Below are 57,671 nucleotides of genomic sequence, written 5' to 3'. Positions count from 1 at the left end.
GCCAGACCGTGGAAATTCTCAATACTGACGCCGAGGGCCGGCTGGTGTTGTGCGACGCCCTGACCTACGTCCAGCGCTTCGACCCAGCGGTGGTGATTGACATCGCCACCTTGACCGGTGCGTGCGTGGTGGCGCTGGGCAAGGTGGTTTCCGGACTGTTCACCCCAAATGACGAGCTGGCCGGCGCCTTGGTGGCGGCCGGCTTGGCTGGCAACGACCGCACCTGGCGCATGCCGGTGCTGCCGGACTATCAGGAATTGCTGGACTCGCCGTTTGCCGACATGGCCAACATCAGTAGCGGCGGGCCGCACGGCGGCGCCATCACGGCGGCCTGCTTCCTGGCCCGATTTACCAAGGAATACACTTGGGCGCATCTGGATATTGCCGGGGTCGCCTGGAATAGCGGCGCACAGAAAGGCTCTACCGGCCGCCCCGTCCCCCTGCTGATGCAATACCTGCATAACTGTGTCGCGGGCTGATTTCTACCTGCTGAAGCAGGACTCGGCGGAACGCTTGCTGCAAACAGCCTGCCGTCTGGCGGCGCGGGCGGTCGCGGGGGGACAGACTCTGTTCATCCAGACCGCCGACGCCGCCCAAACGGATGCACTGGATGAATGGCTGTGGAGCTTTCCGGCGGAAAGCTTCCTGCCCCACTTGCGCACAGACGATGCGCGCAGTTCATCCGCGCCGGTGCTTGTTGGTCAGAAACTGACGACAACACCCCGTGATATCTGTTTAAATGTCAGCGGCAAGCCGGTGGAACAACCGGCGCGTTACCAGCGCATCCTGGAATTGTTTGCCCCGGATGACGTTTCCCGGCAGGCGGCGCGACTGCGCTGGCAACACTATAAACAACTGGGCTTCAGCCTGGATCACCATGAGGTATAGCACAGTCATGGCCGTTGAATTGGGCACCAATTTTCCTTTGCGCTGGCAGCGTTCCACCATGGAATTCCGTCAGCAAGTGTTTGATGAACTTCAGGAAATCTGTACTTCGCTGGGTGGTGAGCCCGGTGAGCGCATCATAGCCAGCCAGAGCCGGATGATGACGGCACCAGCCTCCATGCCTGCCCGTATGGGCGTGGTGGAGCAGGAACTGAAGCGCAGCTTCCTGCAAAATGCCGATGATTTGATTGAGCAGCATCTGGATACGGTGCGTCAGGAACTGCGCGGCTGGTTGCATACCGAAATGAACCGATTGCTGCAGGATTCCTTGAAAAAGCCGGAGTGAACCTAGGTTTGCCGGGAATGACCCTCCCCGGCAACACCAACCCTGCATTTCCGCCCCCTTCCCTGCCGTCAGTTTTCGCTATAATCCGTTTTTCAAAACAGACGGATGCGACCAGATCATGATCGTCGGCATTGACCTCGGTACCACCAACAGCCTAGTCGCCGTCTGGAAGGACGGACAAGCTACTCTGATACCTAACTCCCTGGGCAACGTATTGACCCCTTCGGTCGTCAGCGTGGATGGCAACGGTCATATCCTGGTGGGCCAGGCAGCCCGCGAGCGTCTTGTCACCCATCCCGAACTGACCGCCGCCGCCTTCAAGCGTTTCATGGGTAGCCAGAAAACCTACACGCTGGGCCGGAAAGTCTTTCGACCGGAAGAACTGTCCTCGCTGGTATTGGGATCGCTCAAGGCCGATGCCGAGGTCTGGCTGGGCGAACCGGTGACCGAAGCCGTGATCACAGTTCCCGCCTACTTCAACGACATCCAGCGCAACGCCACCCGGATTGCCGCCGAACTGGCCGGCCTGAAAGTCCGTCGCCTCCTTAATGAACCGACCGCCGCTGCCATGGCCTACGGTCTCCATCAGGCCCAGGGCGAAAGCAAATTCCTGGTGCTGGATCTGGGCGGTGGCACCTTTGATGTGACGCTGCTGGACCTGTTTGAAGGCATCATGGAAGTGCGGGCCAGCGCCGGTGACAACTGCCTGGGCGGAGAGGACTTTACGGCCGCCATTGCCGAGGCCTTTGTGCAGCACGCCACCGCGAATCTCGGGGAACCGGCGGTTTTCTGGGAGAAACAAGCCGCACAAGTGCTAGCGGCGGCCGAACAGGTCAAGCGCAACCTGTCCGGGGTGGCCGGGCCGGTCAGCGTGACCATGACGGTTCATGCCAACGACCGGAAATACGAGTGGCCGCTGACCGAGGAACACTTCCTGTCCCTGAGCAAGAAGCTGCTGGAACGTATCCGCACTCCGATTGAAAAGGCCCTGCGGGATTCCCGGGTGCGGCTGAGCGAACTGGACGAAGTGGTGCTGGTGGGCGGATCGACGCGCATGCCGATCCTGCGCAAGCTGGTGGTGCAGATGTTCGGGCGCTTTCCCGCCACCCAACTGCACCCGGATGAAGCCATTGCGCTTGGCGCGGCAGTTCAGGCGGGACTGACTGCCCGCGACGCCGCCCTGGATGAAGTAGTGATGACCGACGTGGCGCCCTATTCCCTGGGCGTGGATACATCGATCCGCACCGGCGAAAACGAATACGCCCACGGCCAGTTTTCGCCGATCATTGAACGCAATACCGTCATTCCCGCCAGCAAGGTGCAAACCTATCACCCCATGCACGATACCCAGAAGGTGGTTGAATTCGGCATCTATCAGGGCGAAGCGCGGCTGGTTAAGGACAATATCTTCCTGGGCAAGATCTCGTTGTCCGTGCCGCCGGGCAAGGCCACCGAAATCGGGATTGATGTCCGCTTTTCCTACGACGCCAACGGGGTGCTGGAAGTGGATGTCATCAACGCCACTACCGGGGAGCGCAAGGTGCTGGTGATCCAGAATGACAAGAGCACACTGACGCCGGAACAGGTGGAAGCCTCGCTGAAAAAGCTGGAAGCCCTGAAGATTCATCCCCGGGAACAGATGGAAAACCGCACCTTGATCGCCCGCGCTGACCGGTTATTCAGCCAGTCACTGGGACAGGCGCGAGAGTCCGTCCGCCACCATCTGGCGGTCTTTGAAGCCGTGCTGGACCGACAGGAGCCGAATGAGATCCGCCATGCCGCCAGCAGCTTCAAGACTTACCTTGACAGCATTGATGTCGAGATTTTCCACTGATGAGCCCCTGGGAAGTCCTGGGAATTGATCCGACACCGGACGAACGGGCCATCAAGCGGGCTTATGCGAAGCAGCTGAAGCAGACCCGCCCGGATGAAGACAAGGAAGGTTTCCTGCGCTTACGCGCCGCCTATGAGCACGCCCTGGAAATACGGCACTGGCATGAGGACGCCGACGAAGAAGAGGACGATGACAGCGAAGTCATATCGCCCCCCCTCGAACCCGGACCCGAGCCCGAGCCTGTTACCGCGCCCGAGCCTGCCGTTTTCGAAGACACCCCGCCAGCGGCCACCATCGAACAGATCGTCCCTCCTTCCGAATCACCCCAAGATCTCGCTCACAACCGGGTGGCCGCCTGGGAACATGCCGGTGTCGACTCCGATGAAGCCTTGCTGCATCAAATCTGCACGGACCTTGAATCCCCGGAACTGATCCATCTGGAAGCCCGGGCTGACTATGGCAACCGCCTGTTGTTCTGGCTGATGCGGCAACACCGCAGTTACCCGGAAAGCTTCCGCCGCAGCGTCCGTTTGTTCGGCTGGGATCAGGATCACGTCAGCTGGCAAGCCCGGCGCACTCTGGACTACAAGCAGCGTTTGGCGGACGAGGACAGGCAGAAAACCGAGTCCCGGCTGGAAGTGCTGGAGGCCGGGTGGCGTCAAGCCGAGAAGCTCTCGGCCAGTGCCCTGCTGAGAAGGTTGCAGCAGGATCAGGAGTCCCCGGAGCTACAACATCTGGAATTCAAGGCGGCTTATGAACAGCATGTTCTGGCTTGGCTAGTAGTCCAGGAACACCTGTATCCATTGGTGCTGGACTATCTGACAAACCTTTATGGCTGGAATGACGAATCCCACACGCCTAATCACTGGCCATGGACCCAACTGGAACTTTACCGGCAACGCTGCCGGTTGGCGGCCTTTGTTTCCACACCACTGGCATTCAATGTTCAACCGCAATTACTGCTGCCATTATGGTTCGCTGCTAACGGACAGCCCGGCCTGCTATTCCGGCTGAAACTGATGTTGCCGGAAATCCGCGCCCGGTTGCGCACGGAAATAAACCAGTTCCGGGAGGCCTTTGGCGCGGCCATTCTCGCCAACCCGGAGGCGGCCGGGCGGCTGTCGGCGCTGGAGCACGCGCTGGATAGTAACAACCTCCGCCTGCCCATACATGCCTTGCTGATGACGAGCTTGCTCAGCCTGGGGTTGGCCACGCATCCGACGCTTGCCGATCAGCTCGGCCTGGATGCCGTGACTTGCCTGGACACCGCGATCTGCACGCTGTTGCTGGCCGCCGCCCTGCTTTACCTGTTCGTGTGGCGTGTGTTCACCCCGGAAGAGCGCGCCGTGATGGATCGGCTGCAAGGCCCGGAGCCGATGCCTTTTGCAACGACCATGACGTTGGGCGTGTTGTATCTGTTGGTACTCACCCGCGCATACTTTGCGCCCAGCACCCTAACTCATCCCGTACTGCTGGGTGGCTTTTTGCTGGGGGCCGGAGTGTCGATGGCCATCCTGGTCTATTTGCGGCAATTGGGCTTACTGGCGCAAACCCTGTTCCCGGTAGTGCTGATGTTTATGCTGGGGGCGTTGCCGGGCATCGACTCCCCGAAAGGTTTCGCCAGCATGCCTATGTTGTGGGCGCCGGTCATCGGCAGTCTGGTGTTACTGAAGAGCGGCCCCGACTGGGCAAGAAAGCTGGTGGGATATGTTTTCTTTCCGGCCATCCTGTTCTGCGGTTTCCTGATACTGACTCTGCTGATTTCGGCGATGGATCATGCCGGGAACGGCTTTGCCTTCGGCTGGCTGGAGGCCTGGCTGCTCTGTTACTTCAGTTATGGCTATGTAAAGTCGCTGTAGGCTCTGCCTCCGGGAACTCAGACGATCCCCCGCGATCGCCGCAATTTTGATACCATTTGCACCAATTTTCCTCCCGCATGACTGAGCCGGTATTCGCCATGACCATGGACACTTCTTTCAATCCCTCCGACCTCGAACAACGCTGGTACGAACACTGGGAAAAACAGGGCTACTTCGCCCCCAGCGGTAACGGCGCGCCCTACTGCATCATGATTCCGCCGCCCAACGTCACCGGCTCGCTGCACATGGGTCACGGCTTCAACAACACCATCATGGACAGCCTGATCCGCTACCACCGCATGACCGGCCGCAACACGCTGTGGCAACCGGGCACCGACCATGCCGGCATCGCTACGCAGATGGTGGTGGAGCGCCAATTGGGCCTGCAAAACATCACCCGTCATGACCTCGGCCGCGACAAGTTCCTCGACAAGGTCTGGGAGTGGAAGGCGCAATCCGGCGGCACGATTACCCGCCAGATCCGCCGTTTGGGTTCGTCGGTGGACTGGAGCCGTGAGCGCTTCACCATGGATGACGGCCTGTCGAATGCGGTGAAGGAAGCCTTCGTGCGCCTGTACGAAGACGGCCTGATCTATCGCGGCAAGCGGTTGGTGAACTGGGATCCGAAACTGCACACCGCCATTTCCGACCTGGAAGTGGTGAGCGAGGAAGAAAAAGGCTCGCTGTGGCATTTCCGCTACATGCTGGAAGACGGCAGCGGTTATTTGGTGGTGGCGACGACCCGTCCGGAAACGCTGCTGGGCGATACCGCCGTTGCCGTGAATCCGGACGACGAGCGTTATCAGCACCTGATCGGCAAGAACGTGCGCCTGCCGCTGACCGGCCGTCTGGTGCCGATCGTGGCCGACAGCTATGTCGACAAGGCCTTCGGCACCGGCTGCGTCAAGATCACGCCAGCACACGATTTCAACGACTATGAACTGGGCAAGCGCCACAGCCTGCCGCTGATCAACGTGCTCGACAAGGACGCGAAGATCCTCAGTGAATTCACAGTCCTGACCTTCGGCAGCTACGAAACCCTGCACGGCGAGAAGGCCCCGGAAGCCTATGCCGGACTGGACCGCTTCGTCGCCCGCAAACAGTTGGTGAAGCAGGCCGAGGAAGAGGGCTGGCTGGACAAGATCGAACCCTACACCCTGAAAGCCCCGCGCGGCGACCGTTCCGGCGTCATCGTCGAACCGTGGCTGACCGACCAGTGGTATGTCTCCGCCAAGGAACTCGCCAAGCCCGCCATCGAGGCGGTTGAGGACGGCCGCGTCAAGTTCGTGCCCGAGCAGTACCAGAACATGTACTACTCGTGGATGCGCGACATCCAGGACTGGTGCATCTCCCGCCAGTTGTGGTGGGGCCACCGTATTCCCGCCTGGTACGACAACCACGGCAATGTCTTTGTCGGCCGTACCGAAGCCGAAGTGCGCGGCAAGTACAGCCTGGATGCTGATGTCAGCCTGCGTCAGGATGACGACGTGCTCGACACCTGGTTCTCCTCCGCGCTGTGGACCTTCTCCACCCTCGGCTGGCCGGAAAACACCCCGGAACTGAAAACCTTCCACCCCACCAACGTGCTGGTGACCGGCTTCGACATCATCTTCTTCTGGGTCGCCCGGATGATGATGATGACCATGCACTTCATGAAGAACGAGGACGGCACGCCGCAAATCCCGTTCAAGACCGTGTACGTGCACGGGCTGGTGCGTGACGCCGAAGGCCACAAGATGTCCAAGTCCAAGGGCAACGTGCTGGACCCGCTGGACCTCATTGACGGCATTGATCTGGAATCGCTGGTCGCCAAGCGCACCACCGGCCTGATGAAGCCGCAGGACGCCCCGAAGATAGAGAAGGCCACGCGCAAGGAATTCCCGGATGGCATCAACGCCTACGGCACCGACGCTCTGCGCTTCACCTTCGCCGCCCTCGCCTCCACCGGTCGCGACATCAAGTTCGACATGAAGCGCGTGGAAGGCTACCGCAACTTCTGCAACAAGCTGTGGAACGCCGCCCGTTTCGTGCTGGGCAACTGCGAAGGTCAGGATGTGGCGGTTGATCACGCCGACTACGAACTCAGCGTTGCTGATCACTGGATCATCAGCCGTCTGCAGCGCACCGAACAGGCCGTGGCCGACGCCTTCGCCCAGTACCGCTTCGACCAGGCGGCGCAGGCCATTTATGAGTTCGCCTGGAACGAATACTGCGACTGGTATCTGGAACTGACCAAGCCGGTGCTGACTGGCGACGCCTCCCCCGCCGCCAAGGCCGGAACGCGCCGCACGCTGGTGCGGGTGCTGGAAACCCTGCTGCGCCTGCTGCACCCGATCATGCCCTTCATCACCGAGGAAATCTGGCAGCGCGTGAAACCGCTGGTGGGCAAGACCGCCGACAGCATCATGCTGGAAGCCTATCCGCTGGCGGATGAAAGCAAGATCAATGTCGAGGCCGAACAGGACGTGGCCTGGCTGCAGGCCGTGATCAGCGCTATCCGCAACATTCGCGGTGAACTGAACATCTCGCCCGCCAAGGCGCTGACGGTGCTGTTCCACAACGGCGGCGACGCCGATAAGGTGCGTCAGGAGCGGTATCGCAACCAGTTGGCCTTCCTGGCCCGTTTGGAAGCCCTGAACTGGGTGGAAGCCGGTGAGGAACTGCCGTTTGCCGCCACCAAGCTGGTGGGCGACATGAGCCTGCTGGTGCCGCTGAAGGGGCTTATCGACGCCGAAGCCGAAGCCGCACGCCTGCGCAAGGAACTCGACAAGCTGGAGAAAGAAGTTGGTCGTCTGGCGGGTAAGCTGGAAAATCCGGCTTTTGTCGACAAGGCTCCGGCCGATGTGGTGGCGAAGGAGCAGGAAAAGCTGGCGGCGGTGAAGGCGGAGATCGGGACGTTGAAGGATCAGTTGGTGAAGGTGGAAGCGTTGTAAGGGCTCACAGAAGCTGGCTGAGTGAGCGGAGGGAGCAAAACCCCCACCGCTGCGCGGTTGCCCCCTTTCCAAGGGGGCTTTTCATTTCTTTACCCGGTTCAGGCGCGCAGTCGCCGCGTCTTGAACGTATTCCAGCCGTTCTCCGTCATTCCGATCAGGAACGACACCAGCCCCGACTCATTCGGCTTCGGCTCGCAGCCGTTCGCCATGCGCCGCAGTTGACGGGAATACCAAGCCACTTCCATCAGCGCCATCTTGTCGATGGGCTTGATGCCGGTCTTGATCGGCTTAACCGCAAAACGCGGCTGCTGGCCGGACAACAGGCGGTTCGGTACATCCGGCTCAATCGCCAGCGACCGTGCGATGCCGACAAAGTCGACCGCGCCGCTGGTAATCGCCTCACTCATACCTTCCGCAGACCGGAAACCGCCGGTGAGCATCAGCGGCGTCTTCACCGCCTGCCGCGCCTTCTCGGCAAACTCCAGGAAATAGGCTTCACGACGACGGGTGGAGTCCTTAACCGGTACTTCCTTCACACCGGCCATGGCGGGAGCTTCGTAGGTGCCACCGGAAATTTCGATCATGTCGATCCCGGCGTCGGACAAGGCGCGGATTACATCCAGCGACTCTTCCTCTGTAAAGCCGCCCTTCTGGAAGTCCGCAGAATTAAGCTTGATGCCGACCGGGAAATCCGGACCGGTCTGGGCACGGATCGCCTTGAACACTTCCAGCACGAAGCGGCGACGGTTCTCGGCATTGCCACCCCATTGATCGGTACGCTGGTTGTGGTGGCCGGACAGGAACTGGCTGACCAGATAGCCGTGCGCACCGTGAATCTGCACGCCGCTGAATCCCGCCTTCTTGGCGATGGCGGCGGTGCGACCGAAACGCTGGATCAGATCGAGGATTTCCGACTCGGTCAGTTCGCGCGGAGTGGCGAAAAAGGCGGCGATTTCCTTGCCGAAAGGAATGGCGGACGGAGCGACGGATTCGGCATTCAAACCCTTGGGAACCTGCTTGCCGGGATGGTTAATCTGCATCCACAACTGCGTGCCGTTACGGGTGCCGGCGGCCGCCCATTGCTTCAGCAGTTCAAGATCGCTTTCATCTTCCAGCGCCACATTGTTCGGCTCACCCAACGCACGGCGGTCAATCATGACATTGCCGGTAATCAACAGGCCAATGCCGCCGTCGGCCCAGCGCCGGTACAGATTCGCCAAACCGTCTGTCACGTGGTTGTCCGTGGTGCCCAAGGCTTCGCTCATGGCAGACTTGGCAAGGCGATTCTTCACCACCGTGCCGTTTGGCAGCGTAAACGGCTGACCAAGAATCTGGGCGGGGGACAGGCTGGATGTCATGGTTTATCTCCGGGGAACAGGCCGCCAAGCGGCGCGATGAACGAAACATACCCAATAGTTTGAAAGTTGTCAAACTATAAACCTGAATCTGATTTTCAGCCGGGAAACCGAACTCATCCGGACACGGGCATGGTGATGCATCAGTTGACCGTCTCCAGCCATGACGGCCAACTGGACGCCGGGTCAAAGTTGTGAAGCGGCACAAGAAAACGACAACTTTTCAGGCATCTCTGAAATACCGGTGATATTCTGAGTAAGTAGAGGATACGGTTGGATCGTATCCAGCTGCCCGGAGCGGCAGTTAAGGATTAAACAAGGAGAAATGGTCATGAAGACCCTGGAACGGCAATCATTGTTACCCCTCGACGCCATTGGCGCCTTGGAACTGGGCCAAAAACCCGAAGCCATCCGCATTGTCCGCCAGCAGCTGGGCGTGGACATGCCGGTAGCACAAGACCTCATTGAAGGTTATCTGAAACAGCACCCTGTGGAAATCATGCCTGGATTCAGCACTGACGGCACCGGACATTGGGTGTGGCTGCTGTTATGCGGCATTGCACTGCTATCACTGGGCGGGCTGACTCTGCTCAGCTAAGCCGCGACAGCCGGACGCACCCACTGCTGAAGCTCATTACCCGAGAAATCAGGCCTCTCCCTTGGTCAGGATGGCAGCGACTTCTGACGAGGCATAAAAGCCTTCCAGTTGCCGCCGGAACAGGGCGTCCAGCATGCCGCGCTGATGCAATACAGCAATGACCGGCGGCCCGAACCGCATGGCCTGCTCCATCATGATCTCCTCGTCAATGCCGACTTCCCCCAGCAAATCATAAAGCGTAGTGTTGCCGTAGATATCAAAGAAGGTATTGATCCCGGCATCAATGATCGCACGCACGAATTCCGTCTGGCGCAATTCACGCCAGTACTCGTAACCCAGCACAAAGAACTCTTCCAGATCCAGCGCCGTCAACTGCTGCAGGCCATCGGCAATCGGGCGGGTCTTGAGGTTGTCCCAAACATCCAGGATGCTGTCGCGCAAACGGGTGTCCGCCAGTTCCAGCAGGGTTTGGCCGCTGCTGACCAGCAACCCGTGCAAGGCGCGGCGCAGGTAGTCATGCAGACGGCTTTCCAGTGCTTCCTCGAAGTCGCCCGGCAGGGATTGCAAGGCCCCCCGCCCCAGCCGCATCAAGGATCGCGCCCCCGGAACCCGTGTGGCGGCGACGGCATGATCGAGATACCCGCGCACGCCCTGCGTCAGCAACGACGTGGCCAATTCAGCGTAGAGCGGATTGCTGACCAACTCATCCACCAGATGTTCACGAACCTCGCTCAACTCCAACAGCTTGTTGAGGAACTCCTCGAAATTGGCATCGGGGAGAATGTCACCCAAGGTGGTTTGACCATGAATCGGATGCCCATGCAGGGTTCTGGCCACAGCCGCCACCAACTCCAGCACGCCACTACCCAGGTCCAACTCCAGCGCAAACTGGTACACCACCTGCCGGATAAGATCAGCCTGCATCACATCATTGAGGGTCAGCAGCCGGGCATTCTGCAGGTCAGCCTGCAATTCGGCACGCACCCACTCCTCAAAACCGTCGCCGGTAAGTCGACGGGTCATGTAGGCGACATGGGCATTCAGCAGGGCTTCCGCCTGGGGCAATCCGTTCATGGGGGGGGTATCCGGGGGACAAGTCGGGCTCATTCTAACGGCCCGTTCATGACAATCCTACTCATCAGGATGAAATCATTCATCAGTGCGTCACTGGCACCGTACACATGGCAAAAAGGCGACCCCGAGGTCGCCTTTTTGAATGACTCAGGCCGTACGGCTTACTTCCCGTAACGACTGGCCATCTTTTCCAGCGAGATCGGCTGGATACGGCTGGCATTACCGGCCGTGCCAAAGGCTTCATAGCGGTCGATACAGATATCACGCATGGCGGTGATGGTCTTGGCGAAGTACTTGCGCGGGTCGAATTCGGCCGGGTTTTCCGCCAGGAAACGACGGATGGCGCCGGTGGAGGCCAAACGCAGGTCGGTGTCGATGTTGACCTTGCGCACGCCGTGCTTGATCGCCTCCACAATCTGCTCGACCGGCACGCCATAGGTTTCCTTGATGTCGCCGCCATGCTCGTTGATGATGGCCAGCCAGTCCTGAGGCACTGAACTGGAGCCGTGCATCACCAGATGGGTGTTGGGGATGCGGGCATGGATTTCCTTGATGCGGTCGATGGCCAGGATGTCGCCGGTGGGCGGACGGGTGAACTTGTAGGCGCCGTGCGAGGTGCCGATGGCGATGGCCAGTGCATCCACGCGGGTATCGGCCACAAAGCTGGCGGCTTCTTCGACACTGGTCAGCAGTTGCGAATGGTCGAGGATGCCTTCCGCACCAACGCCGTCTTCTTCGCCGGCCTGACCGGTTTCCAGCGAACCCAGGCAGCCGATTTCACCTTCCACCGATACGCCGCAGGCATGGGCCAGCGCCACGACGTTACGGGTAACACTGACGTTGTAGTCGTAGTCCGTGGGGGTCTTGCCGTCTTCCGCCAGCGAGCCGTCCATCATCACCGAGCTGAAGCCGAGCTGGATGGAGCGTTGGCAGATGGCCGGGCTGGTGCCGTGATCCTGGTGCATGACCACCGGGATATGCGGAAATTCTTCAATGGCGGCGAGGATCAGGTGGCGCAGGAAGGGCGCACCGGCATACTTGCGAGCACCGGCGGAGGCCTGGACGATAACCGGGGAATCGGTCTTGTCGGCGGCTTCCATGATGGCGCGCATCTGTTCGAGGTTGTTGACGTTGAAGGCCGGGACGCCGTAACCGTACTCGGCGGCGTGGTCCAGCATCTGGCGCAAGGAAATCAGTGCCATGGTTCTTTCTCCCTTTGTAACGTGACGGGCAGATCAGGTTGACCGGCGGCGTGGCCGCCGGTCCGAAAATTACAGGATGTGGCGGGCGGCCGCATGCTCCAGCGCTTCCACGGCAGGCAAGGTCTTGCCTTCGACGAACTCAAGGAACGCGCCGCCGCCGGTGGAAATGTAGGAAATCTGGTCAGCGACACCGTACTTGTCGATGGCCGCGAGCGTGTCGCCGCCGCCGGCGATGGAGAAGCCGGGGCTGTTGGCGATGGCCTTGGCCAGGGTCTTGGTGCCTTCGCCGAACTGGTCGAATTCGAAGACGCCGACCGGACCGTTCCAGAGGATGGTCTTGGCAGACTTGATGAAGTTGGCGAAGCGGGCGGCGGTGAGCGGACCGATGTCGAGGATCATGTCGTCATCTTCCACTTCCTTCAGCGCCTTGATGGTGGCGGGCGCATCGGCGGCAAAGGCCTTGGCGGTAACCACGTCTTCGGGCAAGGGCACGCTGACGCTGCGGGCGATTTCCTTGGCGGTTTCCACCATGTCGGCTTCGTACAGCGACTTGCCGACCTTGTACCCGGCGGCGGCGAGGAAGGTATTGGCGATGCCGCCGCCAACGATCAGCTGGTCACAGGTCTCGGCCAGCGACTTCAGCACATCCAGCTTGGTGGAGACCTTGGAGCCGGCGACGACAGCGATCATCGGCGCGGCCGGGTTGTCAAGGGCCTTGGCCAGCGCTTCCAGCTCGGCGGCCAGCAGAGGACCGGCGCAGGCGACCGGCGCGAACTTGGCGACGCCATGGGTGGAGGCTTCCGCGCGGTGAGCGGTGCCGAAGGCATCCATCACGAATACATCGCAGAGGGCGGCGTATTTCTGCGCCAGTTCGTCGTTGTTCTTCTTCTCGCCCTTGTTGAAGCGCACGTTTTCAAACAGCACGACTTCGCCCGGTTGCAGGCTGAAACCGTCAACGTAGCTGCTGACCAGCGGCACGGCACGGCCCAGCGCTTCGCTCAGGTAATCCGCGACCAGTTGCAGGGAGTTCTCGGCGGAGAATTCGCCCTCGACAGGACGGCCGAGGTGGGAGCAGACCATCACCGCCGCGCCTTTTTCCAGCGCCAGACGGATGGTGGGCAGCGAAGCGACGATGCGGGCGTCACTGCTGATCTTGCCGTCCTTGACCGGGACGTTCAGGTCTTCACGAATCAGGACACGCTTGCCGCTCAGGTCGAGATCGGCCATTTTCAAGACGGACATGAACCACTCCTTAAAATTAGTTAATTGCTAACTTCGCCAGTACGCCGCACAGGTCGAGCAGGCGGTTGGCGTAACCCCATTCATTGTCATACCACGCCAGGACTTTCGCCTGACGTCCCACCACCCGGGTTTCGGTGGCGTCAAAAAACAGTGACTGCGGCAAATGATTGAAATCGCTGGACACCAGCCATTCGTCACAGTACCCGAGGATTTCCCGGTACTGCCCTGCCGCATGCTCCCGGAACAGCCGGTTGATCCCTTCCACCGTCACCGGTTCACAGGTGAGGAAGCTAAGATCAATCGCCGCCACATTCTGCGTCGGCACGCGGATGGAATAGCCATCCACCCGGCCCGCCATGTGCGGCAACACCCGCTTCAACGCCCCGATACTACTGGAAGTGGTGGGGATGATGTTGTGTCCCGCCGCACGTCCGCGCCGCAAATCACGATGCGTCCGGTCCAGCACCACCTGATCGGAGGTGATGGCATGGATCTCCGTCATCATCGCCGACTCCAGCCCGAAGGCCTCGTCGAGAATCTTCACCAGCGGCACCAACGCATGCGTGGTGCAGGACACGCTGGACAGCACCCGGTCTTCAGCGCGCACGGTGTGGTGGTTGACGCCGTAAACGATCGTCGCATCCACCTCGTCAAAAGGCGCGGCACCGATGATGACCTTGCCCGCCCCGGCTTGCAGATGCCGGGCGGCCTCGTCACGGGCGCGGAACATGCCAGTGCATTCGAGCACCACATCCACGTTCAACTCAGCCCACGGCAGGCGATCCGGCTCCGCCTCGCTGAAAAGGCGGATTCGGTGCGGACACTCGCAGCCTTTCGCCGCCAGCACCAGCTCATCGCCCTCCAGCTCCGCCGCGCCGTGCAGGCGGCCATGCGTGCTGTCATAGCGGGTCAGGTGCGCCAGCGTCGCTGTGTCGCCCAGATCGTTGATGGCGACAAACTGCAGGCTGTCCGGGCAACCGCGTTCCAGCCACGCCCGCACCACGTTGCGGCCGATGCGGCCGTAGCCGTTAATGGCGACGCGGAGCGGACGGGTGGAGGTCATTCAGGCAATAACGTCCTGCACGGCTTTCACCACCGCTTCAACGGTAATGCCGAAGTGCTGGTACAGGTCCTTGATTGGAGCCGACTCACCGAAGGTGGTCATGCCGATCACCTTGCCGTCCAGACCGGCAAACTTGTACCAGTAGTCGGCATGGCTGGCTTCCACCACCACGCGGGCGCGGACTTCGGTGGGCAGCACTTTTTCACGGTAAGCAACGTCTTGCGCCATGAAGACATCGACGGACGGCAGCGACACCACGCGCACGCCCTTGCCTTGTTCGGTCAGCGCTTTTTGCGCCTGCATCGCCAGATCGATTTCGGAGCCGGTGGCGATGATGATCGCTTCCAGCACGCCGGTTTCCGGCGACAGCACATAACCGCCCTTGCTGATGTTTTCGATCTGCAGCGCATCACGCTCGCGGTGCGGCAAGTTCTGGCGCGAGAAGATCAGGCAGGTGGGGCCGTCAGCGCGTTGCAGCGCTGCCTTCCACGCCACGGCGGATTCGACGGCGTCAGCCGGACGCCACACCGACATGTTCGGCGTGCCGCGCAGGCTGGCCAGTTGTTCCACCGGCTGGTGGGTGGGGCCGTCTTCGCCCAGACCGATGGAGTCGTGGGTATAGACCTGGATCACGCGCTGCTTCATCAGCGCGCTCATGCGCACGGCATTGCGGGCATACTCCATGAAGATGAGGAAGGTGGCTCCATAGGGAATGAAGCCGCCATGCAGGGCGATGCCGTTCATGATGGCGCTCATGCCGAATTCGCGGACGCCGTAGAACACGTAGTTACCGGCGGCATTTTCCTGCACGCCGTGGCAGCCTTTCCACAAGGTCAGGTTGGAACCGGCGAGATCGGCGGAACCGCCCAGCAGTTCCGGCAGCAGCGGGCCGAAAGCATTCAGTGCATTCTGGGAAGCCTTGCGGGAAGCGATGGTTTCGCCCTTGGCGGCGACTTCCTGAATGTAGGCGTTGGCCTGCAGCTCGAAAGACGGCGGCAGCTGGCCCTTCAGGCGGCGATCCAGTTCTTCCGCCAGTTCGGGGTGAGCCTTGCGGTAAGCGTCGTATTGGGATTGCCAGGTTTGCTCCAGCGCATCACCTCGGGCGCGGTTGTTCCAGGCTTCGTAAATGTCTTCCGGAATTTCGAACGGACCGTACTCCCAGCCCATCGCCTCACGGGTGGCGACGATTTCAGCCGCACCCAGCGGCGCACCGTGGCAGTCTTCCTTGCCCTGCTTGTTGGGGGAGCCGCAGCCGATGACGGTCTTGCAGATGATCAGGGTCGGGCGCTGGGTGTCGGCGTGGGCCTGGATGATGGCGCTGCGCACGGCCTCGCTGTCATGGCCGTCGATGGGGCCGATCACCTGCCAGTTATAGGCCTGGAAACGCAGCACGGTGTTGTCGGTGAACCAGCCTTCCACTTCGCCGTCGATGGAGATGCCGTTGTCGTCATAGAAGGCAACCAGCTTGCCCAGTTTGAGGGTGCCGGCCAGCGAGCAGACTTCGTGCGAGATGCCTTCCATCAGGCAACCGTCGCCGAGGAAGCAGTAGGTGAAGTGGTCAATGACCGGGAATCCATCGCGGTTGAACTGCGCGGCCAGCGTCTTTTCGGCCAGCGCCATGCCGACGGCGTTGGCGATGCCCTGCCCCAGCGGACCGGTGGTGGTCTCGACCCCGGGGGTGTAGCCGTATTCGGGGTGGCCAGGCGTCTTGCTGTGCATCTGGCGGAATTGCTTGAGGTCGTCAATGCTCAGGTCGAAGCCGCTGAGGTGCAGCAGTGCGTACTGCAGCATGGAGCCGTGGCCGTTGGAGAGCACGAAGCGGTCACGGTTGGTCCAGCCCGGATTGGCCGGGTTGTAACGCATCACGCCGCGCCACAGCACTTCCGCAATGTCCGCCATGCCCATCGGGGCTCCGGGGTGGCCGGAATTGGCTTGTTGGACGGCATCCATGGCCAGGGCGCGGATCGCGTTGGCGAGACGACGTTCAGGGAGGGCGGCAGCGGTCATAAAAGACTCCAGGGCGGGCTTTCTGAGGAAAGGCGCAATTGTCGCCGAATTGGGGAAGGGGGGCAAATGCAATTATCGGACAAACAACTTTTGCAGGCGCTGTTCCCTTGCCCTCCTCCCCCAAAAACCTTATCTTTGCCGGTTCGATCAGCCCCTAGCTTCCCACAGGTTCCCCCCACATGAGCGATTACAGCGTATTCACCAGCGAATCCGTCTCCGAAGGCCATCCGGACAAGATCGCCGACCAGATTTCCGATGCCATCCTGGACGCCATACTCGCCCAGGACGTCTACGCCCGTGTCGCCTGTGAAACCCTGGTCAAGACCGGCGTCGCCATCATTGCCGGTGAAGTAACGACCAACGCCGTCATTGACTACGAAAAGATCATCCGCAACGTCATCCTCGACATCGGTTACAACTCCTCGGACGTCTGTTTTGACGGCAAGACCTGCGGCGTGCTGAACCTGCTGGGACAGCAGTCACCCGACATCGCCCAGGGCGTGGACCGCAAGAAGCCTGAAGATCAGGGCGCCGGTGACCAGGGCCTGATGTTCGGATATGCCAGCAACGAAACCGATTCGCTGATGCCCGCCCCCATCCAGTACGCCCACCGGCTGGTGGAACGCCAGGCGGAAGTGCGCAAGAACGGCCAACTGCCCTGGCTGCGCCCGGACGCCAAGTCGCAAGTGACCTTCCGCTATGAAAACGGCAAACCGGTGGCGGTGGACGCCGTGGTGCTGTCCACCCAGCATTCGCCGGACATCAGCGACAAGGTGATCCAGGAAGGCGTGATGGAGCTGATCATCAAGCAGGTGTTGCCTGCCGAATGGCTGAACAAGGACACCCGCTTCTACATTAACCCCACCGGCCGCTTCGAAATCGGCGGCCCCATGGGTGACTGTGGCCTGACCGGCCGCAAGATCATCGTTGACAGCTACGGCGGCATGGCCCGTCATGGCGGCGGCGCGTTCTCCGGCAAGGACCCCTCCAAGGTGGACCGTTCGGCGGCCTACGCCGGCCGCTATGTGGCGAAGAACATTGTTGCCGCCGGTCTGGCCGACCGTTGCGAAATCCAGGTCAGCTACGCCATCGGCGTCGCCGAGCCGACCTCAATCTCGGTCAACACCTTCGGCACCGGCAAGATCACTGACGAGCAGCTGATCGCCTTGATCCGTGACACCTTCGACCTTCGCCCCTATGGCCTGATCAAGCAACTGGACCTGCTGCATCCGGTGTATGGCCCCACCGCCGCCTACGGGCACTTCGGCCGCACTCCTTACGAACGTGACTACAACTACGAAGTCCTGGAAGGAGGTCTGTGGGTGAAGAAGGTGCATGCCGCCACCGCCTTTACCTGGGAGCGAACCGACAAGGCGGATGAACTGCGGACCAAGGCAGGACTGTAAACCCGCAATGTCAAATCAGGGCCGCCTTCGCGGCCCTTTTTTATTGTTATTGGCTGACGTGAAATATTAAATTTTTATGAATATAAAATGACAGAGTCCTGTGCTTCCGTTCTTAAACGCCTAACTGTTCACATGATTAATATCCCTCTCCGCCAACGGCTTCACCAACCTGCGCCAACGCCTGTCATATAGGGGCTTTACCACTGTCACATTCAGGGTTTACACCAATGGCCATTTTCCACAGAGCCTCCTAGAGTAATGCTGCTGATTAGAAAGTCCCACATGGCTCAGGAGACATGGAAAATGCAAATCACACGCCCCTCCCGGTTTTATATTGCCTTACTGGCGATCGCCGCAGCGGCTTCGCTGACACCCGCCCCGGTCTTTGCGAAAGACCTGAATATGTGCATTGACCCACGATTCGCCAAGCAAGGCGAACTGAAGATATTCATGCACATGATGGTCGTAGCTGCACAAAATGCCGGACACACTCTCAACCTGACGCCCATGAACTGGGAAGAGTGCCAGGAAACCGTGCGTGGGGGAAAATTTGACGGCGCAGTTCCGGCCTCATTTAACGCCGACCGCTCGGAATACATGGTTTACCCTCAGGATGCCGGAAAAAATCCGGACTCCAAATGGTCTTTGGCGCGCATCAACTATGTAGTCGTGACCCCGACCGGAACCAACTACCAGTATACCGGCGACCCCAAAACCATTCCGCAACCGGTCATGCTTCCGGAAGGCTACTCCATTGTCAGTGATCTGGCGAAGATTGCCCCTTCCCTGCAAATCAAGGAAATGGGGTCCGATGACAAAACCAATCTGGTGCGCCTGCTGCGCGGGGAAAAAGGCAGTGTGGTGATGATGGACCGCTATGCCGATGTCCTGCTGGAACGAACCATGTTCAAAAACAAGCTGAAAGCCACCAGCCGGGGCGTTGTCAGCAAAACCTACTTCATGCCTTTTTCACGGACTTCAGGCTTAACCAACGAACAGATCCAGAAAATCTGGGATCAGATCAGTTTGATCAAGAACGACGCCAAATGGATGAAGACCCAAATGGATGCGCTGGATTGATTCATCAAGCCAGCCCCCGAAAAGGCGGCTCATCACCGCCCTTCCGCTCACTCCTCAGCCCCCCTTCTGCCCCAACGCATACCAGTCCACCCGGCGCGTCAGCATCATGACCGCCGCCAGCAGCAGGAATACCAGCACCGAACCCAGCATCAGGGTGTAGTCCTCCGATTGCAGGATCACGAACAGCGTCCCGTACATACCCGCCAGCACCACACTGAAACCCAGCGCCCGCGCCAGGCTTTGCAGCACATGGCTCACGTAATATGTGATCAGGCCGATGCAGGCCGCACTGGACAGCCCGTAAGCCATCCGGAAACCGGCATGCTCACTGAACGACAGCAGCAACAGGTAGAACACGGCCAGCGCCCCGCCCACCAGGCCGTATTGCATGGGGTGAATCCGCAGGTCCTTCAGCACTTCGAACAGGAAAAAGGCTCCGAAGGTAATGACCAGGAACAGCAGCGCATATTTCAAGGCGCGTTCCGTCATATGGTAGACATTGACCGGCTGGATGAAGCTGACCGCAAACCCGCCCTTCAACTCCGGCAGCAACTCGGCATTCGCAACCTGACCCGCCGCTTCCGGATTCAGCACCGCCTGCAAGTTATTGCAGGCATCGCCGTCAAGACGGTTGAAACAGGCATTCAGCAACTGGTTGTTGCGGCTGGTGAGATAAGCGTTCTGCCAGCGGGCGCTGAAGCCGTCCTGACGGATGGTTTTATCCGGCAGCGAGGCCCCGTAAAAGGACGGGTGCGGCCAGTCGGCCTGCATGCTGACCTCCATTTCGCCACCGGCGGGAATTACCTGCACCCGGCCCATGCCGGTGAGGCCGACATCCAGACGGAATGGCATCTCGCGGCCCGACTGCAACCACTCCGCAGGCACGGACAGCGCCGTGAACCCGGTTCCCAACCGGTTGCTGCCTTCATCATCCGGAAAGGCAAAGGCCAGCCTCTGCCCGCCCATGGCCAGCACCGGCTGGCTTTTAACCCCGCGCAGGTCGGAGAGGTAGAAGCGCAACTGCGCCTTGTCCCAGTGCGCCTGCTGATTGGCCTCCAGGGGGAAGCGGCGGCTGTCCATGAGGAAGCTGCCCTCGACCGTCAGGGCATTGTCCCAGGTGATGGCGCGGTAGATACCACGCCTGAAGGCGCTGTCGCTGACGGTGAGCCGGTTGTCCCAGCGGGACTTCTGGGGGCTGAGCACCAGCGCCGTGCTGCGCTCGCAAGGTTTGTCATTTCCTTCCTTGTCGGTGCAGATCACCGTTTCCGTTACCGGCACCACCAGCAACGGCCCGAACAGGCTCTGCGCCCCGACATTACCATTGGCAATTTCAGTCAGCACCTGGCGCTGGCTGGCCTGCCGTTCATAGACCATGGCGCGGATGAAGGTAAACGCGAACAGGAAGACGGCCATCAGCACCAGGATGGCCCCGAGCTTGGAAAACAGGATTTTTTGCATGGTGTCCACTTCGGAAATTAGTGGAACCCAGTGTGGAGCAGCTGCGTGAAGCCACGGTCAGGGCCGTGTGAAATCGGTGTGAAGTCAGGCTCCCGGGAAAGACAGGCTGACCTCGACCCCACCTTCAACATTGGCGATCGTTACCGCGCCTCCCGACTGCTGCATCACCTCCCGAACCAGTGTCAGGCCGAGGCCGCTGCCGTGGCGGCTGCCGTCCGGACGCGGCAGTGTGTAAAAACGATCAAAGACCTGCGGCAGGGCGTAGTCCGGAATGGCCGGACCGGGGTTGAACAATGCCAGCCGGATGCCGTCTTTACCCCGTTCCAGGCGCACCCGCAACTCACCGTCTTCCGGCATGAAATCCAGTGCGTTAGCCACCAGATTGGCCAGCGCCTGCTCCAACCAGAAACGGTCCGCCTGTACCGGGAATACCCCGTCGGACGGCTCGACCCGCCAGCGCAGGCGGCGCAGCCTGCAATCCGCCGCCCGCTGCTCCAGCACAGCGCGCACCAGCGCCGCCAGATCCAGCAGCGTCCGGGCGGCCGGATCATGACCCGCCTCCAGCCGCGCCAGCAGCAGCAACTGCGCTGCCAGATGGTGAAGCCGTTCCGACTGGGCATCAATATTGTTGAGGAAACGCTCCCGGTCGGGCGGCGGCAGGTCATCCCGCAGAATTTCCGTCGAGGCGCGGATGGCGGTCAACGGGCTTTTCAGTTCATGCGCCAGCGTCTGCGCCAGCTTCTCGACATGGGCCTTGCCTTCCAGCTCGGTGCGCATGGCGTCAATGGCCTGCACCAGCTCGTTCAGCTCCCGCGCGGCCCGGAACCGCAAAGGCCGTCGCTGCGCGCCCAAATCCAGCGCATACCGCGCCACGCGCTTGATGCCGTGCCGCAGCCAGAGCGCGGCCAGCGCCGCCACCAGCAGCGTCAGCAACACCACGCCAAGGCCCTGCACCAGCATTTGCCGTTGCGCACGCTCAATGAAGGGCTGCACCGTCACCCCCGGCTTGCCCAGCGACACCACACCGATCAGCCGCCGGCCGTCCATGACCGGCGCCGCCACGTACATCACCGAACTGGACGGGTCATCGGCACGGCTGCGGCTGGAGCGGACGCCATAACGCCCATGCAGGGTCAGCCAGACATCGTTCCAGCGCGCATAGTCCTGCCCCACGGCTTCACCGACGGAGTCATAAAGCACCATGCCCTGTTCATCGGTAATGTAGAGCCGTTGCGTCACCGCCTGCTTGTCGAATTCCCAGATCCGCGCCTGCAAACGACGCTGCCGCCAGTCCTGCATGCGCTGGGCGAACGCCGGGGAGCCGACACGGCCCGCCTTCAGGTCATCCGCCACCAGCGCGGCTACCAAATTTGCGTTATCGGCCAGCGTTTCTTCAATGGCCTGACGCACACTTGGCTTCACCTGCTCCTGCAACAGGTCAATGGTCAGCCACGCCCCGGCCAGCAGCACCACCGCCATTGCCAGCCACAGCCGCACAAAAATGGACATGCTTATTCCCGCGCCAGCGCATAACCCACGCCGCGCCGGGTCACGATGGGGTCCCGGCCCGCAGCCGTGCGCAGCTTGTGGCGCAAGGTCTTGATGTGGGTATCCACGGTGCGCTCATCGCTGTAGTCCGGATGTTCCCAGGCCGCCTGCATCAATTGCGCCCGCGTCAGCACGTGTTCCGGACGGCCGACCAGCGTCAGCAGCAGCCGGTATTCGTGGCGGGTCAAGGGCAGTAAATGATTGTGGTAATGAATCTGCAGGCGGTCGGGATCGCAGCGCCACGGCCCCCAGCCGGTTGCCGCTTCGGCCGTCGCGGCCGCGCCGGCAGGCAGCCGCCGCCATATAGCGCGAATGCGCGAGATGATTTCCCGGGGGCTGAACGGCTTGGCGCAATAATCATCCGCGCCGATTTCCAGGCCGATGATGCGTTCCATTTCTTCGTTGCGTGCGGTGAGGAACAACAAGGGGGTTTGCCAGTGACGGCGGATTTCCCGGCACAGATCAAAGCCGTTACCGTCCGGCAGCCCGACGTCGAGGATGATGAAGTCCACCGTCTGCCGGTGCAGCAAGGCCAGCGCCTCGGCTGCCAGTGAGCAGCCGTGCACCTGCCATCCCTCGCGGGACAGGGCGTAGGACAAGGGCTCCGCAATGGCGGGATCGTCCTCGACGAAAAGGATGTGCTTGATGGAAGACGTCATTTCCCGGCCTTATGCAATGATCAACAGTGGTGCTGATGATACGCATAATTGCCGGGAAAGCGTCAAACCCGATTACTGCCAGGACCAGCTTTGCGCCCAGCTGTTCTGGCCGTCCCACAAGTGGGCGTCCTGACCGTCAAAGGCTCCCCACCAGGCATCCTTGATGTCCATGGCCTTGGCCGGGGTGTGCGCCGGACGCAGTGAATTGCCTGCGCCGCGCAGCCAGACCTGGTTCGCGCCGCTATGGCAGTCCCAAAGCTGGATTTTGGTGCCGTTACCGGTTCCCGCGCCGGAAACATCGATGCAGCGGTTGGCGTTGGCCTTGCTGTGGATGCGGCCCTGTGCGTCCTGCCACCACTTCTGGCTGTCAGCGCCATGACAGCTCCAGTGGTGGACAACCGCGCCATTCGCCGTGCTGCGGCCTTCCAGGTCCAGGCACTTGCCCTTGCCGTTGACCAGCGAGCGCCACACCGGGACTTCCGTCAGCGTGGTGCTTTCAATCTGCACCGAGACATTGCCGGACAACGCCGCATCGGAACTGAAGCGCAGGATGACACTGCTGTCGTTGACGGTGAACGTAGTCAAAACATTGGTGCCGGTCAGCGTGCGTTGCAGCTGGCGGCTGCCGTTAAAGACCTGCAACACATCGCCCACACCATCCAGCCCGCCGGACACCGTCACCTTCACCGCCGCCGCACCGGGAATGTACAGGGTTTGGTGAGTCAGCTGGTTGGCGGCATAAGCGCCGGACGACCAGGTCGTCGTGGAGGCGTAATATGCCTCCCACTTGCCTTCCCGCGCCTTGTCAGAGAGGTTCAGCCAGAGGGAGAGGCCGCTGCCGGCCGCCTTCAGCCGTTCGTTCTGGAAGGAATTCGCCGGGACGGCAAAGCGGTAACCCGGGAATTCACCGGCGCACTGGGCGCGGCCCTGATCCCACGCCCCGCTTCCGGCCGTGACACGCCAGTCATCGGCATTGCTGACACTCTGGCAGGCAAATCGCTTCACAGCAGCGCAGGACACATCATTCCAGCGTCCGTCCGCGCGACGCTCGGCGCAATTTTCGCCCCCGGAACCGGCGTTGTTCGGTTCACCGCCGCCCCAACTCCACACGGCCGCACCGGTCATGCTGTCGTCCCAGCGGTCGGCATCGACATTGTTGACGCCACAGGCGAACAGGCGCGGAATATTGCTGCTGTCGATGGTGCCGGTCTGGTCAATCCAGGAGTCCGGCAGCAAGTCCTTGCCCAGCTTGCTGTCGGAAATGGTGTAGATCTGCCCCGGAAGCAGAGCGCTGCCATCCATGCGGCAGGAGGCGGTATCAAAATACTTCACCGGGCGGGAGTTCCAGCCCCCTGCCGCGCCGGTGGCGAACAGACGGCCATCCCAGATCAGGCTGCCGTCATACCAGTTGTTGGCGCCCTTGACGATGACGCGCTTGCCCTTGGCCACCATCTCGCGCGGGCTTTCCCAGCGACCGGCCGGCTTTTCGGACGGACGGTACAGCAGGCTGCCGAAAATGCTGTTCAACGGCCCTTCCACTTGCGCCTGGTTGCCGACGCGGTCTTCCAGATCAATGAAAACGATGTCCTTGGGGTGCGAGGCCAGCCAGTTGGCGATTTTCTGCAACTCCCCCGGATAGCTGTCCACCGCACTGTAAATCTGGCCGCAATCCTGATGGCAGAGCTTGACCGTACCGCCATCCGAATGAATATCCAGATCAATGTTGCGCACGCCGTTATCCAGCAGCTTGTCCAGCGCCCAGCGCTGGTTGGCCCAGGTGGCGTCGGAGTCGTTCCATGCATTGTGCGCGCCCAGAATCTGCAGGCGGTTGACCGGTGTGTCGTATTGCAACTCCATGGCCTGGGACAACGGCCAGGAGGAATCGGCCCAGCCCTGACCGGCGGCAAGTAGCAGACCGGTGATGATGGCAAGTTTGTTCATGAAAGACGGCTCCGCAGCGTATGTTGTTTTTGTACGTTTATGCAGCGGAATGATGAGCATTGCTCGGCAGGATAGCTTGATAGTTGCTGACAAGGCGACGAAAGGGAAGGCGGAAAAGGGTAAAACCCTTGACGCATGGAACAAAGGCCGGACGCAGGGGTCCGGCCGCAGCAGCCCGGTCTTAACGGACAGCCGTGATGAAGGTCGCCAGCGCCTTGCCGCCATTGCCCAGCGACAGCACCAGCCGGTCACCGCCCGCCAGCGCCGCCACACCCTCCGGCGTACCGGTCAGCACCACATCCCCCGGCTCCAGCGTGAAGATGCGGCTGATATAAGCCACCAGTTCGTAAATGCCGGTGATCATGTCCTGCGCCTGCCCGTGCTGTCGCGGCTCACCGTTGACAGTCAGGGACAACTCCGCCGTGGTGACATCACCCATGGCCTCGGGGCTGATGAACGGCGACAGCGGACACGCCCCGTCAAAGGCCTTGGCCACTTCCCAGGGATAGCCCTGCTTCTTCAGCTGGTTTTGCAGGTCACGCAGTGTCAGGTCCAACGCCAGGCCGTAACCGGCAATGACAGCGGGCGCTTCGTCCAGCGGGATATTCTTCGCCGTCCGGCCGATCAGAACCGCAATCTCGGTTTCATGGTGGCAACCGCCCCGATCCGCCGGAATGGCAAAATCCGGCGACAGCGGCGCCATGGCCGTGCGCGGCTTCAGGAACAGGATTGGTGTTTCCGGCACGGCATTGCCCAGCTCACGGGCGTGGGCGGCATAGTTACGGCCCACGCAGACTGCCTTGCCCACCGGCAAGTCAATCACGGAACCATCGACACGGGTATGTTGATACATGGGTATTCCTGTTCAGACGGTGGGGAGCGCCAGTTTTTTCTCAATCGCCGCCATCAAGCGGTCGGCAATGCCAAAGCCATAGCGGGCGTCAATTTCACGGATACAGGTGGGGCTGGTGACGTTGACTTCGGTAATGTAATCACCGATTACATCCAACCCCACAAACAGCAGGCCGCGCTTGCGGAGTTCCGGGCCCACCTGCGCCGCCAGCCAGTAATCATGCGGCGACAACAGTTGCGGCACACCGCTGCCTCCCGCCGCCAGATTGCCGCGCGTTTCCCCTGCCGGCGGCACACGCGCCAGGCAATAGGGCACCGGCTCGCCGTCAATCAGCAGGATGCGCTTGTCGCCCTTGACGATCTCGGGAATGAAGCGCTGCGCCATGATCGGCAAGGTTCCGTTCAGGGTCAGCGTTTCCAGGGTGGCTCCGATATTCAGCCCGCCCTGCTGCAAGCGGAAAATACCGGTGCCGCCCATGCCGTCCATCGGCTTGACGATGACATCTCCCTGCTCGGCGATGAAGGCCCGCACTCGCGTCATATCCGAAGCCACCAGTGTCGGAGCCATGCAATGGGGAAAGAAGGTGGCGAAGAACTTCTCGTTGCAGTCACGCAAGGATTGCGGCTTGTTGACCACCAGCACTCCGGCTTCTTCCGCCCGCTCCAGGATATAGGTGGTGTAGATGAAGCGCATGTCGAAGGGCGGGTCCTTGCGCATCAGCACCACCTGCATCTCGGCCAGCGGCTTGTCCACCGCCTCGCCGAATTGATGCCAGCGGTCGGCCGACTCAAACACCTGCAAGGGTTTCAGACGTCCGCAGGCAGCGCCGTCACGCACATACAGGTCGTCCTGCTCGGCATACCACAAGGTCCAGCCCCGGCGCGCCGCCGCCCACAGCATGGCGATGCTGGAGTCCTTCTTGACCTTGATTTGCGAAATATCGTCCATTACCACCAGCAGGTTAACGGACATGGTCATGCCCCGCCCACGTGCCAGTCGTCACGATCCCGAGAGCCGTATTTGGACTGGTAGGCCTGGATCAGCTTGATGGTTTCTTCCTGACCGCCGCGTTCACGCAGGTATTCGGTAATGTGGTCCAGCTTGATGATGGAAAACACCGGGATGCCGAACTGCATGCTGACTTCCTGGATGGCGGACAAATCACCCCCGCCCCGTTCCTGGCGGTCCAGCGCCACCACAATGCCCGCCGCCTTGGCGCCCTGGGCCTCCAGAATCTGCATCACTTCACGGATGGCGGTGCCCGCCGTGATCACATCATCCACAATCAACACCCGCTGGCCCTTCAACGGCTCGCCCACCAGCGTGCCGCCCTCGCCGTGATCCTTGGCTTCCTTGCGGTTGAAGCACCAAGGCTTGTTGATGTGATACTTGTCGTGCAGCTGCACCGCTGCGGCAATGGCAATGGGAATGCCCTTGTAGGCCGGCCCGAAAATGACATCGAATTCCACCCCGGCGCGATTGATGGCCTCGGCATAGCAATTACCCAGCGCGGACATCGACAAGCCGTCGCGGAACAGGCCGGCATTGAAGAAATAGGGGCTGTGGCGGCCGGACTTGAGGGTAAAGGCTCCGAAGCGCAGCACTTCGCGGTGCATGGCCAGCTTGATGAAGGCGCGTTGATAGTCATGCATGACAATTCTTCCGGCAAACAGGGGATGACGTTATGATAGCCCGCTTCCCACAGGCGATACAGTCATGCGAATCATTTCCGTCAACGTCAACGGCCTGCGTTCGGCCAGCAGCAAGGGTTTTTTCGAGTGGCTGGACCAGAGCGGCGCTGATATCGCCTGCCTGCAGGAAACCCGCATCCTGCCGCACCAGATCAGCGCCGACCACCAGCCGCACGGCTGGTTTTGCGAATTCTTCCCGGCGGAACGTCCCGGTTATGCCGGCACGGCCATCTATTCGCGGCAAAAGCCGGACGCGGTGTCGCGCGGGCTGGGCTTTCCGCTGTGCGACACCGAAGGCCGCTGGATTGAAGCGCAGTTCGGCGACCTGACGGTGGTGTCGCTGTACCTGCCTTCCGGCTCTGCCTCCGACGAGGCACAGGCGCGCAAGGACATCTTTCTGGGCGAACTCATGCCGCGCATGCGCCAGTGGCGGGCCGAAAACCGCTCGCTGGTGGTTTGCGGGGACTGGAACATCGCGCACAAGGCGGTGGATTTGAAAAACTGGCGCGGCAACCAGAAAAACTCCGGCTTCCTGCCGCACGAACGCGCCTGGCTGGACACGCTGTTTGGCGAAGCGGGCTATGTGGACGCGCATCGCACCCTGCTGCAGCCGGATCAGGCCGAATATACCTGGTGGTCGAACCGGGGCCGCGCCTGGGACAACAATGTGGGGTGGCGGATTGACTATCAGGTGACCTCCCCCGATCTGGCCCCGCGCCTGAAGGCAGCTTCCGTATACCGCGACCAGCGATTTTCCGACCACGCGCCGTTGATTATTGATTATCAGGACTGATCATTGGCAGCCAACTTGTTGTCCCCCGGCGGTTTTGCTAGCTTCCCAGAGGCATACCGTCGGCACACGGCGGATGCGCCACCTCAACAGCGAGAAACTGACCATGAAAACATTGACGTTGATTTCCATCATTGGCCTCCTCACCCTGACCGGCTGCGCCAGTAACTCCGCCCAGCCATCGTTTGGCGACCAGCTGGCCGCGCGGGGTGAAAAAGCCCAAGCCATTTCCAAGCAATGGAACAGCGGCAGCTCGGCCGTCGCCAAAGGCGAAAAAATGATTGCCAAGGGTCAGGAGTTGATTACCGACGGCAAAAAAGACCAGACCAAAGGGGAAAAGCTGGTTGAGGACGGCCGCAAACTGGTTGAAAATGGCAAACAGCAAATGGCCGACTCCGAGGCCGCCTACCAAAACATGAGGGCAACGCCGGTTCCGGCAACAGCCCCGCAGTAACAGGATTTTCATGAGCAAAGCATCCGTTGACGCTGCCACCCTTGCCCGGTGGCGGCAAGATATTGTCTTCACCGAGAATGTGCTTGGCGATGACTACACCTTCCGTTCCACCTGGGGCGTGTTTTCCCCGAAAGCGGTGGACGAAGGCTCCCGCCTGCTGCTGGAGCATGTGGACTTCAAGCCGGACGCCGACTGTCTGGATGTGGGCTGCGGTTATGGCGTGCTGGGCATGGTGATGGCAAAGAAGTGCCCGCAGGGTACGTCAGTGTTGCTGGACAAGGATTTTGTGGCGGTGGACTACGCGCGCCGCAATTGCGAGGCGAACGGGCTGAAGAACACCGAGGTGTTCCTGAGCAACGGCTTCAACCAGGTAGGCGACCGCAAGTTCGACATCATCCTCTCCAACCTTCCGGCGAAGGTGGGGAATGAGCAGCATTACCTGTATTTGTACGATGCTTTGGCGCATTTGAAGCCGGGCGGCAAGTTCTATGTGGTGACCATCAATGGCTTGCGGGACTTCATTTCACGGACGTTCAAGGAAGTATTCGGGAATTACGACAAGTTGAAGCAGGGCAAGACGTACACCGTGGCGGTGGCGGAGAAGCTGTAGGGCGCGGATTCATTTTCAGAAAGCTGAACACCTCATGAGCAAGATACTCAACGACACCAGCAAGTTCCTGAGCTTTGTGCTGCGGCATGAACCTCAGGCCATTGGCCTGACGTTGGACAGTGAGGGCTGGGCTGACATTGCCTCGCTTATGGAGGGCGCTGCCCAATCCGGCCGGGCCATGACTCGGGATTTGATTCAACAGGTTGTGGACACCAGTGATAAAAAGCGGTTTTCACTGTCGGCTGACGGGTTGCGTATTCGGGCGGCACAAGGGCATTCCACCGGCCTTGTTGCCATTACGCACCCGGAGAAGGAGCCGCCCGAGTGGCTGTTTCACGGGACGGCGACCCGTTTTCTGGACTCGATTTTGAAGGAGGGCCTGCGTCCCGGTGAGCGTCATCATGTGCATTTGTCGGAGGATGAGCAGACGGCGGCGGCGGTGGGTCAGCGGTACGGGAAGCCGGTGGTGCTGAGGGTGGAGGCACGGCGGATGCGTCAGCAGGGGTTCAGGTTTTTTCAGGCGGATAATGGGGTTTGGTTGACAGAGTTCGTTCCCGTGCAGTTCATTATGAAGGGGGCAACATAGGTATCCGGCGCAATTCCATTGCGCCCTACGAGGTCTTAGATTTATCTACCACAACACTAGCAACAAGCACTTTCGAGCCGGACTCTCTCTTTTTCCATCTTTCATACACCAAGAGCGCCTCATTAAATCCATCCAATAATTCACCATCGCCCCAGACTTCTTCAATAAAATAAAAATATACCTCCCCGTTATTAATGGCATCCCATCTAGTTTTATAAAGCCTAAGTCCAACATATACCACTGTACCCTCAGACACGAAACCATAGTAGCTGGGCGGCTCTCCAGAGCCTGCCGGATAATCCCCCCTCCCGCCAAACGGAATAAAATAGGCAGAGCGCGTCTTATCAATTAGCCAACACTCTGGATATTTAACATTATAAATTGGCGCCGTAACATTTAATGAATCATATAGTGCGCAATCTTCACTCAATAAATCTCTTGCCTCAAAGGCCATCACCCACTCCTGCATGTTCATCAAGCATTCATCTCACGTGAATGATACTTAACTTCGGAATTCTAAACCACTTTAAGCCTTCAGCTCTTGTCGAAAATTAAAATCCCATATACTCAAGAGCCAAAACCAAGCAGCGCCACAACCAAAAATCATTATTAAAAAATTACTTCTATATTTATAAATATCGACTTGTCACCCTACAAGCCCACAACACGTAAGGAGCAATGGAATTGCGCCGGATTTCTCAGTCCGGAGAACAAACCGAATCCTCCCTGCCCCCAACCCAACGATTACGCCACTCTTTAACAAGACGCCGGAATGTAGAGTACGGCCAATCCCTTACCCGCTCAACATAACCGTGCTTCACCGAGTTGATATGAATGTAATCCATATGCGCCCGGAAGTCTTCCTCATCCCGGATCATATGCTCCCAATACCTTCGTTGCCAGCAGGTCGCCTTGATGCCTTTGCAAGAGGGTGACTGGTGCCGCCGGGGTGCCAGGCACGTTGATAGTCGGGCATGATTCTTCCTTGAGGCATGCGTTGAGATGGGGATTTTGCCAGTATCATAAATCCGGCGCAATTCCATTGCTCCCTACGATGTCTTCAACAGCCATCTCCAAAAGAATATTAGAATAATTCTTTTGATTACCCAGAGGACTTTGGTCCTTTAAAGGATCAAGCACATAAAGTATATGGACTTGTGCTCCCAGCTTGAAAAGAGAGTAGTCGTTTACATCGTTAGCCTCAAAGCTCTCAGAGCAAACATCTCCATCACTCGTCATAATTTTGAAATCCAACTGAATATCATCCTCGGAATCGCCATCCAGACCAGCCTTATATATTTCAATAATATCGCCACACAAATATAAGCGTGGCATTTTTCCATTTACAATATTGTCCCACCACTCTTGGGACCCAAAGAGACCGTAGGTCCCCTTCAGTCCAAAAAGGGGTCTTGACTGATCCAAAGTCAAGGCTTGAGCTTTTGTAACCCTGGCAGGGTTTGCCTTTAAGTCCAGAGACAGCTGGTAAACCAGTTTAACTGGGCTCTTAAGGCTTTTTAAATTCAAGAACATAATAATCCCTACCACTTAATCTCAACGATTTTTTCAAACCGTAAGTTATTCTGATTAAACAGGTCAAGCGCCTTCCCTTTTCAAACACGTAAGGCGCAATGGAATTGCGCCGGATTTCAATCCGGGGTACACACCGAATTTTCCCTGCCACCACCCCAATCCAACGAATATGAACCCTCTATCACAAGACGCCGGAATGTAGAGTACGGCCAATCCCTTACCCGCTCAACACGTAAGGCGCAATTCCATTGCGCCCTACGAGGTCTGTAGGGCTTTGCCCCGGCATAAACGTGTTGACTCCCTCCTGCCCATACGGGAAAATGCCGTATCTACAGGGGGATTTCCCATGGTCACTGCCGCACGTTTCGACCTCAAGCTGGATGCCGACGATAAAGAACTGCTGGCTCGCGCCGCCAGCCTGATGGGCACCACCATGGCGGGCTTCATGCGCAGCGCCGCCAAAGAAAAAGCCCAGGCCCTGCTGGAGCAGGAGTCCCGCATCACCTTGTCAACGCAGGATTTTCTGGCCTTCAGCGAGGCCATCAATGGCGCCTTTGCGCCCAATCCGGCGTTACAAAAAGCCTTGGCCGACGCCGCCCGGGTCAAGCGTGCTTGAAGAGCAACGGCTAGACGCCAGCGTACATGACCGCTTCGGCTTCAGTTGTGGTGAACCTGCGCTGGATGACTATTTGCGCAAGTATGCGGCGCAGCAAAGCGCCAAGGGCCTCAGCGCGGTTTTTGTGGTGGTGGATGATGCCCAACCCCGCCAAATTCTGGGTTTCTATACACTCAGCGCCGCTCAGGTTGACGCCGCTCTACTCTCTGATGCTGAGCAAAAAAAGCTGCCGCGCTACCCCGTGCCATGTTTTCGCATGGGGCGTCTGGCAAGCAGCCTGACGCACCAAGGCACGGGCATAGGTGCGCTGTTGGTCGGCCTTGCGGTTGACCGTTGCCTTAAAGCCCGTGCACAGGTGGGGGCGTATGCCCTGCTGGTTGACGCCAAAACCGAGAAAGCCAAAGCCTTTTACGTTCATTACGGCTTCACGGCTTGCACGGATTCGCCAATGACGTTGTATTTGCCGCTGGGTTGACTTGCAACCACTCGTTACATGCGTTGTCGGGCTTGCCGGCCCAACCTGCGCGGACTGAACACTTCACTGTTTGCAACAATTCAACATAAAGTTGGCACGCCGTTGTACTTAAGCTTTGGCATCTCTGGCAATTGCTGCAAGTAAACCAAAATTATTTGATCTTCTCCTAGTATTCCAGATTGAGGATCATTGCTCAGCAGCGTGACGTGATAAAAACCATCAGTGAGCGCAATTACTTGAGTTGCCGGGCATTTGGATTGCCACTTCAAAAGATCATAAAGGTCTCTAACACAAAGCGTTCTATCCCGCACCTCTACCCCAAGCCTTAACCTGTAAGCATACTTTTCCAACTCTGCATCATCAGGATAGCCTTGGAAGACTTCTAAGTAGAAGCGGCCGGGAGTTCCAGTGCTAACACCAACTAACCGGCCCTCAAGCGCTTGTTTTTCAACCACATCCGGATCTGAAAAGCCTCTTTCAAGGTAGTCCTCGCCCTCCTGAATGGCCGCTGCCGAAAAGGGTGAATAGAAAATGAGTCCTAGTCCAGCAACATCCAAGCGAAATTTCTGAAATGCGTTCATGGCTTCCTAGATGTCCGTAATATTTTAGTAGTGCACTAACACGTAAGGCGCAATGGAATTGCGCCGGATTTCTTAATCCGGAGTACAAACCGAATCCTCCCGGCCACCACCCCAATCCAACGAATATAGACCATCACTTACAAGACGCCGGAATGTGGAGTACGGCCAATCCCTTACCCGCTCAACATACCCATGCTTCACCGGGTTGATATGAATGTAATCCATATGCGCCCGGAAATCCGCTTCATCCCGAATCATGTGCTCCCAATACCGGAGTTGCCAGCAGGTCGCTTTGTTGCCTTTGCTAGAGGGTGACTGGTGCCTCCGGGATGCCAGGCGAGTCGATAATCGGGCATGCTTCTTCCTTGAGGCATGCTTTGGGATGAAGATTGTGCCCGGATCATAAATCCGGCGCAATTCCATTGCGCCCTACAAGGTCTGAGCAGGAGAAAAAGTCGGTTGTGACGGGGCATGGGGCGAGATCTTTTTGTCACATCGCGTCCAGAATGGATGATTATAATAACTGATAGCTCTTAATTGAAGTCAAGCCATGTTTCGCAACCTCAGAGCTAACTTCCACTAGTAAGCTCTCTGGATCATCTATTCTTGCAATAACATCCCTTAACCATTTTTCCTTATCTCCAATAATGTTAAATGCCCTGCTTGGCCAATTTTTCATATCAGAATCGGCTTTATCTAAAATGCTTAAAGCAATATCTTTGCGCCCAACTGCTGCGGCTGACAATGCACATGCCAAATACGGTCCATGCTGAAAAGGCACAATTATGCCATATCCTCCAGATGTATACTTTGAAAAGTGTTCAATAACACTCTCTAAAGAAAGCACAGGTTCCATTAATGGAGGAAATTCACGACGAAACTTTTGTGCAAGTTCATCATATTCACTCTCATGATTTTTAAGTTTGATTTGGGATGGTTGACCTCGAGCACTCAAAACTGGAGCAGAACCATTAAGACTGATTGCTGGAAACGCTTCTGCTAAACAGTGCATGAAAACCTTGGGAACATAAACATCGGGGCTTCCGCCAATATCAAGACAAATCCCATACAGAATTGGTCCATGACGCCTCACCAGCCACATTGGCTTCCATATCTCTAGCGATGGGAAATAATTACCCCAGTCATGGGTAATTTTCTTTTTATCTTTCACTCCAATATGAACTATCATGGATTGATCTCGATCTGGCTTGTTACACCGGGAACATTTGCCGCATTCTTGGCTTGTTGCTTTGCAGGTATCCCTCTACCTGGCACCTTAATGAACTTGTAATCATAAACAGTTCCTGATGAGATATCAAAAACATCTGGCCTCGCGCTACCTTTCTTACCTCGAGCAGCTGACACGCCTCAAAGAAACGATGATTCAGAAAGAAGGTTAGTACGGTTACCTGTAACTCCTTGATACTTCTTAAGTAGTTTTTCAGCATATGAATGTTTCAGCGTTCCTTGGTGCGAACCTGTTCCGACTGCTCCCCAACACGTAAGGCGCAATGGAATTGCGCCGGATTTCAATCCGGGGTACAAACCGAAGTTTCCCTGCCCCCACCCCAATCCAACGAATACGAACCCTCTCTCACAAGACGCCGGAATGTAGAGTACGGCCAATCCCTTACCCGCTCAACATACCCATGCTTCACCGGGTTGATATGAATGTAATCCATATGCGCCCGAAAATCTGCTTCATCTCGAATCATATGCTCCCAATACCGGCGTTGCCAGATACCCCGCTCCCCCCTCCGTTGCCGGGCCTCGTTGCGGCGTTCGGTACAAGGCAAGGCGCGGGAAAAGCCGCCTTTGATAAGCATCCAGCGGGTGGCGTAGTCCGTATCCTGTGGCGGCAATTCCAGCAGGCAGTGCATGTGCTCCGGCAACACGACCCAACCATGAATGGTAAAAGGATGGCGTTCACGCACCTGTTTGACGCTTTGTCGAAGTAGGTCAATGGGCCGGACCAGCAAGTCGTTTTGGTGTCTTTGCAGCAGGTTGACGGTGAAGAAGATGGTGCCGCCGGGGTGCCAGACGCGTCGATAATCGGGCATTTTTCTTCCTTGAGGCATGCTTTGGGATGGGGATGTGACCGTATCATAAATCCGGCGCAATTCCATTGCGCCCTACGAGGTCTGTAGGTTTCAGAAAATACGGCGCATTTTTAATGCGCCCTATGCTGGCTGTTGTGGAGTTTCTACCCTTTTAGCATCAATTTTGAAGAGAAGACAAATGAATTTCATGTATGGAAGAACGTTATTCATGTCAGTTTTTGTGCTTGGAAGTTCTCTATCAGCATACATCTACATCAATTATCCACAAATGGAAACTGACGTTCCAATGCACTTACTAATAGCAAACACCTCACTTGTGTTAATATTTATTATATTAACCATACTCAGATGCCATGCCGTGGGATGGTCAGGCTGGCGGGCATTGGCACTCATTATTCCGTATGTAAACATAGTGCTATTATTTAGCTTAATGCATCTCGCTGGCAAAAAATCTCCCAAGAACATAACCAACACTTAAGGCCCAATAGAATTGCGCCGGATTTTTCAGTCCGGAGTACACACCGAGGTTTCCCTGCCCCCAACCAAATATATGAGCTCTTCTTGCAACTAATTGTTAAAAAGCTCAACTATCTCTGTATCTCTACTTGCAACAGATGCCACGTAGGCTTTAACTGAAACCCCTCCCTCTAACTTTTGATCCTTATCAGCACCATTTCTCAACAGCAACTTAGCGCATTCATAATCAAATGGTTTAACTAAAAACAATTGCCGCAATGGGCTAACACCTTCACAATTAACAACATTAACATCTGCACCTGCAACAATTAAAGCCTTAATAAAATCTGCCCTCTTTAATCTCACTGCATAATGTATTGCAGTATTCCCATATGCATCAATAGCATTAACATCCACCCCCTTATCAATCAAATATTGAATAGCCTCGTACGATGGCGACAATGAAAGAGAAAGCAGCGCGTGATGGAGGTAGCTCCATCTTTCCTTTTCAGTGACCTCATTGAGATCGGCCCCATGACCAACCAATAAGTCAATCTTGGCTAGATCACCCTTCATGATCGCTCTTAAGACTTCTCTAGACATTTCCTATACACCCTCTATGACAGAAGAAATCTTCCATCTCGAAGAATATGACTAATATTGTCTCGATCAGGCAAATCACCCACCCATCATAACCACACCCAACCCATCTCCCCAACAAAAAGGGCGCAATTCCTTGCCCCCCTTCTCCCCACCCGAATCACCCAACCCCTCAGTGATCCACCATAAACACACCCTTATGCAACTCCGACGCCGCCAGACTCGTCATCATGAACCGCTCAAAATCCGACTTCGGCATCGGCCGCGCAAACAAAAACCCCTGCATCGTAATGCACCCGCGCTGCAACAGGAAATCCGCCTGCTCCGTCGTCTCCACCCCCTCCGCCACCACACTCAGCTTCAGGTTCTGCGCCAAACCGATAATCGCCGCCGTAATCGCCGCATCGTTCGGATCAGTCACAATATCCTGCACAAACGACCGGTCAATCTTCAACTCATCAATCGGGAAGCGCTTCAGATAATGCAGCGACGAATACCCCGTCCCGAAATCATCCACCGACAGCGAAACCCCCATCGTCTTCAACGCCTGCAAGGTATCAATCGTCGAACTGATATCCTGCATCAGGATGCCTTCCGTCAACTCCAGCACCAGGAAACTGGGCAACAATTGCGACTCGTCCAGACTGCGCTGCACCCCGGCCAGCAAATCCGGATCACGGAAATTCGCCGACGACATGTTGATCGCCAGCGGCACAATCGGCAAACCCCGGGTCTGCCAGTCGCTGTTGATGACGCAGGCCTGCTGCAACACCCACTGCCCCAGCTCCACAATAAAACCGCATTCCTCAGCCACCGGAATGAAGATGGCCGGCGAAATCATGCCGCGCTCCGGATGCTTCCAGCGCAACAGCACCTCCGCCCCCACCAGTTCATGCGTCAGCGGATTGACCTTGGGCTGGAAGTACAACTCCAGCTGGCCCTGCTCAATCGCCTTGCGCAGATCGTTTTCCAACGCAAACTTGTTCAGCACTGTCTCGTTCATGGTGGAATCGAAGAAGTGGTAGCTGTTGCGGCCCTTGTCCTTGACAGCGTACATCGCCAGATCGGCGTTCTTCAGCAACTGCTCCACGTCCTCACCGTCTTCCGGCGCCACGGCAATGCCGATGCTGGCGGTGACAATGATTTCCTGCTTGCCGATGGTGATCGGTTGGGAAATGACTTCCAGCAGGCGCTGCGCCACCTGGGCGGCGTCTTCCGGCTGGCTGATGTCGGTCAGGACAATGGTGAATTCATCGCCGCCCAGACGCGCCACCATGTCGTTCTGGCCCTGGGCCAGCGCAATGATGTCGGTGCTGCGCACACAGGTGTTAATGCGGCTGGCCACGGCCTGCAACACCATGTCGCCCTTGTCATGGCCCAGGGTGTCGTTGATGCGCTTGAAACGGTCGAGATCAATGAACAGCAGCGCGCACTGCTTGCCGTTACGCTTGGTGCGCAGCAACTCGTGCTGCAGCAGTTCGCGGAACAGCTGGCGGTTGGCCAGCCCGGTCAGTGAATCGTAATAGGCGAGGTTGCGGATGCGCTGCTGCGCCGCCACCAGCTCGGTGATGTCCTGGGTAATGCCTTCAATACGCTCAATCGTGCCGTCGGTGTGATAGAAGACCTGCGTCTGCTCGTGCAGCACGCGCATGCCGGAGTGGCCGGCAATGATGCGGAACTGCAACTGGTAGGCGGTGCCTTTCACGGCGCTGTGCAGGGCGTCACGAACAATCTGGCGGTCCTCTTCATGCACATGCTCCAGCATGGCGTACATGGAAGTTTCCAGGTTGTCGCGGCGCACGCCGAGAATGCGGTAATACTCGGTGGTGCGGCGGGTGGTGTCGTGCTCGGGCCACCATTCCCAACTGCCCAGATGCGCCAGACGCTGGGCGTTGGCCAGGCTGGATTCGCTGTGGGCCAGCTGGTCGTGAATACGGCTGGCGCGCAGGATGTAGTGAATGCGATAGACCAGCAGCGTCCAGTTGATGGGCTTGGTGACGAAGTCGGTGGCGCCATAATCATAAGCGCGCACAATGGAGGCGTTGTCCTCCAGACCGGTGAGCATGATCACCGGCAGGCTGGCCAGTTCGGGGTTGCGCCGGATCTCCTTGCAGACGTCATAGCCGTCAATATCCGGCATGATCACGTCCAGCAGCACCAGATCGGGCTTGATCTGCTTGATCATGGCCAGCCCCTGCTGCCCGTTGGCCGCTTCAAAAACGCGGAAGTTTTCTTCCGCCAGCTTTTCAGCCGCCAGCAGGCGCGTTATGGGGTCGTCATCAATAATCAGGATTTTGGTGGTCATTACAGGGTTCCAGATTGCCGATCCTGACATCAGTCCTGTATCTCCGCAGGTACTGACATCAACTGTGGTTCCAGCGCATTCAGGGCCGCCATCAAGCGAGCCGATTCTGCGAGCAACGCACCGGTCAAGGCGCCGGCTTCCGCCAACTCCGACTGTCGGGCAAATTGTTCGATATCTCTGGCTACCTGTGAGAGGGCCTGTGCGCCAATCGACGCCGAAGAAGACTTCAGCGTATGTGAGTGACGCAGCAACGCCTCCTGATCCTGAGCGGCCAGTGCGTATTCAATCCCGTGAACCAGTTTGGAAGCTTCCTGGCGAAACAGTCCCAAAAGACGCCTCACCAGGGGTGATGCTAACCCCGAGTTTCCCCCTATGCTTGTTAGCACCCTGACATCCAGCGCCTCCGGGGCGCCGGTCTTGTTATTGTCATGCATCATTGATGTCCCGGCCTGCTCATCCCTGTTCACTTCAAGCGTCTCCCAACCCATCCCGGCACCAATGTAATCAATAAGAAGCCATACACTAAGTCATAGTGTTTTTATCGGACTTTACAGTTACCTAACATTTTGACACATAGCAAGCTCATTTTTAACTTTCAACGCCAACTGCCCGACAAAGCAGCATAATAAGATGACGAGCGCTCACCTTCCGACGAACGTCCGTCATCACGGATTACCAGCCCAGGACTTCCTGCTGCTTGGTAATCAGCGTCTGGATGCCCTGTTCGGCCAGAATCAGCATGCTGTCGGCTTCCTGGCGGCTGAATGACTTGCCTTCCGCCGTACCCTGCATTTCCACAAAACCACCCAGCTGGGTCATCACCACATTCATGTCGGTGTCGCAGCCGGAGTCTTCCTCATAGTCCAGATCCAGCACCGGCACGCCCTTGACAATGCCCACCGAAACGGCGGCAATCAGGTGCTTCAGCGGGTCGTTCTTGATGGTCTTGCGCTTCAGCAGGTAGCTGAGGGCGTCCACCAGCGCCACGGCCCCGCCGGTAATGGCGGCGGTGCGGGTGCCGCCGTCGGCCTGCAGCACGTCGCAGTCGATGGTGATGGTGTTTTCACCCAGTTTCTTCAGGTCCACCATGGCGCGCAGGCTGCGGCCGATGAGTCGCTGGATTTCCAGGGTGCGGCCGCCCTGCTTGCCGCGCGAGGCTTCGCGGTCGTTACGGGTATGGGTTGCGCGGGGCAGCATGCTGTATTCGGCCGTGATCCAGCCTTCACCCTTGCCCTTCAGGAAACGCGGCACCGAGGTCTCGACACTGGCCGTGCACAGCACCCGCGTATCCCCGAATTCCACCAGCACCGAGCCTTCGGCATGCTTGGTGTAGTGGCGGGTGAAGCGGATCTGGCGCAGTTCGTCGGCGGCGCGTCCGGCGCTGCGACGGAAGCCCTGGTCGGTAATGGCGGTCGACAGGGCGTCTTTGAGATTCGGCATGGTGCATCCTCGGTACGTTTAGATGAAAAGCGGCAAAGCAGGCAATTATAGCGTCTAGCGGCTACAATCGACGCTGACATCCAACATTCTGACGGAGTTTGCATGATTTGCAGCATGACAGCCTTCGCCCGGCAGGAAATACGCGGTGATTTCGGCCTGCTGGCCTGCGAAATTCGGTCGGTGAACCACCGTCACCTGGAAATGGCGCTGCGTCTGGGCGACAGCCTGCACGGCCTTGAACCGGCGCTGCGTGAACGTCTGCGGCAGCAACTGGGACGGGGCAAGGTGGAGGTCTGGATTCGCCATGAACCGGCAGAAACATCCGCCACACAGGTGCGCATCAACCTGGAGCTGGCCGCCAAACTGGTCGCTGCCGCTGCCGAAATTGACAAGCTGGCCCGCCACACCGCCCCGCTGAATGCCGTGGACATCCTGCGCCTGCCCGGCGTCATGGTTCCGCCGACACCGGACGCTGAAGCACTCGCTACCGCCGCCCTCGCCTTGTTCGACACCACCCTCACCGACTTTGGCGCGTCCCGCCGCCGGGAAGGCGATGCGCTCGCCGCCCTGATTGCGGCGCGCCTGGATGCCGTCGGGGTGGAGTGCGCCAAGGCGGCAGAACGGTTGCCCGGCATCATCCAGCATTACCGGCAGCGGCTGCAGGACCGCCTGTCGGAACTCAAGGGCGAGCTGAACCACGAGCGCCTGGAACAGGAACTGGTGTTTTTTGCGCAGAAGATTGATGTCGCCGAAGAACTGGACCGGCTGGCCACCCACGCCGCCGAAGTCCGCCGCGTGCTGGCGGCGGGCGGCATGGTGGGGCGCAAGCTCGACTTCCTGCTGCAGGAATTAAACCGCGAAGCCAACACCCTGGGCGCCAAATCGGTCAGCGCCGACAGTTCACAATCCTCGGTGGAACTGAAAGTCCTGATTGAGCAAATGCGCGAGCAGGTGCAGAACATCGAATAACCCCCTGCCGGATGGGGCGCCGGTATGCTTGAATAGCAGCCCGGCGACCGACCCGCCCTCCACCCACCCGATAGTGAAGACCCAACATGTCCGGAACCCTTTTTGTTGTCTCCGCCGCCTCCGGGACCGGCAAAACCTCCCTGGTCAGGGCCCTGCTGGAAAACACCGACCACGTTATTGTCTCGGTGTCCCACACCACCCGCAAACCCCGCCCCGGCGAGCTGGATGGCGTGCACTACCACTTTACCAGCGTTGACGAATTCATGACCCAGGTCGGCGAAGGCGGCTTCCTGGAACATGCGGAAGTCTTCGGCAACTTCTACGGTACGGCGCGCAGCACGGTCGAAAACGCCCTCAAGGCCGACCGCGATGTCATCCTGGAAATTGACTGGCAGGGCGCCCAGCAGGTCCGCCGCCAGTTCCCGGATGCGCAAACCATTTTCATTGTGCCGCCAAGCCGCGAGGCCTTGCGTGAACGCCTGCTGAATCGCGGCCAGGACAGCGACGAGGTTATCAACCACCGGCTGGCCGGGGCGCTGGAAGACATCAGCCACTTTGTCGAATTCGACTATCTGGTCATCAATGACGACTTCGATACCGCCCTCGGAGACCTGCTGGCCGTGGTCCGCGCCTGCCGCCATCGCCAGCCGTTGCAAGCCATCCGTCATATGGACCGGCTGCAGAGCTTGTTGTCATCCTGAGAATTGCGTATATTCAAGGTTTTCCCTGTTGCTGTTGAGATTCGAAATGGCTCGCGTTACCGTCGATGATTGCCTGGGTGCAGTCGAAAACCGCTTTGAACTGGTTCTGGTCGCCTCCCGCCGCGCCCGCCAATTGGCTTCGGGAAACAAGGAAGCCCTGCTGCCCTGGGACAATGACAAACCAACCGTGATGGCGCTGCGCGAAATCGCCGCCGGTCTCGTGGACCGTTCCATCCTGCACGCCAAGGATGAAGATCCGGTGGATGATGTCGCCCTGGACATCAGCCTGGGCATGGGTCTTGGCATGGGCATGGACATTCCCGGCTTCTGAGCCGCCGGGCGGCCGTCTGCGGCCGCCCCCGCCTCCCCACCGGAAACTCCGATGAGTGCCGGACTCGCTGGTTTCAGCGAATACCTCGCCACCTACCTCAAGCCGGAGCAGATTGCCGAGGTCGAATCCGCATACGTTTTTTCCAGGATCGCCCACGAAGGGCAGTTCCGCCGCAACGGCGACCCGTACATCACCCACCCCCTGGCCGTCGCCGACATCCTCGCCCACATGCACATGGACCATCAAAGCCTGATGGCCGCGCTGCTGCATGACGTGATTGAGGACACCGGCGTTTCCAAGGAGGAACTGGGCAAGCATTTCGGTGTCGACGTGGCTGACCTGGTGGACGGCGTCACCAAGCTGGCCAAGGTGCGCACCCAGACCAAAGCCGAAGCCCAGGCCGAAAACCTGCGCAAGATGATGCTGGCGATGACCCAGGATATCCGGGTGATCATTGTCAAGCTGGCTGACCGCCTGCACAACATGCGCACGCTGGATGTGCTGGCTCCCGAAAAACGCCGCCGCATTGCCCAGGAAACCCTGGACATCTACGCCCCGCTGGCCAACCGCCTGGGCATGAACCAGGTGCGCATTGAACTGGAAGATCTCTGTTTCGAAGCCCTGTTCCCGATGCGGGCGCCGCTGATCCGCAAGGCGGTACGCGTGGCGCGCGGCAACCGCAAGGACATGCTGGAAACCATCCGCCAGACGCTGGAACAGCGCCTGCGCCAGGAAGGACTGGCATCGCGGGTGCTGGGCCGTGAGAAGCACATGTACAGCATCTACATGAAAATGAAGGAGAAACAGAAGTCATTCTCCGAAATCATGGATGTTTACGGCTTCCGGGTAGTGGTGGAGTCGGTAGATGCCTGTTATCGCGCGCTAGGCATCATGCACAACCTGTACAAGCCCATCCCCGGCAAGTTCAAGGACTACATCGCCATTCCCAAGGCCAACGGCTACCAGTCGTTGCATACCGTGCTGAAAGGTCAGCGCGGCGTGCCCATTGAAATCCAGATCCGCACCGAAGCCATGGAGTCCATGGCCAACAACGGCGTGGCCGCGCACTGGCTGTACAAGGACACCGGCAACACCTCGCAGGCCCGCGCCCGGGAATGGATGAAGTCGCTGCTGGAATTGCAGAAGAGCGCCGGCAATTCGCTGGAATTCATTGAAAACGTCAAGATTGATCTGTTCCCGGACGAGGTCTACGTCTTTACACCGAAGGGCACCATCCTGACGCTGCCCAAGGGCTCCACACCGGTCGATTTCGCCTATGCCGTTCATAGCGATGTCGGCAACAGCTGCGTCGCTGCCCGTGTGGACGGCCGTCTGGCCCCGCTCAGCCTGCCGCTGCTGACCGGACAAACTGTGGAAGTGATCAGCGCACCGGGCGCCATGCCCAATCCGCACTGGCTGAATTTCGTCATCACCAGCAAGGCGCGCGCCAATATCCGCAGCTACCTCAAGGACCAGCAGCAGTCCCAGTCGGTGGATCTCGGCCGCCGCCTGCTGGACAAGGCCTTGTCTGCCTATGCCCTGAAAGTGGCCGCCGTGCCCTCCTCCCTGCTGACCCAGGTGCTGGGCGAGTTGGGCTTCGACAATCTGGACAGCCTGCTTGAAGACATCGGTCTGGGCAACCGTGCGCCGCAACTGGTGGCGCGACGGCTGGCGCCGGAAGGGTCCCGCGAGCAAAACCGTCCCGCCTCCCGGCATATGGCCATCCATGGCACCGAGGGCCTGCTGGTGTCCTACGCCCGCTGCTGCCGACCCCTGCCCGGCGACAGCATTATCGGCCACCTCAGCGCCGGGCGTGGCATCGTCATTCATCGCGACATCTGCAACAACCTGGTGGCGGAACTGCGCGACAACCCCGACAAGTGCATGCCCCTGCAATGGTCGGAAACCATTGAACGCGAATTCCCCAGTGAATTGCGCATCGAGCTGACCAACCAGCGCGGCATGCTGGCGGAAATCGCACGCGAAGTCACCGCCAACGACGCCAATATCGAAAACATCAGCATGCAGGAAAAGGGCCCGCAACACGCCGTCATCAGCCTGAATTTGTCCGTACGCGACCGTGTGCATCTGGCCCGCATCATCAAGCGCATCCGCATTCTCAACGGCGTGGAAAAGGTCACCCGCGTCCGCGCTTGACAGGGATCACCACGGCCAAGTTGGCCCTTCGTACAATAATTACCCGATCTCGGGTAAATGACAAATTAACAACCAATCACCTAAAATGAGATTCAGTTGGCACTTTCCCGCCGACACCGGGGCTGATCCCGGTATATTTTCCAGACATAGACCCCCGAAGGCTGTTTCCCTATGGTGCTGAGGTCACTCCTGTGCTCCCTGCTGGCTTTGCTGTCCCTGATACCTGGGACAGGCGTGCAAGCGGCGCCCCTTCCCAGCGTGGCCCTCTATTACGGGGCCAACCCGCCCCTTGCGGAATTGCGCGCCTTCGATGTCGCCGTCGTGGACCCGGATCATGTCGCCTCCCCCAACCGTTTCAAGCATCCCGGCAGTGAACTGTTCGCCTACGTCAGCCTCGGCGAAGTGCATCCCGGCCGGTCCTGGTTCAAGCAAATTCCCCCGTCGCTGCTGACCGGCAGCAACCGCGCCTGGGGCAGCCGTGTCGTGGACCAGTCCGCAGCGGCATGGACGGATTTTTTCCTGGACCAGGTCATTGCGCCGTTGTGGCAGGCCGGATATCGCGGCTTTTTCCTGGATACCCTGGACAGTTATCAGTTGGTGGCCAAGACACCCGAAAGCCGCGCCCTCCAGGAAGCGGGCATGCGCCGCACCATTCACGCCCTGAAGGCTCGATGGCCCGCAGCACGGCTGATCGTGAACCGGGGTTTTGAGATTCTGCCGCAAATCCACAACGATGTCTGGATGGTGGCGGCGGAGTCACTGTACCGGGGGTGGGACGCCGCTGCCAGGCGTTTTGCGGAAGTACCGGCAAAAGACCGGCAATGGTTGTCGGCGAAACTGAAGTCAGTGCAGGCCGATTATGGCAAGCCGGTGCTGGTCATTGATTACGTACCCCCCGGCGACCGCACGCTGGCGCGTGAAACCGCGCACCGGCTGCGCGAAGACGGCTTCATTCCGTGGGTGTCGGCACCGGCGCTGGACCAGTTGGGCGTGGGTTCTGTGGAAGTCCTGCCGCGCAGGGTGCTGGTACTCTACAACCCGGCGGAGAGTCCGGATCTCCATTACTCTGATCCCCTGCGTTTTCTGGGTATGCCCATGGCTAGGCTGGGACTGGCGCCCGACTATGTGCCGGTCAATGGCCCCTTGCCGGACTATCCGCTGACCGGTCGATATGCAGGTATTGTCAGCTGGATCAACAGCGATGAAGTGGCGGATGGCGGACGTTATGCTGCCTGGCTGGAGCGGCAGGTCGATGTCGGGGTGCCGCTGGCGGTGTTCAGCCGTTTCGGCATGGCCTACGACAACCCGCTGCTGCGCAAACTGGGGGTGCAATCTTTCGAGGCCGACAAGTCCGCCCTGCTGAAAGTGACCGCCCGGCATACCATGACCGGCTTTGAACTGCCGGTGACGCCGCGTCAGGGCGAATTGTATCCGTTACGACTGAGCGGTGAAGGGCAACCGCTGCTGACCATCTACTCCTCGGCGGGCCAGATCTTCCACCCCGCCGCCTTGACCGCCTGGGGCGGCTATGCCCTGGCGCCTTATACCGTCGGCCAATTGCCGGGGCAGGACAACGGCGAGCGCTGGTATATCAACCCCCTGACCTTCCTGAGCCAGGCGCTGAAACTTGATCCTTCCATTCCGGTGCCGGACATCACCACGGAGAACGGCCGGCGGTTGCTGCTGGTGCACATTGACGGCGACGGCTTCGCCAGCGGCGCCGAACGCTTCGGCGCACCGCCCAGCGGTCAGGTGCTGCGCGACGAACTGCTGAAGAAATACCCGCTGCCCACCACCATGTCAGTGATTGAGGGCGAAATAGGCGCGAACGGCCTGTATCCGGCCAAATCCGCACAACTGGAAGGCATTGCCCGCGACATTTTCGCCCTGCCCTGGGTGGAAGCGGCCAGCCACTCCTACTCCCATCCCTTCCATTGGGGCAAGGCAGAGTCCAATCTGGATAACGGCGAAAGCTATCACCTCGCCATCCCGGAATATACCTATAACGTCAATCGGGAAATCGGCGGTTCGCTGGACTATATCAACAGTAGGCTGACGCCCAAGGACAAACCGGCCAAGGTCTTCCTGTGGACCGGCAACTGTGTCGCCACTGAAGAGGCCTTGGCTGCGGCTGACAAGGCCGGGTTGTTGAACATGAATGGCGGCGACACCGTGATTACCCGCAGCCGCAACTCCTGGACACAGATTGCCGGGCCGGGAAGGCCGCGCAACGGTTATTATCAGGTGTTTGCCCCTAACCAGAACGAGAATGTCTACACGAATCTCTGGACCGGCCCCTTTTACGGATTCCGGCGCGTCATCGAAACCTTCGAACTGACCGAAACCCCCCTTCGCTTCAAGCCGGTGGACATTTATTACCATACCTATGCCGCCTCCAAGACGGCCTCGCTGCAGGCTTTGCACGAGGTGTACCGCTGGGCGCTGTCGAAACCGCTGCATCCGGTATTTGCATCGGAATACATCCGCAAGGTGCTGGACTTCAATGACTTTGTCGTGGCGCGCACTCCCGACGGGCTGCGCCTGCGCGGCAACGGCGACTTGCGCACCATGCGCCTGCCGTTGACCGGTCCGGCTCCGGACCTGGCGCATAGCTTGGCTGTGGCGGGCATGGCTCCGGGTCCGCAGGCGCGTTATGTGCACCTGACCGGTGACGACGCCCTGCTGAACCTGACTGCCGAGCCGGATGCCTCCCCGTATCTGGAGTCCGCCAACGCCCGGATTACCGGCTTCAAGCGGGATGTCAGCGGCAACCTGACCCTGGATGTGCGCGGTTATCAGCCGTTACGCCTGGTATTCGCCAACGCTGCCGCCTGTCGGGCGCAAATCAAAAACCGCCCCCTGCCCTTTACCCGGCAAGGTTCCCGTCTGATTATCGAGAATGTCCGCCATGATCTCGCTGCGCTCCAGATCGTCTGCCACCGCTGAGCCGGTGCGGCTGCGCTTCTCCAGCAGCGGTCAGACCCTGATCTTCGGGCTGACGGTGGCGCTGATCCTGTTGATGATGTTTCCGGGGCAGATACTGCAACGCCGCCTGGAGCAATCGGCCGCCAGCGACTCACTGACCATCGCCTACCTGATGGCCTGGTTGCGCGCCAAGCCGGACGACCATCATCTACGCCTGCAACTGGCGCTGCACCAGCACGAGACCGGACAGGTCTTCCGCGCCTGGACCACCTTGCAACCGGTGCTGGCCTCACCCGCACTGGATGAGCAGGACCGTTACCGGGCGGAATTGCTGCACTTGAACCTGCTGGAGAAGCTGCTGTGGGCGGAAAGAGCCGACTCCGCCATTTTCATGCGCCGCCAGAAAGAGTTCATTGAACAGTTGCGCATCCTGAGCCGGTCGCCCCGGTTTGACGACCGCCTGGAACACTTTGCCGCCAAGGCCTACGCCATGGGGGAAATCCACCTCGCCAGAAATCTGTATTTGCGGCTGATCACCAGTGACCGCCCGCGTAATCTGAACTGGTACCGGCAGATTGCCGTGCTGGCGCTGGCCGACAACCAACCCGCCATGGCCGGACGCATCCTGCTGCTGGGGCTGGATCTGACGCCGACACCGGAGCAGCGCCGTATCCTGTTCCTGGAGGCCATGCGTCATTTCCAGGCCGCCAACCGGCTGGAAGAAGCGCTGAACGCCGCCCGCCTCCGCCTCGGCTCACTGGCGAACGATCCGGTCACGCTGGAGGCGCTGGCCCGGCTGGCGCTGGCCGCCAACCGCCCCGATATTGCTGAATATTACGTGTCGTTGTTACTGAAGCAACGCATCCAGACTCCCGGACGCCAACCATGAAGCTTATCCCGGCCGTGCTGCTGCTGACATTTTCCGGCTTCGCCATGGCGGAAATTTCCCTGCTGGATGAAAAAGCCGGCATTCCGCAAGCCCCGTTTGACGATACCCGCTATACCCTCGGCTTTGATATTTATGTCGCCGGACGCAACCTGCCCGCCGCCTGGCAGGTGGCGCGGAAAGCCGTGAGCCTCAAGCCGGAAGATGCGGCCTGGCTGAAACGGTATGCCCAGGTTTCGGAATGGGTGGGCGAACCCGCCGAAGCCCTGTCCGCCTGGCTGCGCCATGCCCGGTTGACCGGCGCCGATGAAAGCTGGAACGCCGTGGCGCGGCTGGCGCCGATGCTGCTGGATGACGAAGCCCTGTTGGCCTATCAGCAGCGGCTGGCCACGCAGCGCCCCGCTGATTTGCCGACGCTGCTGAAGCTGGCGGAAATCTATGAACGGCTGGGACGCCCGCAGGACGGCCTGCGCTTCCTGAAGGGTCTGGAGAACGGCAAGTCACGTGCAGCGGTGCTGGAAGTGGAAGCGCTGCTGGCCGAGCGCAGCGGCCAGGATGCCGAGGCCATAACCGCACTGGATCGTTTGCTGGCCGTACCCAAGCCAAAGGAGGCTTGGCTGTTACGCCGGGCCGCCCTGCAATACCGGCGCGGTGATCTACCCCGCGCCCAGGCCGGGCTGGCCGCCGTCGAAAAGCAGATGCCGTCAGCGGCGACCGGTTACTGGCAGACCTATGCCGAACTTTCGCGGCTGTTGAACCTGACCGAAACCGCACAGCGCGCCTATCAAGTGCTGATGGACGGGAATACTTACAGCGAAGGCGATTTGTGGAATTACGCCGCCCTGATCCAGGAACAGGACCCCTTGGCCGCCGCCGGCCTGCAGGAGTTGCTGTTCCGGCGCTTTGCGCGCGACAACGGAGCCATCAACGCGCTGTCGCTGTGGCAGGTGGCGAGGGCCTGGAGCGCCGCCGACGCCTTCCTCGCCTCGCTGACCCCGGAAGCCGTCACCCGGCTTGAAGCAAATGGCGGTTTCCTGGAACAGCGGGCGCGGTTGGCCTGGGTGCGCGGTCGGCTGGCGGATGCCCGCCGCGACTACGTCCGGGGACTGCAACTGGCCCCGGACTCGGTTCGGCTGGTGCAGGGACTGGCCGGAGTGCTGCTGGAACAGGATGACACGCTGGCCTTGCGTTACTTGTTGGAAACCCGCGAAGGACTGGCGCGGCGGCATGAGCCGTTGTGGCCGGCCTGGGCGTCCGGCTGGCAAAGACTGCGGCAGTTATCGCGCGCGCTGCCTTATCAATTGGCCTGGCAGCGCCGCCATCCTGAAGATGCCCTGGCCGCCCTGGCGCTGGCCGACACGCTGGATGCCCAAGGACAGCTGGCACAGGCACGGCAACTGCGGCAGGCAGTCCTGGCCCGCGCCGGGGCGCATCTGGATGCCGAACGGCCCGAGCGCCGCCGCCAGCTGGAAGACGCCCTGCTGGCGTTGAAGCTGCAACAGGCCCGGCCCGGCCCCGGCCGCCGCCTGTTGCTGGACCGGCTGGGCGGCGGCAAACCCGACTCTTTCAGCCGCGACCTCAGCTTAAGCTGGCTGTTGAACCATGACGCCGCCGATGCCGCCCTCAACCTGGCAGCCCGAACGCCGGACCTGCGCCTGCCCGGCTGGGCGGCGCTGGGCTTTGCCTTGCCGGTGGAAGACCGGCCGGCCATGGACAAGCTGATCAACCAGCGGCTGGAAGAACTGCCGATCTATGACCGTCTTGAAGCGGCAGAACGTCTGGGACGCCATGACCTTGCGGTGGATCTGGCCTTCCGCACCCTGGAAACCGAGGCTCCGGACGATGATGAACTGCATCGGCGCTTTGTGCGCCTGGGCGGCGCGCACGGCCACCGGCTGAGCGTGCAGGCGCTGGATGCCCGCCAAGGGGGCCTTGATTACGCTGGAACCGCCCTGCAATGGGAAGCACCTCTGGGCGATGGCAACCGGCTGGCGCTGACCCTGCATCAGGAAAATCCGAGCCGGAAAGATGCCGCTGCCCTGGGCCGTGATCCGGACAACCGCCGCCTGCTGTCGCTGCAACTGTCGCACCCGTCCGCGCGCAGCCTGTGGCTGGCGGGACTGCAGCAGTCGGAGGGCCTGGCCCGTAACACCGGCCTGCTGCTGGCGCAGACCTATACAGTCGACAGCCGCCTGCGCCTGGACTGGGCCCTGCATACCGGGGCCCTGACCGCCGACAGCCTGCCGCTACGCGTGGCTGGTCTGGATGACAAGCTGGCCACCGGTTTCAACTGGACCCCGGACGGACGCCACCACCTGAACCTGCGCTTGGAGCAGCACGATTACCAGGCGCAAACCGGGGAAAGCCTGGGCAGCGGCCGCACCCTGCTGCTGGAAGCCGGGCACCGGCTGTTTGCCGGTCAGAGCGACCACATGCTGAAAATGCAATTGGGCGAGGGGCGGTTCAGCGCCGCCGCCACGCCGCTTTCCCCGGCGCTCGCCACCCTGGTTCCCGCCGGGGCGGCGGCCGACAGCCGCTTCTTCATCCCGCAGGACTATCGCCAGCTTGCCCTGGCCTGGGCCTTCGGGCAGATTCCCGAGGAGCAGCCCGTTCGCGGCTGGCGCGGCTTCGGCGAGCTGGGCGCCAATTACTCCGATAATGGCGGCGCCGGTTACCAGTCGCTGCTGGGGGTGCAAGGCCCGCTGCTGGGGGGCGACCGCCTGCGCCTGCAACTGCAGGCCGGGCGTTCCGGACAGAGCCAGGGCAACAGCACCGGCGAACTGCGTCTGGATTACCGGATTTTTTACTGACAACACCGATTCACCCGAGGATATGCCCATGAACACTGCAAAACTGTTTGTCACCACCCTGCTTGCCGGCAGCCTGCTTGGCGCAGCCGGTTGCTCGACGCTGTCCGCCACCCGCGCGCCGGGCGTGGACCTGAAGGCCGCCTGGGTACTGCTGCCTGCCGTAAACAACACCGAAACCCCGCAGGCCGGCGCCCGCCTCGACAGCCTGACGGCCAGCCTGCTGCGCGTGCATGGCGTGCAGAACCTGAGCGTCTGGCCGGCAGCCCGCTCCGGCGATGCGCTGCTGGAGCAGGCCGACCGCGCCGGTCAGGAAAAGGCGATGGTGTGGGCCAAGGAACAACAGGCGCGTTATGCCGTTTCCGGCAGCGTGGATGAATGGCGTTACAAGGTGGGCCTGGACGGGGAACCGGCCGCCGGTATCACCCTTAGCATCACCGACCTCAGCAGCGGCCAGGTGATCTGGAGCGGCAGCGCCGCCCGCACCGGCTGGAGCCGTGAAGCCGTCAGCGGCGTGGCGCAGAAGGTCGTCAACCAGTTGTTGGATGAAGCGCTGGTTCCGGCACGCTGAGACTCGGCAGTCCGGTGTTGCCTCCGACGGAGATCTTCTCCGGCCGGAAGATGTCGGGCTGAAGCCCGACCTACATTTGATGCAGGATAGATGATTGGTATGCCCACCCTGACCCCGAGCCGCCTGGCCATCTGGTTTGCGCCCAAACAGTACAGCCGCCAGGCGGTTTATGAAGTGCTGCTCTTTACCCTGGGCAGCATGGCGCTGGCGGCCTGGACGCACCCGCAGGACCCGTTGCTGATCCAGCTGGCCTTTCCCTGGCTGTGGCTGGTGTGTACGGTGCTGGCGCTGCGTTACGGCACGCTGGCGGCCTTCGGCTCCATCGGCCTGATGGCCGGCGGCTGGGTGCTGCAGCAGGCCATCGCCGCCACCCCGTCAGCCTTCCCGTCCGAGTACTTCATGGGCGGGCTGGTGCTGAGCCTGATTGCCGGGGAATTTTCCGACATCTGGACCTCGCGCTTGCAGCGGGTGCGCGAAGCCAACGTCTACCTGAATGAACGTCTGGAATCGCTGACGCGGCGGCATTACCTGCTGAAACTCTCGCACGAACGGCTGGAACAGGATCTGCTGGTGAAGCCGCTGACCCTGCGCGACTCGCTGATGGCGCTGCGGCGCGGCCTGGCCAATGAGCCGGTCCGCAACCCGCACGATCTGCCTCAAGCCGCCACCTTGCTCAACCTGCTCAGCCAGAACTGCCAGCTGGAAGTCGCCAGCCTGCACAGCGTCACCGACGGCCGGGTCAGCATCCGGCCGGTAGCTTCGCTGGGGGAAGTCAGCCCGCTCAACGCCAGCGACCCACTGATAACCTATGCATTGGACGGCAAGGAGCTGTGCCATATCCAGACCGACTCGCTGCAAAAGGCCCGAACTGCTTATCTGGTGGCCGCCCCGCTGCTGGCGGCCGACGGACGCTGTTTCGGCATTCTGGTGGTGGAGCGTCTGCCCTTCCTGTCGTTGAACCCGGAAACCCTGCAGTTCATGGGCGTCATCCTGGGCTACTACAGCGACAGCATCGGGGTGCCCGAGGCCAGTTTCGAAGTGCTGCAATTGTTGCTGGGTCAGGAATGCCCGGTGGAATTCGGCGCGGAACTGCTGCGTCTGGATCACCTGTTCCGTATCAGCGGACTCAACTCGAGCGTCGCCGCGCTGGTGATTCCGCACTCGGCCCTGCGTTTTGACCTGGCCGCCGAAGCCCGCCGCCAGCGCCGGCAGATGGACGTGATCTGGGACCTGCACCTGCCGGACCGCGACATCCTGCTGACGGTAATGCCGCTGGATGGCGAAGCCGCCGTCACCGGCTATTTCCTGCGCACTGAAAAGTGGCTGAAGGACCTGTTCGGCTTCAAGACGCTGGCGGAATCCGGCGTACTGGCGCACTCCAAACGCATTGGCGAACTGCAACCGGCCGAGTTGCTGCACGCCTTGCTGGATCGCTGCCAGTTGGAGACCGGTTCCCATGGCTAGCACCAACGTCAAACTGGGCGCCGCTGCAGTCACCCTGGAGCTGGGCGCCGTCGCCCTGGTGCTGACCAGCAGCCGCGAACTGCACGTACTCAGTGAGTATTTCCTGATGCATGCCCTGGCCTGCGCCTGCATCACGCCGCTGGCCTGGTCACTGATGCCCGCCAACTACCAGCAGCCCCGGCGCTGGGTGCTGGTGCTGCTGTACAGCCTCTGTTTCTTCATCCCGGTGCTGGGCCTGTTCGGCTTCGCCATCGGAGCCATGGTCGCCGCCTGGCTGCCGCGCCTGCCCAAGCGCGAGGATTTCGACGCCGTCGCCACCCCGCATTACGAACTGCCCAAGACCACGCCGGTCAGCGGCTGGCGTTCCGGCCGTGTCCGCCAGCAGATTGCCGACACCTCTGCCCCGCTTGAACTGCGGATGAAAGCGCTGCTGGCGTTACAGGACGTCCCCACCCGCCAATCGTCCGGCATCCTGCGCGAGGCGCTGGCCGACAGCACCGACGACCTGCGGCTGCTGGCATATGGCATGCTGGACGCCCGCGAACAGCAACTGACCCACCGCATTGAACACGCCCTGCAACGCCATCAAACGGCCGGCCGGGATGACGAAGCCCGCTATCTGGCCGCCCGCGAACTGGCCGAGCTGTATTGGGAAATGGTCTATCAAGAACTGGTGCAGGGCGACATGCGCAGCTACGCGCTGGCGCAGGTGAAGCTTTACTGCAACGAAGCGCTGGCCTGGAAGGTCAAGGACACCGGCCTCTGGGTCATTTCCGGACGCATGCGGCTGCTGACCGGCGACTACAACGGCGCCACCGGATCCTTCGCCACCGCCATCCGCCAGGGCTTCCCGAAGGTACGCGCCGAACCCTATCTGGCGGAGCTGGCCTTCATGCGCGGTGACTTTGACACCACCCGGCAGTTGATGCAGGGCCTGCGCACCGAGGGACGCTCCCGTCCGCTGCAATTGTCCGCCGCTTTTTGGGGACAGGGAGGAAAATCCGCATGAGCATCATCCGTCAGGGAACCCGCGCCGATATCGGTCTGCTGCTGGAAGGCACATTCCCCTATGTCAGCGGCGGCGTTTCCAGCTGGGTCAACCAGATCATCCGGGGTTTTCCGGAATACACCTTTGCGCTGTGCTTTATCGGCAGCCGCCCCGAAGACTATGGTGATATGCGCTATGCGCTACCCGACAACGTGGTGCATCTGGAAACCCATTATCTGCATGACGGCCGTGAAAAGCCGCCCGTCATCAGCCATCGCGGCGACCCGGCGGTGTTCAAGGAAGTCCGCAACCTGCACGAGCAGTTCCGCAACCCGGCCGCCCGCGGCGGCTGCCCGTCGCTGATCGGCAACATTCTCCAGCACCGGGCCGGCGGCATGTACCGGGAAGAAGACTTTCTCTACAGCCGCGAATCCTGGAATTTCATTGCCGAACAATACCGGGCGCACTGCACCGACCCCTCGTTTGTCGATTACTTCTGGACGGTGCGCATCATGCACGCGCCGCTGTGGCGGTTGATGGAAGTGGCTGAAAACTTCATCCCGGTGCGCGCCTTCCACACCATTTCCACCGGTTACGCCGGTTTCCTGGGCGCCATGCTGAAGGTGATGACCAAGCGGCCCTTGCTGCTGTCCGAGCATGGCATCTATACCAAGGAACGCAAGATCGACCTCTTCCAGGCGGAATGGATTCGCGACAATCGCGGCGTGCTGGAAAAAGACACTTCAGAAGTGGCCTACTTCCGCCACCTGTGGGTGCGGTTCTTTGAAGCTCTGGGCCGCGAGTGTTACGCCAACGCCAGCCGCATCATCAGCCTGTATGAAGCCAACCGCCTGCGGCAGGTGCAGGACGGCGCCCCGGCCGAACGCACCGAGAACATCCCCAACGGCATCAATCTGCCCGCATTGCAGAAGTTGCGCGCCAACCGCCCGGCCCGCACTCCCCGGACGGTGTGCCTGATCGGCCGGGTGGTGCCCATCAAGGACATCAAGACCTTCATCCGCGCCATGCGCACCGTCGCCAACCGCCTGCCGGATGTGCAGGCCTGGATAGCCGGGCCGGAAGATGAAGACCCGGCCTATGCCCGGGACTGCCGCACCCTGGCCACCGGGCTGGGGCTGGCCGACACCGTCAAATTCCTGGGTTTCCAGAAAATCGACGAACTGCTGCCAAAAGTGGGACTGCTGGCGCTCAGCTCCATCTCGGAAGCCCTGCCGCTGGTGATCCTGGAGGGTTATGCCGCCGGGGTGCCCTGCGTCGCCACCGATGTCGGCTCCTGCCGCCAGCTGGTGGAAGGGCTGGATGCCGATGACAAGGCGATGGGCCCCTCCGGGATCGTGGTTGGCATTGCCGACCCGCAGGCGCTGGCCAACGCCATCATCCGCCTGCTGGATGACGACGATGCCTGGCGGCAGGCGCAAGCGGCGGGTATCGCCCGCGTGGAGCGTTATTACACCCAGGAGCAAATGTTCAGTCGCTACCGGGAGGTTTATCACAGCGCGCTGGCCGAATCCAACGCCCTGCCCCCTGCTGCGGAGAAAGGCTGATGGCCGGTATCGGTTTTGAACTGCGCAAGCTGCTAAAGCGCGACAGCCTGCTGGGCGTCATGCAGGCCTACACCTACGCCGGCATCATCAGCTCCGGGCCCTGGGTGCTGTCGATTCTCGGCATCCTGGTCATTGGCGTGATGAGCCTGTCAGTGGTAGTGCCCGACTTCCTGATCACCCAGTTTCAGGTCAGTGTCACTTACCTGATTTCGCTCAGCCTGATCCTCACCGGCTTTGTGCAACTGGCCTTCACCCGCTTCACCGCCGACCGCTTGTTCGAGAAGAAGGCCGACGTCATCCTGCCCAACTTCAATGGTTTGCTGTTGTGGGTAACTCTGGTGTCCGGTTCGCTGGCGACACTGGCGGTGGTGTTCCTGTTTCCGGGGCAATCGCTGATGTACCGGCTGCTGATGCTGGCCGGGTTCGTGGTAATGTGCGACATCTGGATCGCCACTATCTTCCTGTCCGGCATGAAGCACTACAAGGCCATTGTCAGCCTGTTCGGCATCGGCTACACCACCACGGTGGCCATGGCCCTGCTGCTGCGGCCTTTCGGGCTGGAAGGACTGTTGGGTGGCTTTTTACTGGGCCAGTTCGTGCTGCTGACCGGCATGGTGATCCTGATTTTGCGCAACTATCCCGCCGACCACTTTATGGAGTTCCGTTTCTTCGAAAAACGCTACCTGTACCCGACGCTGGTGGGCGTGGGCTTTTTCTACAATCTGGGCGTCTGGCTGGACAAATTCATGTTCTGGTTCTATGACCCGACCAGCCATGCCGTGATCGGCCCGCTGCGCGCCTCGGTCATCTACGACATCCCGGTATTCCTGGCTTACCTGTCCATCATTCCCGGCATGGCGGTATTCCTGGTGAAAATGGAAACGGACTTCGTGGAGTATTACGACAAATTCTTTGACGCTGTGCGTTCCGGCGGGTCGCTGGAATTCATTGAAGACATGCGTAATGAAATGGTGTTCACGGTCCGTCAGGGCATTTACCAGATCATCAAGATCCAGACCATTGCCGCGCTCGGGCTGTTCATTGCCGGGCCGTGGATTCTGGAGTCGCTGCATATCTCGCCGCTTTACCTGCCGCTGCTGTTCATCAACCTTATTTCGGCGGGTTTGCAGGTGGTGCTACTGGGGGTCATCAATGTCTTCTTCTACCTCGACAACCGCTGGATTGTGCTGTTTCTCACAGGCCTGTTCGTGGCGCTGAATGCCGCTTTCACTGCCGTCACTTTGTGGATGGGTCCGGAATTCTACGGTTACGGCATTGCAGCGGCGCTGACCATCACCATCATGATCGGCTTCCGTTTTCTGGACCGGGTGCTGGAGTCACTGGAATACAAGACGTTCATGCTGCAATAATGGCGGCCTGATTTCACTGCCTGACCCGAGGACACGTTATGAGCCGCACTATTATCAACACGCCGCATGCCCCCGCCGCCATCGGCACCTACTCCCAGGCTGTTCGCGCCGGGGATACCGTCTACCTGTCCGGGCAGATTGCCCTGGACCCGCAAACCATGGTGCTGAAGGAAGGCATTGAAGCGCAAATCGTTCAGGTGTTTGACAACCTGAAAGCGGTCTGTGAGGCTGCCGGTGGTGGACTGAAAGACATCGTCAAGCTGAATATCTTCCTGACCGATCTGGGGCATTTTGCGCTGGTGAACGAGATCATGGCGCGTTATTTCGTGCAGCCGTATCCGGCGCGGGCGGCGGTGGGTGTGGCGTCACTGCCGCGCGCGGCGCTGGTGGAGATGGATGGGGTGATGGTGACGGAATAACGTTTTACTACTGCCTGAAAGGTAGGGGCGGCCGGTTATCTGTAGCCCAAGGACAGATAACCGGTCCGATAGTCCGGGTAGAGCGGGTCAAATCCCAAATGACGGATGCGGCTGTTCCGGATGCGGCGATTCGCACCCGCTTCGTCCGCCGCGACGCGGGGCACGGCAGGCAGCCCCATCCGCCCCGCCAGCCAGTCCAGCACTTCCGCCTGCAACACCGGGCAATCATCCACCCCCAGATATATTTCCGCCAACTCCCGCCCCTGAAGGTGCTGTTCCATCAGGAATACCAATAACCGCGCCGCATCCGCCACATGGATGCGGTTGCTCCACAGCGCCGGGTTGACCGGCCGCCCGCTCTCCACCCACTTCAGCAACCGCAAGCGCCCTTCCCCGTAAATCCCGGCAAAACGCACCACAGTCGTCAGCCAGAACCGGCAGGCCAGCGCCTCGGCCTGCAACAACACTGCGCCATTAAAGCCTTTGGGCCGGGGCGGGGTCTCCTCATCCACCCACTCGCCATTCTCTTCACCATAAACACTGGTGGAAGAGACGAAAAATACCCGTTTCGGACTCCATGACTCCAGCGCCGTCCGGATGTTTTCCAGACCGGTGAGGAAGGTCCGCTCATAACCCTCCCGCGAGGACTCGTCCGGGCTGAGCAGAATGAAGACGTAGTCCGGCGCGCTAATATCCAGGCGAAACGGGCGGATAATGTCGGCCTGTGCCATCGCCACACCGGGAATCGCCGCACGGGAACGGCGGACACCGGTCACGGCATGACCGGCCTGCGCCAGTATTTGCGCCAGGCGACTGCCTGTGTCGCCACAGCCGATAATCAGGACATTTGCCATAAAGGGAATGAAATCCGTATGTTAAAGTTGCGCCATCTCAACGGCGGCCGATGAACCTGCCATGACGCTAACCGATTTGCGCTATCTCGTCACGCTGGCGGAAGTAAAACACTTTGCCCGCGCC

53 protein-coding genes (2 of these 53 running past the window's edge) are annotated in these 57,671 nt (G+C 59.9%); 30 read left to right on the top strand and 23 right to left on the bottom strand.

All coding sequences use genetic code 11. The features are described from left to right. The 6 genes from Q7T36_RS05515 to Q7T36_RS05490 form a co-directional block, all read left to right on the top strand. On the top strand, positions 1–479 hold the 3' end of the coding sequence (locus Q7T36_RS05515; protein WP_304844877.1) for a leucyl aminopeptidase. Its footprint begins 1,015 nt before the window's first position; only the last 479 of its 1,494 coding nucleotides appear in the window; its start codon lies off the left edge, out of view; the stop codon is at positions 477–479. Beyond that, complete coding sequence (locus Q7T36_RS05510) at positions 466–888, top strand: DNA polymerase III subunit chi (RefSeq protein ID WP_304844875.1); 423 nt, start codon at positions 466–468, stop codon at positions 886–888. Before Q7T36_RS05515 ends, Q7T36_RS05510 begins: the two co-directional genes overlap by 14 nt. 7 nt (positions 889–895) lie before the next feature. After that, positions 896–1,231, top strand: a complete 336-nt coding sequence (locus tag Q7T36_RS05505) for a hypothetical protein (RefSeq protein ID WP_304844873.1) — start codon at positions 896–898, stop codon at positions 1,229–1,231. Positions 1,232–1,349: 118 nt separating this feature from the next. Then, complete coding sequence (locus Q7T36_RS05500; protein ID WP_304844871.1) at positions 1,350–3,065, top strand: molecular chaperone HscC; 1,716 nt, start codon at positions 1,350–1,352, stop codon at positions 3,063–3,065. After that, entirely contained in the window at positions 3,065–4,924 is a 1,860-nt protein-coding gene (locus Q7T36_RS05495; RefSeq protein ID WP_304844869.1) for a J domain-containing protein, read from the top strand. The genes Q7T36_RS05500 and Q7T36_RS05495 overlap by 1 nt, the downstream gene beginning before the upstream one ends. A 77-nt stretch (positions 4,925–5,001) precedes the next feature. After that, the gene (locus Q7T36_RS05490) at positions 5,002–7,857 is read left to right on the top strand and encodes a valine--tRNA ligase (RefSeq protein ID WP_370690055.1); all 2,856 of its coding nucleotides are present in this window, start codon (positions 5,002–5,004) and stop codon (positions 7,855–7,857) included. 98 nt (positions 7,858–7,955) lie between these two features. On the opposite strand, the gene Q7T36_RS05485 is transcribed toward Q7T36_RS05490, so the two are convergent. After that, positions 7,956–9,215: an NADH:flavin oxidoreductase/NADH oxidase family protein gene (locus tag Q7T36_RS05485; protein WP_304844867.1), complete on the bottom strand. Its 1,260-nt coding sequence runs from the start codon at positions 9,213–9,215 to the stop codon at positions 7,956–7,958. A 328-nt stretch (positions 9,216–9,543) separates the two neighbouring features. Here Q7T36_RS05485 and Q7T36_RS05480 point away from each other — a divergent pair, with 328 nt between their 5' ends. Further along, positions 9,544–9,810 carry a hypothetical protein gene (locus Q7T36_RS05480; protein WP_304844865.1) on the top strand — a complete coding sequence of 89 codons (267 nt, stop codon included), beginning with the start codon at positions 9,544–9,546 and terminating at the stop codon, positions 9,808–9,810. 48 nt (positions 9,811–9,858) lie between these two features. On the opposite strand, the gene Q7T36_RS05475 is transcribed toward Q7T36_RS05480, so the two are convergent. From Q7T36_RS05475 to tkt, 5 genes are all read right to left on the bottom strand, one after another. Beyond that, complete coding sequence (locus Q7T36_RS05475; RefSeq protein ID WP_304844863.1) at positions 9,859–10,884, bottom strand: hypothetical protein; 1,026 nt, start codon at positions 10,882–10,884, stop codon at positions 9,859–9,861. Between the two features lie 161 nt (positions 10,885–11,045). Beyond that, on the bottom strand, positions 11,046–12,086 hold the full coding sequence (gene fba, locus Q7T36_RS05470) for a class II fructose-bisphosphate aldolase (protein WP_304844861.1): 1,041 nt from the start codon (positions 12,084–12,086) through the stop codon (positions 11,046–11,048). 69 nt (positions 12,087–12,155) lie between these two features. After that, entirely contained in the window at positions 12,156–13,328 is a 1,173-nt protein-coding gene (locus Q7T36_RS05465; protein WP_304844859.1) for a phosphoglycerate kinase, read from the bottom strand. Positions 13,329–13,344: 16 nt separating this feature from the next. Beyond that, positions 13,345–14,391, bottom strand: coding sequence for a type I glyceraldehyde-3-phosphate dehydrogenase (locus Q7T36_RS05460; protein ID WP_304844857.1), 1,047 nt, complete (start codon positions 14,389–14,391; stop codon positions 13,345–13,347). Then, the gene (tkt, locus tag Q7T36_RS05455) at positions 14,392–16,398 is read right to left on the bottom strand and encodes a transketolase (protein WP_304844855.1); all 2,007 of its coding nucleotides are present in this window, start codon (positions 16,396–16,398) and stop codon (positions 14,392–14,394) included. A 179-nt stretch (positions 16,399–16,577) separates the two neighbouring features. Here tkt and metK point away from each other — a divergent pair, with 179 nt between their 5' ends. Further along, on the top strand, positions 16,578–17,804 hold the full coding sequence (gene metK / locus Q7T36_RS05450; protein WP_304844853.1) for a methionine adenosyltransferase: 1,227 nt from the start codon (positions 16,578–16,580) through the stop codon (positions 17,802–17,804). A 303-nt stretch (positions 17,805–18,107) separates the two neighbouring features. Next, positions 18,108–18,884 (top strand): hypothetical protein, encoded by a 777-nt coding sequence (locus tag Q7T36_RS05445; RefSeq protein ID WP_304844851.1) that lies wholly within the window; start codon positions 18,108–18,110, stop codon positions 18,882–18,884. A gap of 54 nt (positions 18,885–18,938) precedes the next feature. Here Q7T36_RS05445 and creD read toward each other — a convergent pair whose 3' ends face one another. The 7 genes from creD to pyrE form a co-directional block, all read right to left on the bottom strand. Continuing rightward, entirely contained in the window at positions 18,939–20,342 is a 1,404-nt protein-coding gene (gene creD / locus Q7T36_RS05440) for a cell envelope integrity protein CreD (RefSeq protein WP_304844849.1), read from the bottom strand. Between the two features lie 84 nt (positions 20,343–20,426). Further along, entirely contained in the window at positions 20,427–21,851 is a 1,425-nt protein-coding gene (creC, locus tag Q7T36_RS05435) for a two-component system sensor histidine kinase CreC (protein WP_304844846.1), read from the bottom strand. A 2-nt stretch (positions 21,852–21,853) separates the two neighbouring features. Next, positions 21,854–22,549, bottom strand: coding sequence for a two-component system response regulator CreB (gene creB / locus Q7T36_RS05430; protein ID WP_304844844.1), 696 nt, complete (start codon positions 22,547–22,549; stop codon positions 21,854–21,856). A 72-nt stretch (positions 22,550–22,621) separates the two neighbouring features. Next, a complete protein-coding gene (locus Q7T36_RS05425) occupies positions 22,622–24,490 on the bottom strand; it encodes an RICIN domain-containing protein (protein WP_304844842.1) in 1,869 nt (622 codons plus the stop codon). Positions 24,491–24,671: 181 nt separating this feature from the next. Beyond that, a complete protein-coding gene (locus tag Q7T36_RS05420; RefSeq protein WP_304844840.1) occupies positions 24,672–25,343 on the bottom strand; it encodes a fumarylacetoacetate hydrolase family protein in 672 nt (223 codons plus the stop codon). 12 nt (positions 25,344–25,355) lie between these two features. Further along, positions 25,356–26,315 (bottom strand): glutathione synthase, encoded by a 960-nt coding sequence (gshB, locus tag Q7T36_RS05415; RefSeq protein WP_304844996.1) that lies wholly within the window; start codon positions 26,313–26,315, stop codon positions 25,356–25,358. 2 nt (positions 26,316–26,317) lie between these two features. Continuing rightward, positions 26,318–26,995 (bottom strand): orotate phosphoribosyltransferase, encoded by a 678-nt coding sequence (gene pyrE / locus Q7T36_RS05410; protein ID WP_304844838.1) that lies wholly within the window; start codon positions 26,993–26,995, stop codon positions 26,318–26,320. A gap of 64 nt (positions 26,996–27,059) precedes the next feature. On the opposite strand from pyrE, the gene Q7T36_RS05405 reads away from it, so the two are divergent. The 4 genes from Q7T36_RS05405 to Q7T36_RS05390 all read left to right on the top strand — a co-directional run bounded on the left by Q7T36_RS05405 (position 27,060) and on the right by Q7T36_RS05390 (position 29,474). After that, positions 27,060–27,827 carry an exodeoxyribonuclease III gene (locus Q7T36_RS05405; RefSeq protein ID WP_304844836.1) on the top strand — a complete coding sequence of 256 codons (768 nt, stop codon included), beginning with the start codon at positions 27,060–27,062 and terminating at the stop codon, positions 27,825–27,827. A 103-nt stretch (positions 27,828–27,930) separates the two neighbouring features. Beyond that, a complete protein-coding gene (locus Q7T36_RS05400) occupies positions 27,931–28,278 on the top strand; it encodes a hypothetical protein (protein WP_304844834.1) in 348 nt (115 codons plus the stop codon). 10 nt (positions 28,279–28,288) lie between these two features. Further along, entirely contained in the window at positions 28,289–28,888 is a 600-nt protein-coding gene (locus tag Q7T36_RS05395; RefSeq protein ID WP_304844833.1) for a class I SAM-dependent methyltransferase, read from the top strand. A gap of 34 nt (positions 28,889–28,922) precedes the next feature. Further along, positions 28,923–29,474 (top strand): RNA 2'-phosphotransferase, encoded by a 552-nt coding sequence (locus Q7T36_RS05390; RefSeq protein ID WP_304844831.1) that lies wholly within the window; start codon positions 28,923–28,925, stop codon positions 29,472–29,474. 25 nt (positions 29,475–29,499) lie between these two features. On the opposite strand, the gene Q7T36_RS05385 is transcribed toward Q7T36_RS05390, so the two are convergent. Both Q7T36_RS05385 and Q7T36_RS05380 read right to left on the bottom strand, forming a co-directional pair. Further along, positions 29,500–29,949, bottom strand: a complete 450-nt coding sequence (locus Q7T36_RS05385; protein WP_304844829.1) for a hypothetical protein — start codon at positions 29,947–29,949, stop codon at positions 29,500–29,502. A gap of 545 nt (positions 29,950–30,494) precedes the next feature. Continuing rightward, positions 30,495–31,007, bottom strand: coding sequence for a hypothetical protein (locus Q7T36_RS05380; RefSeq protein WP_304844827.1), 513 nt, complete (start codon positions 31,005–31,007; stop codon positions 30,495–30,497). A 346-nt stretch (positions 31,008–31,353) separates the two neighbouring features. Between Q7T36_RS05380 and Q7T36_RS05375 the strand changes: the two genes are divergently transcribed. Together Q7T36_RS05375 and Q7T36_RS05370 are read left to right on the top strand one after the other, a co-directional pair. Then, the gene (locus Q7T36_RS05375; RefSeq protein ID WP_304844824.1) at positions 31,354–31,623 is read left to right on the top strand and encodes a DUF1778 domain-containing protein; all 270 of its coding nucleotides are present in this window, start codon (positions 31,354–31,356) and stop codon (positions 31,621–31,623) included. Then, a complete protein-coding gene (locus Q7T36_RS05370; protein ID WP_304844822.1) occupies positions 31,616–32,098 on the top strand; it encodes a GNAT family N-acetyltransferase in 483 nt (160 codons plus the stop codon). The genes Q7T36_RS05375 and Q7T36_RS05370 overlap by 8 nt, the downstream gene beginning before the upstream one ends. Before the next feature lie 80 nt (positions 32,099–32,178). Here Q7T36_RS05370 and Q7T36_RS05365 read toward each other — a convergent pair whose 3' ends face one another. From Q7T36_RS05365 to Q7T36_RS05355, 3 genes are all read right to left on the bottom strand, one after another. After that, on the bottom strand, positions 32,179–32,679 hold the full coding sequence (locus Q7T36_RS05365) for a hypothetical protein (protein ID WP_304844820.1): 501 nt from the start codon (positions 32,677–32,679) through the stop codon (positions 32,179–32,181). A gap of 514 nt (positions 32,680–33,193) precedes the next feature. Next, on the bottom strand, positions 33,194–33,868 hold the full coding sequence (locus tag Q7T36_RS05360) for a hypothetical protein (protein WP_304844818.1): 675 nt from the start codon (positions 33,866–33,868) through the stop codon (positions 33,194–33,196). 340 nt (positions 33,869–34,208) lie between these two features. Then, complete coding sequence (locus Q7T36_RS05355) at positions 34,209–34,739, bottom strand: transposase (RefSeq protein WP_304844816.1); 531 nt, start codon at positions 34,737–34,739, stop codon at positions 34,209–34,211. 178 nt (positions 34,740–34,917) lie between these two features. On the opposite strand from Q7T36_RS05355, the gene Q7T36_RS17975 reads away from it, so the two are divergent. After that, complete coding sequence (locus Q7T36_RS17975; protein WP_370690053.1) at positions 34,918–35,217, top strand: DUF805 domain-containing protein; 300 nt, start codon at positions 34,918–34,920, stop codon at positions 35,215–35,217. Between the two features lie 89 nt (positions 35,218–35,306). Here Q7T36_RS17975 and Q7T36_RS05350 read toward each other — a convergent pair whose 3' ends face one another. The 4 genes from Q7T36_RS05350 to rph all read right to left on the bottom strand — a co-directional run bounded on the left by Q7T36_RS05350 (position 35,307) and on the right by rph (position 39,540). Continuing rightward, a complete protein-coding gene (locus Q7T36_RS05350) occupies positions 35,307–35,798 on the bottom strand; it encodes an ankyrin repeat domain-containing protein (protein ID WP_304844814.1) in 492 nt (163 codons plus the stop codon). Between the two features lie 169 nt (positions 35,799–35,967). Then, positions 35,968–38,100, bottom strand: coding sequence for an EAL domain-containing protein (locus tag Q7T36_RS05345; protein WP_304844812.1), 2,133 nt, complete (start codon positions 38,098–38,100; stop codon positions 35,968–35,970). Positions 38,101–38,129: 29 nt separating this feature from the next. After that, complete coding sequence (locus Q7T36_RS05340; RefSeq protein WP_304844810.1) at positions 38,130–38,429, bottom strand: Hpt domain-containing protein; 300 nt, start codon at positions 38,427–38,429, stop codon at positions 38,130–38,132. Between the two features lie 343 nt (positions 38,430–38,772). Beyond that, positions 38,773–39,540 (bottom strand): ribonuclease PH, encoded by a 768-nt coding sequence (rph, locus tag Q7T36_RS05335; RefSeq protein ID WP_304844808.1) that lies wholly within the window; start codon positions 39,538–39,540, stop codon positions 38,773–38,775. 114 nt (positions 39,541–39,654) lie between these two features. Here rph and Q7T36_RS05330 point away from each other — a divergent pair, with 114 nt between their 5' ends. The 13 genes from Q7T36_RS05330 to Q7T36_RS05270 all read left to right on the top strand — a co-directional run bounded on the left by Q7T36_RS05330 (position 39,655) and on the right by Q7T36_RS05270 (position 56,693). Further along, positions 39,655–40,509 carry a YicC/YloC family endoribonuclease gene (locus tag Q7T36_RS05330; RefSeq protein ID WP_304844806.1) on the top strand — a complete coding sequence of 285 codons (855 nt, stop codon included), beginning with the start codon at positions 39,655–39,657 and terminating at the stop codon, positions 40,507–40,509. 86 nt (positions 40,510–40,595) lie between these two features. Then, entirely contained in the window at positions 40,596–41,210 is a 615-nt protein-coding gene (gene gmk / locus Q7T36_RS05325) for a guanylate kinase (RefSeq protein WP_304844804.1), read from the top strand. 46 nt (positions 41,211–41,256) lie between these two features. Further along, complete coding sequence (gene rpoZ / locus Q7T36_RS05320) at positions 41,257–41,541, top strand: DNA-directed RNA polymerase subunit omega (RefSeq protein ID WP_304844802.1); 285 nt, start codon at positions 41,257–41,259, stop codon at positions 41,539–41,541. A 51-nt stretch (positions 41,542–41,592) separates the two neighbouring features. Beyond that, positions 41,593–43,698, top strand: coding sequence for a bifunctional GTP diphosphokinase/guanosine-3',5'-bis pyrophosphate 3'-pyrophosphohydrolase (gene spoT, locus Q7T36_RS05315; protein ID WP_304844800.1), 2,106 nt, complete (start codon positions 41,593–41,595; stop codon positions 43,696–43,698). Positions 43,699–43,932: 234 nt separating this feature from the next. Beyond that, positions 43,933–46,644 (top strand): bifunctional glycoside hydrolase 114/ polysaccharide deacetylase family protein, encoded by a 2,712-nt coding sequence (locus Q7T36_RS05310; protein ID WP_304844797.1) that lies wholly within the window; start codon positions 43,933–43,935, stop codon positions 46,642–46,644. Then, positions 46,598–47,512, top strand: a complete 915-nt coding sequence (locus tag Q7T36_RS05305; protein WP_304844795.1) for a tetratricopeptide repeat protein — start codon at positions 46,598–46,600, stop codon at positions 47,510–47,512. The genes Q7T36_RS05310 and Q7T36_RS05305 overlap by 47 nt, the downstream gene beginning before the upstream one ends. Next, the gene (locus tag Q7T36_RS05300) at positions 47,509–50,319 is read left to right on the top strand and encodes a tetratricopeptide repeat protein (protein WP_304844793.1); all 2,811 of its coding nucleotides are present in this window, start codon (positions 47,509–47,511) and stop codon (positions 50,317–50,319) included. The genes Q7T36_RS05305 and Q7T36_RS05300 overlap by 4 nt, the downstream gene beginning before the upstream one ends. 28 nt (positions 50,320–50,347) lie before the next feature. Further along, entirely contained in the window at positions 50,348–50,887 is a 540-nt protein-coding gene (locus tag Q7T36_RS05295; RefSeq protein WP_304844791.1) for a hypothetical protein, read from the top strand. 99 nt (positions 50,888–50,986) lie between these two features. Next, entirely contained in the window at positions 50,987–52,351 is a 1,365-nt protein-coding gene (locus tag Q7T36_RS05290) for a PelD GGDEF domain-containing protein (RefSeq protein WP_304844789.1), read from the top strand. Further along, a complete protein-coding gene (locus tag Q7T36_RS05285) occupies positions 52,344–53,360 on the top strand; it encodes a hypothetical protein (protein WP_304844787.1) in 1,017 nt (338 codons plus the stop codon). The genes Q7T36_RS05290 and Q7T36_RS05285 overlap by 8 nt, the downstream gene beginning before the upstream one ends. Then, complete coding sequence (gene pelF, locus Q7T36_RS05280; RefSeq protein ID WP_304844785.1) at positions 53,357–54,904, top strand: GT4 family glycosyltransferase PelF; 1,548 nt, start codon at positions 53,357–53,359, stop codon at positions 54,902–54,904. Before Q7T36_RS05285 ends, pelF begins: the two co-directional genes overlap by 4 nt. After that, positions 54,904–56,274, top strand: a complete 1,371-nt coding sequence (pelG, locus tag Q7T36_RS05275) for an exopolysaccharide Pel transporter PelG (RefSeq protein WP_304844783.1) — start codon at positions 54,904–54,906, stop codon at positions 56,272–56,274. The genes pelF and pelG overlap by 1 nt, the downstream gene beginning before the upstream one ends. 38 nt (positions 56,275–56,312) lie before the next feature. Continuing rightward, positions 56,313–56,693 (top strand): RidA family protein, encoded by a 381-nt coding sequence (locus Q7T36_RS05270; protein WP_304844781.1) that lies wholly within the window; start codon positions 56,313–56,315, stop codon positions 56,691–56,693. Between the two features lie 35 nt (positions 56,694–56,728). Here the strand turns inward: Q7T36_RS05270 and Q7T36_RS05265 are convergent, their stop codons facing one another. Continuing rightward, positions 56,729–57,547, bottom strand: a complete 819-nt coding sequence (locus Q7T36_RS05265; protein ID WP_304844779.1) for an SDR family oxidoreductase — start codon at positions 57,545–57,547, stop codon at positions 56,729–56,731. A gap of 61 nt (positions 57,548–57,608) precedes the next feature. On the opposite strand from Q7T36_RS05265, the gene Q7T36_RS05260 reads away from it, so the two are divergent. After that, positions 57,609–57,671: the 5' end (the start) of a LysR substrate-binding domain-containing protein gene (locus tag Q7T36_RS05260; RefSeq protein ID WP_304844777.1), read on the top strand. The gene runs 825 nt beyond the window's last position; the window shows 63 of its 888 coding nt (coding positions 1–63); its start codon is at positions 57,609–57,611; its stop codon lies off the right edge, out of view.

Source organism: Fluviicoccus sp. (assembly GCF_030646115.1).
Lineage (GTDB): Bacteria > Pseudomonadota > Gammaproteobacteria > Pseudomonadales > Moraxellaceae > Fluviicoccus.
The sequence above is the reverse complement of the archived record's forward strand: the minus strand, read 5'-3'. Positions and strand labels throughout refer to the sequence as shown.

Bases quoted from the DNA above. Each gene is read 5' to 3' on its own strand.
- Q7T36_RS05505 (WP_304844873.1), top strand. From the start codon at position 896: ATGGCCGTTGAATTGGGCACCAATTTTCCTTTGCGCTGGCAGCGTTCC.
- Q7T36_RS05500 (WP_304844871.1), top strand. From the start codon at position 1,350: ATGATCGTCGGCATTGACCTCGGTACCACCAACAGCCTAGTCGCCGTC.
- Q7T36_RS05495 (WP_304844869.1), top strand. From the start codon at position 3,065: ATGAGCCCCTGGGAAGTCCTGGGAATTGATCCGACACCGGACGAACGG.
- Q7T36_RS05490 (WP_370690055.1), top strand. From the start codon at position 5,002: ATGACTGAGCCGGTATTCGCCATGACCATGGACACTTCTTTCAATCCC.
- Q7T36_RS05485 (WP_304844867.1), bottom strand. From the start codon at position 9,215: ATGACATCCAGCCTGTCCCCCGCCCAGATTCTTGGTCAGCCGTTTACG.
- Q7T36_RS05480 (WP_304844865.1), top strand. From the start codon at position 9,544: ATGAAGACCCTGGAACGGCAATCATTGTTACCCCTCGACGCCATTGGC.
- Q7T36_RS05475 (WP_304844863.1), bottom strand. From the start codon at position 10,884: ATGAACGGATTGCCCCAGGCGGAAGCCCTGCTGAATGCCCATGTCGCC.
- fba (WP_304844861.1), bottom strand. From the start codon at position 12,086: ATGGCACTGATTTCCTTGCGCCAGATGCTGGACCACGCCGCCGAGTAC.
- Q7T36_RS05465 (WP_304844859.1), bottom strand. From the start codon at position 13,328: ATGTCCGTCTTGAAAATGGCCGATCTCGACCTGAGCGGCAAGCGTGTC.
- Q7T36_RS05460 (WP_304844857.1), bottom strand. From the start codon at position 14,391: ATGACCTCCACCCGTCCGCTCCGCGTCGCCATTAACGGCTACGGCCGC.
- tkt (WP_304844855.1), bottom strand. From the start codon at position 16,398: ATGACCGCTGCCGCCCTCCCTGAACGTCGTCTCGCCAACGCGATCCGC.
- metK (WP_304844853.1), top strand. From the start codon at position 16,578: ATGAGCGATTACAGCGTATTCACCAGCGAATCCGTCTCCGAAGGCCAT.
- Q7T36_RS05445 (WP_304844851.1), top strand. From the start codon at position 18,108: ATGCAAATCACACGCCCCTCCCGGTTTTATATTGCCTTACTGGCGATC.
- creD (WP_304844849.1), bottom strand. From the start codon at position 20,342: ATGCAAAAAATCCTGTTTTCCAAGCTCGGGGCCATCCTGGTGCTGATG.
- creC (WP_304844846.1), bottom strand. From the start codon at position 21,851: ATGTCCATTTTTGTGCGGCTGTGGCTGGCAATGGCGGTGGTGCTGCTG.
- creB (WP_304844844.1), bottom strand. From the start codon at position 22,549: ATGACGTCTTCCATCAAGCACATCCTTTTCGTCGAGGACGATCCCGCC.
- Q7T36_RS05425 (WP_304844842.1), bottom strand. From the start codon at position 24,490: ATGAACAAACTTGCCATCATCACCGGTCTGCTACTTGCCGCCGGTCAG.
- Q7T36_RS05420 (WP_304844840.1), bottom strand. From the start codon at position 25,343: ATGTATCAACATACCCGTGTCGATGGTTCCGTGATTGACTTGCCGGTG.
- gshB (WP_304844996.1), bottom strand. From the start codon at position 26,315: ATGTCCGTTAACCTGCTGGTGGTAATGGACGATATTTCGCAAATCAAG.
- pyrE (WP_304844838.1), bottom strand. From the start codon at position 26,995: ATGCATGACTATCAACGCGCCTTCATCAAGCTGGCCATGCACCGCGAA.
- Q7T36_RS05405 (WP_304844836.1), top strand. From the start codon at position 27,060: ATGCGAATCATTTCCGTCAACGTCAACGGCCTGCGTTCGGCCAGCAGC.
- Q7T36_RS05400 (WP_304844834.1), top strand. From the start codon at position 27,931: ATGAAAACATTGACGTTGATTTCCATCATTGGCCTCCTCACCCTGACC.
- Q7T36_RS05395 (WP_304844833.1), top strand. From the start codon at position 28,289: ATGAGCAAAGCATCCGTTGACGCTGCCACCCTTGCCCGGTGGCGGCAA.
- Q7T36_RS05390 (WP_304844831.1), top strand. From the start codon at position 28,923: ATGAGCAAGATACTCAACGACACCAGCAAGTTCCTGAGCTTTGTGCTG.
- Q7T36_RS05385 (WP_304844829.1), bottom strand. From the start codon at position 29,949: ATGAACATGCAGGAGTGGGTGATGGCCTTTGAGGCAAGAGATTTATTG.
- Q7T36_RS05380 (WP_304844827.1), bottom strand. From the start codon at position 31,007: ATGTTCTTGAATTTAAAAAGCCTTAAGAGCCCAGTTAAACTGGTTTAC.
- Q7T36_RS05375 (WP_304844824.1), top strand. From the start codon at position 31,354: ATGGTCACTGCCGCACGTTTCGACCTCAAGCTGGATGCCGACGATAAA.
- Q7T36_RS05365 (WP_304844820.1), bottom strand. From the start codon at position 32,679: ATGAACGCATTTCAGAAATTTCGCTTGGATGTTGCTGGACTAGGACTC.
- Q7T36_RS05360 (WP_304844818.1), bottom strand. From the start codon at position 33,868: ATGATAGTTCATATTGGAGTGAAAGATAAAAAGAAAATTACCCATGAC.
- Q7T36_RS05355 (WP_304844816.1), bottom strand. From the start codon at position 34,739: ATGCCCGATTATCGACGCGTCTGGCACCCCGGCGGCACCATCTTCTTC.
- Q7T36_RS17975 (WP_370690053.1), top strand. From the start codon at position 34,918: ATGAATTTCATGTATGGAAGAACGTTATTCATGTCAGTTTTTGTGCTT.
- Q7T36_RS05350 (WP_304844814.1), bottom strand. From the start codon at position 35,798: ATGTCTAGAGAAGTCTTAAGAGCGATCATGAAGGGTGATCTAGCCAAG.
- Q7T36_RS05345 (WP_304844812.1), bottom strand. From the start codon at position 38,100: ATGACCACCAAAATCCTGATTATTGATGACGACCCCATAACGCGCCTG.
- rph (WP_304844808.1), bottom strand. From the start codon at position 39,540: ATGCCGAATCTCAAAGACGCCCTGTCGACCGCCATTACCGACCAGGGC.
- Q7T36_RS05330 (WP_304844806.1), top strand. From the start codon at position 39,655: ATGACAGCCTTCGCCCGGCAGGAAATACGCGGTGATTTCGGCCTGCTG.
- gmk (WP_304844804.1), top strand. From the start codon at position 40,596: ATGTCCGGAACCCTTTTTGTTGTCTCCGCCGCCTCCGGGACCGGCAAA.
- rpoZ (WP_304844802.1), top strand. From the start codon at position 41,257: ATGGCTCGCGTTACCGTCGATGATTGCCTGGGTGCAGTCGAAAACCGC.
- spoT (WP_304844800.1), top strand. From the start codon at position 41,593: ATGAGTGCCGGACTCGCTGGTTTCAGCGAATACCTCGCCACCTACCTC.
- Q7T36_RS05305 (WP_304844795.1), top strand. From the start codon at position 46,598: ATGTCCGCCATGATCTCGCTGCGCTCCAGATCGTCTGCCACCGCTGAG.
- Q7T36_RS05300 (WP_304844793.1), top strand. From the start codon at position 47,509: ATGAAGCTTATCCCGGCCGTGCTGCTGCTGACATTTTCCGGCTTCGCC.
- Q7T36_RS05295 (WP_304844791.1), top strand. From the start codon at position 50,348: ATGAACACTGCAAAACTGTTTGTCACCACCCTGCTTGCCGGCAGCCTG.
- Q7T36_RS05290 (WP_304844789.1), top strand. From the start codon at position 50,987: ATGCCCACCCTGACCCCGAGCCGCCTGGCCATCTGGTTTGCGCCCAAA.
- Q7T36_RS05285 (WP_304844787.1), top strand. From the start codon at position 52,344: ATGGCTAGCACCAACGTCAAACTGGGCGCCGCTGCAGTCACCCTGGAG.
- pelF (WP_304844785.1), top strand. From the start codon at position 53,357: ATGAGCATCATCCGTCAGGGAACCCGCGCCGATATCGGTCTGCTGCTG.
- pelG (WP_304844783.1), top strand. From the start codon at position 54,904: ATGGCCGGTATCGGTTTTGAACTGCGCAAGCTGCTAAAGCGCGACAGC.
- Q7T36_RS05270 (WP_304844781.1), top strand. From the start codon at position 56,313: ATGAGCCGCACTATTATCAACACGCCGCATGCCCCCGCCGCCATCGGC.
- Q7T36_RS05265 (WP_304844779.1), bottom strand. From the start codon at position 57,547: ATGGCAAATGTCCTGATTATCGGCTGTGGCGACACAGGCAGTCGCCTG.